We start from the raw sequence: 56,184 nt of genomic DNA, 5'->3' as shown, positions 1-56,184 counted from the left end.
TGGGCCGGCGCCGCATTATCGTCCCGATGTCGGTGCGCCTGCCTCGCAGCATGGTGTCAGCGCGCAAACCTTCGCCGCGGAAGAAGCCGCACAAGGACGCGGTGATTTCGGCAATACCGAACGCACGGCGCAGGTCCAGCGCGGACAGGTTTCGGCTTCCGCTTCTTCTCAGGCCGCGCAATAAATATCGGTTTAACGGACACGATAACTTTGTATGTTGTCGTGTCCCTTTAAAAGCCTTTAATCGTTCTTTCCAGAAATGTCCAAAGCGCATCGTCGACGGAATAAGGGACGTTGAATCGAAAGCATGCGCTCGGCGCATCGTTCGGACGGAAATAAGAGCCGGGCGCGAGCCATATGCCGTGTTCCAATGCGCGCGTCGCGACAGCGCTTTCATCGGCCGGATCGATCGGCAACGCGCCCCACACGAAAAGCCCTGCACGCGGACGCCGGAACAACTCGACGCCCAGCCCGTCCATGCGCTCTTCGACGAGGGCATGCGCGTCCTTAAGCTTTTCCACGACGAATTCGACGTGCCGCGCGTAACGCCCTTCTGTCAGCACTTTCTCGACGATGCGCTCCGTCGCCTCCGATGACGTCAGCCCGACGGCCATCTTCGTGCGCGCCAGTTCGCGCAACACATCGCGCTCCGCGATGACATAGCCGCAACGCAATGCGGGCGTGATCGTCTTCGCGAAGCCGCCGACATAGAGCACGCGGCTAAGCCCCTCCATCGCCGCGAGCAAGGGTGCGCCGGGCGCGGCGAGTTCACGGTTCACATCGTCCTCGACGACCCAAAGACCGTGACGCTCCGCAATCTGCATCAGGCGAAACGCCGACGCCATGCCGAAAGTCGCGCCCGTAGGATTCTGCAAGGTCGTGTTGAGAAAAACCGCTTTCGGCCGATGCTCGATGACGATGCGCTCGAACACGTCGGTATCGATGCCCGCGGCGGTGCGCGGCACGCCATGCACCTGGAGGCCGGCGAGCCGCAGAATTTGCAGCAGATTGCAGTAACCCGGATCTTCGACCACGACCGCATCGCCCGGACGCAGCAACGTGCGCACGATGAGATCGAGCGCCTGCGTCGCGCCCGCGGTCAACAACACGTTCGATGCGGCATCGATCGGCAAGCCGTGACGGTCCATCTGCTCCGCGATCCGCTCGCGCAGCGGCGCGAAGCCATACGGATGCCCGTAATCCGCCATGCGCGCAGCCGGCACGCGGCTCACCGCGCGCAACGCGTGTTGCAGACCGCTCTCGTTGATCCATTCGTTCGGCAGCCAACCGCAGCCAGACTTGATCGGCACGGAATGATCGGCGAATACGTCCGACAAAAGCCACGTCGCGGTGAGACTCGGCGGTTGCCACACGACGGCCCGCACGCGCTCGCGGCTCCCACGCACGGCCACGCGATAACCCGAGCCGCGTCGCGCCGTGACGAGGCCCATCGACACGAGCCTGCCATACGCTTCCGTCACGGTGAACGTGCTGAGACGCTCGGCCTCGGCGAGACGCCGCACCGATGGCAGAAGCGCGCCCGCGCGCAGCGTCTGCTCCTCGATGGCCGAGGAGAAGGCGCGCACCAGTTGTTCGACGAGCGTCGGCGCCTGCCGCGCGCCGCGCTCCAATTTCAGCTCGATCATGGCTTCGAGAATAGCGCGGCCAAAGCGCGCCGACCAATACAGTTTTCAGCATTTTGCCAGCACAGTTAGCAGCGCAGTAAAGCAACTGTCTATGCCGCGCAATTTTGCCGAGGAATACAGTGGCCGTACTTCTTCAGGAGACCCGTAATGAATGCTCGCCCCGTGATCGAAGACCTCTCGTCGTTCTGGATGCCGTTCACCGCCAATCGCCAGTTCAAGGCCGCGCCGCGCCTCCTGGAAAGCGCCAAAGGCATGTATTACCGCTCGTCCGATGGCCGTGAAGTGCTCGACGGCACCGCGGGTCTCTGGTGCGTGAACGCGGGCCATTGCCGGGACGAGATCGTCGACGCGGTGCAGAAGGCGCTTTCGACGCTCGACTTCGCGCCGACCTTCCAGATGGGCCATCCGCTCGCATTCGAAGCCGCGACCAAGGTCGCCGGTCTGATGCCCGAAGGTCTCGACCGCATCTTCTTCACGAATTCGGGCTCCGAGTCGGTCGATACGGCACTGAAAATCGCGCTCGCCTATCATCGCGCACGCGGCGAAGGCCAGCGCACGCGTCTGATCGGCCGCGAGCGCGGCTATCACGGCGTCGGCTTCGGCGGCATCTCGGTCGGCGGCATCGCGCCGAACCGCAAGACGTTCTCGGGCGCGCTGCTGCCATCGATCGATCATCTGCCGCATACGCACGATCTTGCGCACAACGCGTTTACGAAGGGCCAGCCCGCGTGGGGCGACCATCTCGCCGATGACCTGGAGCGCATCGTCGCGCTGCACGATCCGTCGACCATCGCGGCCGTGATCGTCGAGCCGCTCGCCGGTTCCACGGGCGTGCTCGTGCCGCCGCAAGGCTATCTGCAGAAACTGCGCGACATCTGCACGAAGTACGGCATTCTTTTGATCTTCGATGAAGTCATCACCGGCTTTGGACGTCTCGGCAAGGCCACGGCGAGCGAGTACTTCGGCGTGAGCCCCGACCTCATCACGATGGCCAAGGCAATCAACAACGCGACGATTCCGCTGGGCGCCGTCGCCGCGCATCGCAACGTGCACGACACGGTCGTCAACGCGGGCGCGGCCAACGCCATCGAACTGTTCCACGGCTACACGTATTCGGCGCACCCGGTCGCGACCGCCGCCGCAATCGCGACGCTCGATCTGTATCGGCGCGACAAGCTGTTCGAGCGCGCGGCATCGAAGGCCGAGAAGTTCGAAAGCGCCGCACACGCGCTGCGCGATGCGCCGTACGTCAAGGACATCCGCAATCTCGGACTCGTCGCGGGCATCGAGCTCGATTCGCGCGACGGCGCGCCCGGCGCGCGCGCCTATGAAGTGTTCGTCAAGTGCTTCGAGGCGGGCGTGCTCGTGCGTTACACCGGCGATATCCTCGCGTTCTCGCCGCCGCTCATCATCGAAGACGATCAGATCGATCAGCTCTTCGGCACCGTGAGAAAGGCGCTGGAAAGCGTGAAATAAGCGGCTTCACGCGCGCTCGGACAGCCCGGCTTCTCACGATCAGAATCGCAACGAGAAGCCGGGTTTTTTATCGTTCCATCACGAGCAACGTCGATGTCGCCGAGGCGAACAATCGGCCGCTCGCGTCTTTGAGCGTCGCTTCGGCGAACGCGGCACGCCGTCCGATCGACAACACGCGTCCCTCCGCGCGCAAGAACCCCGAATCGCGCGTGAGCGCCTTGTGATAGGCGACCTTCAATTCGAGCGTCGTATAGGCTTGCGTCGCGGTCAGGCATGAATGCACCGAGCAGCCGCATGCCGAATCGAGCAGCGTAGCCGCGTAGCCGCCGTGTACGGTGCCGATCGGGTTATACGCGTGATCGCCGGGTATGCCCGCGAACACCGCCCTGCCCGCTTCGACTTCGATGAATTCGAAATCCAGCGATACCAGAATGCCCGGCTTGCGCCCGCATGCGATCAGCTTGCGCAGTTGCGCGAGACCGTCGAGGCCGGCGGCCGTTTCTTCGATCAGGCTCATTTCGTCGTCTCCGTTTTATCGCTGGCGGTCTGGATCACGTCGTCACCGGTCACGCTCCAGCCGCCACCGAGCGAACGATAAAGCGCCACGGCGGCCAGTGCGTGTTCACGCTTCGATTGATTCAACGCATCCGCGTCGCGCAGATAGGATTGCTGCGCGTCGAGCACATCGAGAAAGCTGGCCGCGCCGCCCTTGTACAACTGCGTCGACAGCGTGAGCGATTGACCCGACGCGGAGAGCGCATCGGTGAGGCGCGCCGTCGATTCGGTCCTGCTGACGAGATCGCTGCGCGTATCTTCGACATCCTTCAGCGCTTCGAGCATCGTCTGACGCAGATGCAGTTCCGACTCGCGCATCTTGCTCTCGTTCTGCCCGATCTCCGCCGTGATGCGTCCCGCGTTGAAAATCGGGCTCGTCGCGTTGATGGCCGCGGAGAAGAGGTTATCGGTCAACGTCGGCAAGCCGAGATACGACGACGCCAGCAAGCCATCCGACAATCGCAGCGAAAACTTCGGATAGCGCTCCGCGCGCGCGACGCCCACTTCCGCCGCGCGCTGCTGCACGTTCGCATAAGCTACGAGCACATCGGGGCGGCGCAACAGGGCATCCGACGGCAGCATCTGCGGCACGCCGCTCGCGGGCACGGGAATCATGGGCATCGCGCCCGCATTCGCGAGCGTCAGCTTGTCGATGGACTCCGGCGTGCGACCCGAATACACGGCGATCAGACTCAACTGATGCTGGATCGTCGTCTGTGTGCGCGGAATGCGCGATTGCAGATCGCTCAGTTGATTCTGCGCGCGCGCGACATCGAGCTTTGTCGACAGGCCATATTGCAGGCGACGTTGCGTGAGCTTTAACGCGCGTTCGCGAATCTCTTCGTTATCCTGAAGTATTTTAAGTTCCGCCTGAGCCCAGCGCAAATCGACATACGCGGCGGCCGTGTTAGCGGCGAGCGCGAGCCTGACCTGATCCGCCGCGTGTTCACGGCCGACGAGTTGCGCCTGCGACGCCAGCAATTCCAGCCGCTCGCCGCCGAACACGTCAGGCGTCCAGCTCAACGCCAGGCCGAAGCCCGCCTGCTTTACGTAGCCGAGTGGCGGCGGCGTGTTCTGGCGCGTGTAGGCTCCGCCCGCGTTCGCATCGAGTTGCGGGAGCAGCGCCGCGCGACGTTGCGTCGTGAGCGCTTGCGCCTGCTTCACGCGCTCGACGGCAGCCTGAACATCGAGGTTGTCGTCGAGCACGGCCGCGACTAGTTCGTGCATCACCGGATCGTTGAACTGACTCCACCATGCAGTGGGATCGACGGCCTGCTTCGGCACATCGACGCTCCAGTCTGCGGGCGCGGTCGCGTTGACCGTCGCGGGAAGTTCGGCGTGTGTGGCGGGCTGCACTGCGCACGCGGCGAGCATCGAAGCGGTCACACCAGCAAGTATTGCAACGAGAAGTTTCTTCATGATCGAAGCATCCAGATAAGGCCCGGTTCAATGCGCATCGGACGAAGGCGGCGCGCTCGTGATCGGCTTCGCGAACATCACGGTCATCAGGCCGAAGAGGAAACACAGCGCGAGCACGTAGAAGCAATCGGCGAAGGTCAGCACGAGGGCTTCGCGCATCACGAGCGCATGCAGCGAAGCAAGGCCCGCCTGCGATGCATTCAACGCGTCGCCCGCGACGGAAGCGAGATGCGCCGAGCTGCGCGCGATCATGTCGTCGACGACCGGGCGGCCGATCGTCACGCTCTCGCTCAGATGCAGGTAATGCAGGTTGAGGCGGTCGTTGAGCATCGTCGCGCTCACCGCGATACCGATGGCGCCGCCGAGATTGCGCATCAGATTGAACAGCCCGCTCGCCGATTTCAGCCGCGACGGCGGCAGCGAACCGAGCGCCATCGTCACGATGGGCGGCACCGCGAATTGCTGACCGATGCCGCGCAGCGCCTGCGGCAGCAGGAACTGTTGCCAGCCCCAATCGTGCGTCAATGGCGTATAGAAGTAGCAGCCCGCGCCGAAGCAAACCAGACCGAATGCGAGCAGCACGCGCATGTCGATAAAGCGCGACGCGAAGGCGTACACGCCGATGGAAAGCAACTGAAAACAGCCGACGGAAAGCAGCGCGAGGCCCGTATGCAGCGAATCGAAGCCGCGCACGCGCGCGAGGAACACTGGCGTCAGAAACACCGACACGAAAATGCCGACGCCCGTCACGAACGACAGCAGACTGCCGATGGCGAAGTTGCGCACCGCGAGCGCGCGCAGATCGACGACCGGGTCCTTCGCGGTGAACGCATGCACGAGGAACAGGAAGCCGCAGATCCCCGAGATCCATGCACACGCGATGATCACGTCGTCGCCGAACCAGTTCTTGCGCGGCCCTTCTTCGAGCACGTATTCCAGACAACCGAGAAAGCCCGACATCAGGACGATGCCGATGTAATCGCCCTTTTTCAGCAGCGAAAGATTGGGTTCGTCCACGTGCACGTACTTCGGCACAAGCAACGCGACGACGAGACCCGGCACCACGTTCAGATAGAAGAGCCAGTGCCACGACCATTGATCGGTGATCCAGCCGCCGATCACCGGTCCGACCGCGGGCGCGAGCGACGCCAGCGCGCCGATAGTTGTCGATGCAATCAATCGTTGCTTGCCGGGGAACAGCACGAAGGCGGTCGTGAACACGGTCGGGATCATCGCGGCGCCGAGCGCGCCTTGCAAGCCGCGAAAGAGGATCATCGAATTGATGTCCCACGCCATGCCGCACAGCATGCTCGTGATCGTGAAGCCGACCGCCGATGCGACGAACAGCCAGCGCGTGGAGAATACTTTCGAGAGCCAGCCCGACATCGGTATGACGAGAATCTCGGCGATCAGATACGACGTCTGCACCCAGGACAACTCGTCCTGGCTCGCGGACAATCCGCCGCCGATGTCCTTCAGCGACGACGCGACGATCTGGATATCGAGCGTCGCCATGAAGAAGCCGAGGCACATCAGCGCGAAGGCGAACACGCGCTGCCGGATCGGCTGGCTCGCGGGATCGGAAGGAATGGTGTGTGTCATCGCGCGCTCCTCAGCCGTTCGACTGCCGGCCGAGATGAACCTTGACCGTCGCGGACAGTCCCGGACGCAGCACGGATTCCATGCCCTTCGGCACATCGAGCCGGATGCGCACCGGCACGCGCTGCACGATCTTCGTGAAGTTGCCTGTCGCGTTCTCGGCGGGCAGCACGCTGAAGGTGGCGCCGGTCGCGGGCGCGAGGCTTTCGACGTGGCCAGTTAGCGGCACGCTCGACGCATCGAGCTCGACGTCGGCTTCGTCGCCCGCGCGCATCTTCTTCAGTTGATCTTCCTTGAAGTTCGCATCGACCCAAAGGCCCGTCGACGGAACGATGGTCAGGAGCGACGTGCCCACGTTCGCGAGCACGCCCACGCGCGCCGTGCGATTGCCGACGTAGCCATCGACGGGCGAGCGGATCGTCGTGTACTCCACGTTCAGCTCCGCGACACGCCGCGACGCTTCCGCCGTCGCGACGCGCGCCTGCGCATCCGCGATCTGGGCTTCGATCACGCTCAGTTGCCGCTTCGCCGCCACGAGCGACGCGCCGCTGCGATCCACCGCCGCCTGCGCCTTCGTGTAGTCGGCATCGGCGCGTTCGACGATTTGGTTCGACACCGCATCGTCTTTCACGAGTTCGCGATAGCGCACACGGTCTTGCCCGGTTCGCGTGAGTTCGGCGGACGACGCGCGTACTTCCGCCTGCTGCTGATTGATGACCGCCGCCTGCAATGCGTCCTTCGCCTGCAATTCGACCACCGCCGCGCGCGCGCCCGACAATTCGGCGTCGGCCTGCGCGAGACGCGCATCGTAATCGCGCGCGTCGAGGCGGATCAGAACCTGACCCGCCTTCACGCGCTGATTGTCCTGCACGAGCACATCGGCGACGAAGCCGTTCACCTTCGGCGCGAGCACGGTGACGTCGCCGCCGACGTAGGCATCGTCGGTCGTTTGAATGAAGCGCAACACGAGCGCCCAATACGTCGCCGCCGCGACCAGCACGAGCCCGACCAGGCCGAGCGCGAACAGCATCCAGGGAATCTTGCGCGCCGGCCGCGCGAGCGCCGGCGCCGCTACCGAAGGAATATTCGTCATTGGAGTCGTCATTTGCGATTTATAGTGCATATGCACAATATAAATTGAAGGAAAGGGCGAATGCGCTGCCCGTCATAGCCCGGAAGACTAGTTGTGCATATGCACCAAGTCAACCGTCACGGCGCGCATGAATGAATGACGCGGGCGGAAAGAATCGCGCTGAGCCTTGCGCTACAAGGCTCGGAGCCGGTTTTTCGGCTCGTCGGACAGCATGCTTTCAACGGCGCAAAAATGCACCGCGTGCTCGACGAACGCGCGCACCTTCGCCGGCAACAGCGCGCGCGTGCTGTAGGCGATACGAATCTCGATGGCGGAATCGACACGCTCGTAGGCGTCGAGCAGCGTGACGAGCCGCCCCGCCGCGACCTCCTGCGCGACGAGCGCCGTCGGCAGAACGCCGATACCGAAGCCCTGCAAGGCCATTTCGCGATTGAACACCGCGCTGTTCGACGCGATGTCGTAATTGAGCGGCACGCGCAGTTCCTCCCCGCCGATGCGAAATGTGAGCGCCGGCTTGCGTATCGACGGGGACATCGGCACGAACACGTGATCGGCGAGTTCGGACGGATGACGCGGCGCGGGACGTTGAGCGAGATACGCGGGACTCGCGACGAGCACGAGCGGAATAGTTTCGAGCAGGCGCGTGACGGCCGTGTCGGTCGATAGCATGAAGGGCAGCACGATCGCGAGATCGTAGCCTTCGCCGACGAGATCGATGGGCCGCTCCGTCAGCGTCACGTCGAGGCGCACGTGCGGATGCGCGCGCCTGAAGCTCGCAACGAGCGGCGCATAGCGGCTCGTCATCACGGTCGTGTGCGAGACGAGCCGCAACAGGCCGGTTGCCTCGCTCGCGCGGTTTGATGCGCGCTCTTCCATCGCCTGCAGTTCGTCGAGCAGACGCGAGCAGTCGGCGAAGAAGCGCTCGGCGGTTTCCGTCAGCGAGATTTGCCGTGTCGTGCGATGGAAAAGCCGGCTGCCGAGCCGTTCTTCCAGACCCGCGATGGCCCGCGAAACAACGGGCGGCGACAAGCCGAGTATGTCGGCCGCACGCGCGAAGCTCTTCGCTTCGACCACCGTGCAAAACACCTTCAGGCTCGTCAGATAGTCCATGTGCGCGTTCGCGATGCGTGCAAAGAGCCTCGATCATGGCACGAAGCCGCCGTATCCGCACGTTGAGACGATCGCGCGGTTTTACGAGTCGCGCGAGCATTCACGCGGGAGACACACGAGCCTAAAGTTCAACCCATGCCATGCACATGGCCCACCACTGAACGAAGGAGCACACCATGTCACGTCTTTCTCAAATCAACGTCAATGAAGCAACGGGCGCAACCGCCGATCTTTTCGCCGCGATCAAGAAGGCGGCGGGCAAGGTGCCGAACGCTTACGCGACCATCGGCACGCATAGCCCCGCCGCGCTCGGCGCAACGCTCAATGGCGACGCGGTTCTCGCGAAGAGCAGCCTCGACAAGGCCGATGTCGAAGCCATCAAGCTAGCCGTCAGCGAACTCGCCGGCTGTGATTACTGTGCCGCCGCGCATACGCTCGTCGGCAAGATGGTCGGGCTCTCGCAGAAGGAAACGCAGCAGATTCGCGCGGGCGAAGCGACCGGCAATGCGAAGCGCGATGCGCTCGTGCGCTTCGTGCGGCATGTCGCGGGTTCCACCGGCACGATCGACGCGGCGCGTCTGAACGAAGTGCGCGAAGCGGGCTACTCGGAAGCGCAAGTGATCGACACGCTGTTCGCGATGAGCGTCATCAACTTCACGAACCTCGTGAACCGCGTGAACGACACGACGATCGACTTCCCTGCCCTCGTCTAAGTTTGCGATGAACCTTTGGTAAGCCGGTCGATGACGGAACTCACGAGATCGACCGGCACCGGAAACACGATCGTCGAGTTCTTGTCTCCGGCAATCGAGGTCAGCGTTTGCAGATAGCGCAACTGCATGGCCTGCGGCTGTTGCGCGAGCATTTGCGCCGCTTGCAGCAGTTTCTCCGATGCCTGCAACTCGCCTTCGGCATGGATGATCTTCGCGCGCCGCTCGCGTTCCGCTTCGGCCTGGCGAGCGATTGCGCGGATCATCGTCTCGTTGATATCAACGTCCTTGATCTCGACGTTCGACACCTTGATGCCCCACGCATCCGTCTGCGAATCGAGCACGCGCTGGATATCGGCATTGAGGCGCTCGCGCTCGGACAGCAGTTCGTCGAGCTCGTGCTTGCCGAGGATCGCGCGCAGCGTGGTTTGCGCGAGCTGACTTGTCGCGTCGAGAAAACGCGCGACCTGGATCACCGCCTTTTCCGGATCGACGACACGGAAGTACACGACCGCGTTCACCTTCACCGACACGTTGTCGCGCGTGATGACGTCCTGCGGCGGCACGTCGAACACGACAGTGCGCAAGTCCATGCGCACGACCTGCTGCACGACCGGAATGATCAGCACGAGCCCCGGCCCTTTCACTTTCCAGAAGCGCCCGAGCATGAACACGACGCCGCGCTCGTACTCGCGGAAAATGCGCACCGCGGACGCGACGATAAAGATGAAGAACGCGATGACGATGCCGCTGAAACCAAAAGTAAGCCCCATTTTTCAAGCCTCGTTGTGGATGTGTTCAGGAATGGCCCGGCTCGCGTTCACCCTGCAGCGGCTCGACGGTCAACGTGAGACCGTGACGCGAAATCACGCGCACCCGCGCGCCTTCTCCGGGCAATGCGTCCGGCGACGTCGAACGCACGCGCCAGCGTTCGCCTTGCACGCGCGCCCAGCCGTTGGCGGCATCGGCCGATGCGCCTTCGCTCGTCAACATCACGCCGATGCTGCCGAGCATCGCCTCGCCGCCGCTCACGACCGGGCGCTTGCGCGCCCGCAACGCGACGCCCGACACAGTGAACACGAACAACGCCGTGAAGAGCGCGAGCCCGACGACCAGGCCGACCGGAATGCCGAAGCCGGGCACGTCGGTATCGATCAGCATGAGCGCGCCGATCGCGAACGCGATGATCCCGCCGATGCCGAGCGAACCGAAGGTCGGCAGAAACATTTCAGCGACCAGAAAACCCATGCCGAGCAGGATCAATCCCAGTCCGACGAAGCTGATCGGCAATAGTTGCAGAGCAAACAATCCGACCAGCAGGCAGATCGCGCCGGCGACGCCCGGCAGCACCATGCCGGGATTCGCGAATTCGAAGAAGAGCCCGTACATGCCGATCATCATCAGAATGAGCGCGACGCTCGGGTCGGTGATCGTCGCGAGGAAGCGGCTGCGCCAGTCGGGTTGCAGCACGACGAGCGGCGCCTGTTTCGTCGCGAGGACGTGATCGCCGCTCGCGGTCTTGACGTGACGACCGTCGAGTTTCGCGAGCAGATCGGGAACGTCGTTCGCGGTCATGTCGATGACTTTCTGCTCCAGCGCTTCCGTCGCCGATAACGCGACCGCCTCGCGCACCGCGCGCTCGGCCCATTGCACGTTGCGTCCGCGCAATTGCGCGAGACCGCGGATATAGGCGGCGGCGTCCTGCATCTGTTTGCGCGTTTCGGTCGATTGCTCCGCAGGTTCCGCGCGCGCGCCCGATGCGGGCTTTGCGCCCGACGGTTCGCGCTCCGGTCCGCCCATGCCGAGCTGTACCGGCGACGCCGCGCCGAGGTTCGTGCCGGGCGCCATCGCCGCGATGTGGCTCGCGTAGGTGATGTAGGTGCCCGCGCTCGCGGCGCGCGCCCCGCTCGGCGCGATGAACGCGGCCACCGGCACCGGCGAAGCGAGTATCGCCTGGATGATCGAGCGCATCGAGAGATCGAGTCCGCCGGGCGTGTCGAGTTCGAGCACGGCGAGTTGCGCGTGCTCGTCGGCGGCGCGGGCGAGCGAGCGCACGAAGAAATCCGCGCTCGCCGGTCCGATCGCACCTTTCAGCGGGATCACGACGACGGGCGCGCTCACACCGGCCACGCCGGCCACGGCGCTCATCGGGATGAGCGCGCACGCAAGCAACCACAACGCGCAACGCACGCGCCTACACAGCCAGTCGGCGAGGTTCGTTTTCATCGGCGAAAACCGGGCGCGCGCTTGCGCGGCGGTTCCTCGTGTTCGGTCTCTCTTTTAGCTTAGGTCAATTGCACAATCACGGCCGGCGCGTCGTGCGATCAATGACCTTTTCGACATCCGCCGTTTCGCCCAGCGCCGACACGAACCGCGCCTTGTCGAAGTCGCGCGACACGCAACCGTCGAGATAGACGAAGCGGCGCTGCAACGTGAGCCACAAGCTGGTTTTCTCGCGCCATTGCAGCGACGCGTTCAGCGAATTCAGGCGCCGCGTCACGCTCTCGGCGATCTCCTTGTCGTAGTCGTAGCTGTTCGCGAGCCGGCAGCGCCCCCCGATCCAGCAGCTATTGCCGCGTTCGATGCGGTAATGCGCTTCGTCGAGCCATTCCCGATCGGTTTCGAACGGGCCGAGCGGCGCGGCGCAATCGGCGATGGCGCTCGATACCTGCAGAAAGGGATCGTTGCCGCGGTTCTCGCGCTTTTCGTCGGCGCGCGTCATGTGCGGGGCTGCGGCAAGCACGGCCGCGAGCGCCAGCATTCCGTAAGCCGCAGTTCGTGTCATCGTGCGCCTTTCATCGAGCGATCGTCCAGACAGCATAGTTCATTGCACCGGACCGAATCGGCGCACGGGAAGCCGGTAAACTCACGATGTGGCGCATCGCCCATTCCCCGCACCGAGACCGACATGAAACAGGCACTCCACCATCTGACGGTCGCGACAGGCTCGCGCGGCCTGCACGAAGTCACACGTGACATCGATCGCTGGATCGATCTTCAGGACATTCGCACCGGTTTGCTCACGCTGTTTTGCCGGCATACGTCGGCATCGCTGCTGATTCAGGAGAACGCCGATCCCGACGTGCGCGTGGATCTCGAACGGTATTTCGAGTCGGTCGCGCCAGAAGTGCCCGGCCGCTACGTGCACGACACCGAAGGGCCCGACGACATGCCCGCGCACCTGCGCACGGCGCTGACCACCGTGCAGCTTTCGATTCCCGTCGAGGCCGGCCGCATGGTGCTCGGCACGTGGCAAGGCATCTACGTGTTCGAGCACCGGACGGCGCAGCATCAGCGCGAACTCGTCTTGCATCTGATCGGCGAGTGACCTAATATACGCACCGCGTATATTTCGGGAGCGGTGACGGTGACTCAAGAACATCAGCAGCAGACGATTCTTCGCGACGCCATGCGGCGTCTGAACATGACCCGCGATGCGTTCGCGTCGCGCATCGGCGTATCGCGGCGCGCGCTGGATACGTGGTTGCTGCCGGACGAGTCGCCGGAATCGCGCGCAATGCCGGAAATCGCCGCGCGCTACGTCGGCGAGATTTTGGGCGGCATGCCGGAAGGCGGCTCATATACGCAAAGCGCACATCTGGCTATCGACTTCGAAGGCCGGCCGCAATTGCTCTCGATCGACCAGTTTTCGCGCGAATCGGCCGAGGCCTTGTTCCGCACTGCCGACATGATGCAGCCCATTGCGCGGCGCAAGAAGATCACGCGCGTGCTCGAAGGCGCGGTGCTCGCGAATCTGTTCTTCGAGGCCAGCACGCGCACGCGCGTGAGCTTCGGCGCGGCGTTCGCGAGGCTCGGCGGCTCGGTGTGCGACACGACTGGCTTCACGTTTTCGTCGATGGCGAAAGGCGAGTCGATCTACGACACGAGCCGGGTCATCAGCGGTTACGCCGACGCGATCGTCGTGCGGCATCCGGAGCAAGGCTCGGTCGCGGAATTCGCACGCGCGACGAATATTCCTGTAATCAATGCGGGCGACGGCCCCGGCGAGCATCCGAGTCAGGCGCTGCTCGATCTCTACACGATCCAGCGCGAGTTCTCGCGTCTCGGAAAAATCGTCGATGGCGCGCATATCGCGATGGTCGGCGATCTCAAGTACGGCCGCACCGTGCATTCGCTCGCCAAGCTGCTCTCGCTTTACAAGGGACTGAAGTTCACGCTCGTGTCGCCGCGTTCGCTGGAAATGCCGGCGCATATCATCGAGCGCATCGCGCGCGGCGACCACGTGATCGAGCAGACGAGCGACCTGCGCGCGGGACTCGCGGGCGCGGACGTGGTGTACGCGACGCGCATTCAGAAAGAGCGTTTCGCCGATGAATCGATCGAAGGCTATACGCCGGATTTTCAGATCAACCAGGCGCTCGTCGACGATGTATGCGGACGCGACACGCTCATCATGCATCCGCTGCCGCGCGACAGCCGCCCCGGCGCGAACGATCTCGCCACCGACCTGAACCACGACTCGCGCCTCGCGATCTTCCGCCAGACCGACAACGGCATCGCGGTGCGCATGGCGATTTTCGCGGTGCTGCTGGGCGTCGAGCATCAAGTGCGCCATTCGATGCGCGACGCGGCGTGGAAGTCGCCTGTTTCAATCGGTCCGGACGACGCCGTGTTCCACGGCTTCGATTGATACGGTTTTTACACGCCGCAATCATCTCTTTGCGTGACGTTGACGAAAGCCGGCCTATGCTTCTACACAAGGAAACGTGATGGAGCAACGGTCATGAATATGTCGCTTGCATGGGCGGTCAGCCGTCGAAAATTACATGATGAAGGGTTCGGCTCGTGTCAGCGCGTGCGCATTCTCGCGCTCGCGCATTTCCCGAATACCGAGGCGTCGCGGGAACGCATACGCGCACTGTTTCATTCGCCGCTCGGCATCTATGTGAGTCAGGCGCAGCGTGAAGGCTGTGAACTACGCCTCGAATTCGATACGGCCAGCGAAGACCTCGCGTTCACATTGCGAACGTTGAAACGCGTGCTGCCTGAAGCGCATGTCGAAGGGATTGCGCCGCGCGTATTTGCGCATCGTGTGAGCACGCGCGGCACGAGCTGACATCTCATTCTTTCGAAGGCTTGATCAGATCCGGATGATGTTCACGCATGAATTCGGCGTAGGGTTTCATCCGCTTGAATTCTTCGTCCGAAAGCTCCCATGTGTCCGGATCCAACGCGATACCCCGGTTGATCTCCTCTTCCTCCTCAGGCGTGAGATAGATGAGGTCCTTAACTTTGCTTTGCATTTCGATCTAACTCTCTATCGTTTGCGCGGCGCAGGCTGATGATGCGCCGCGTCTCGTTTCTCCACGTGAACACCACGCAGAACGTACGGCCGCGAATGGGCACATAGCCCACTTCGCGAACCTCTCCATAATCGCGACGATCGTCTATTTCCAGCACGACAGCGTCCCACGCGATCTCTCTCGCAAGATCGAGCGATACACCGTGCTGAAGCCGATTGATCGCGTCCTTCAACGGGTCAAACGTAATGTCGAAGAGCATTCATTGTGATTCCCAAAAGTAGAAGTGACAAGACGCGAAAGTTCTGATTTTCGGATTGTGTTTAATCCGAAGTCCGAACGATTCCAGTTACTTCATTCTTCTGGAAACCTCATGGCTTTTCTATAGACCGATTGGCCAACGAGCACGAATGATCCTGAAGCTCTTCGGACGATGCCCAGTTGCCAGGCTGCACGTGATCGTTGAGGAGAAAGAATGCGTGCGCGCCATCGCCGCGCACGGCGCCCACGAGCAAAAGCGTCTGTTCGCCCATCGTCTGGCCGCGGCTTGCGGCATAGGGCGCGACGAGCTTGAAGGGATCGGTATGCGCGAGATCCGCGTCGTCGATGCGCATCGCGCTGTACACATGGCCGCGCAATCTCACCGGCAGCGGCTTCCACTCCGCGCCGATGCCCGGCCCCACTTCGCGCAGCGTCTGCACGACATCGGACGCGAGACAGTCGATATGGATGTGCAGCTGATTTTGCGTGCGCCCGCTCGCCGAATTGATAGCGAGCGAAACTTCATCGCGCGGCAGCGTCCGACGCAACGCGCGATCGACATAGCCGCGCGCATTCCATCCGTCGCGAAAGTAGTTCGGCGCGTTTGGCGCGAGCAGCGCGGGACTTTCGATGCCGCTCACGCGCGCAGTCGGAATCAGCAGATATTGCGCGACCCCGACGATATCCTTCAGAACGGCGTATCCCCCTGGCAGATTCACGTCCGCGCATTTCTGCTGAACCTGCGCGCCCTCCGCGGCGGGCTCGCAGTAGTCGTGGACGATGTCCCACAGCGCGTTCGGATCGGCTGCATACGCGAACGGCAGACAAAGCAGACCGAGCGCGGCGAGGCGGCGGAGTTTCTTCACAGGTTTCATCGGCATGATCTGGCGGCGCGAAAGTGGACAGCCTGCCGGATTATGCTTGCAAGCGCATGAACGTGCCCCGGAAACGCGTCCCGAAACGCGACAAAGCCCCGCGTCCGAGGAGCGCGGGGCTTTGTCATCGCTCGGGAAATCAGGCCGTCTCGGCGCGATTCACCGGATGCGGTTCCTTCAGCTTGTTGGCGACGCGCGCCGCCTCGAAGTACGACGCGCTCGGCGGACGCTTCAAATACTGTCCCGCGCCGCGCTCCGCACGCAGATCGCCGTTGGCCCAGGCGAGCGCGCCGCGCGTGAGCGTGTGCGTCGCGACGCCTTGCACTTCCATGCCTTCGAAGACGTTGAAATCCACCTTCTGATGATGCGTCTTCACGGAGATCGTGCGCGTCGCGTTCGGGTCCCAGACGACGATATCCGCATCCGCGCCGACCTGCACCGCGCCCTTTCGCGGATAGAGATTGAAGATTTGCGCCGCATTCGTCGATGTCACGCGCACGAACTCGTTCGGTGTGAGACGACCCATGTTGACGCCGTGATGCCACAGCACCGACATGCGATCTTCCACTCCGCCGCAACCGTTAGGAATCCTTGTGAAGTCTTCGCGGCCCATCGCTTTCTGCGATGCGCAGAATACGCAATGATCGGTCGCCGTCGTATGCAGCTGGCCCGATTGCAGCCCGCGCCACAACGCCTCGCGATGCTCGGCCGCGCGAAACGGCGGGCTCATCACGTGCGCGGCGGCGCGCGTCCAGTCGGGATCGCGATACACCGATTCATCGATCACGAGATGGCCCGGCAACACTTCACCGAATACGCGCAATCCTTCGTTGCGCGCCTTCGCTATCACATCGACTGCATCTTTCGCCGAGACGTGCACGATGTAGAGCGGCACGCCAAGCACCTGAGCGATGCGGATCGCGCGATTGGCCGCTTCGCCCTCCACTTCGGGCGGACGGGACAACGGATGCGCCTCCGGTCCCGTGAAGCCTTTCGCAAGTAGTTGCTTCTGCAACTGAAAGACGAGCTCGCCGTTTTCCGCGTGAACGGTCGGCAGCGCGCCGAGTTCGAGCGAACGCGTGAAGCTGTTCACGAGCACTTCGTCGTCGGCCATGATCGCGTTCTTGTAGGCCATGAAGTGCTTGAAGCTCGACACGCCATGCTCGTGCACGAGCAAGCCCATGTCGCGATGCACGGACTCGTCCCACCACGTCACCGCGACGTGAAAGCCGTAATCCGCCGATGCTTTCTCGGCCCACCCGCGCCACTCCCTGAACGCATCCATGAGCGGTTGCTTCGGGCTCGGTATCACGAAGTCGATGATGCTCGTCGTGCCGCCCGACAGTCCCGCCGCGGTGCCGGTATAGAAATCGTCGCTGGCGGTCGTGCCCATGAAGGGCAATTCCATGTGCGTATGCGGATCGATACCGCCGGGCATGACGTATTGTCCGCCGGCATCGACGATTTGCGTGTTCGCGGGTGCGTCGAGATCGGTGCCGATGGCGAGAATCGTCCCGCCCGCTTGCGGGTCGGCGCATAGCACGTCGGCGCGATAGGTGCGGTCCGCATCGATGACGGTGCCGCCGCGAATCAGGATAGGCATGAGTCGTCCTCCAGGTATTCAGTCATGTTCGAAATCAGGCGCTCAAAACGCCGGCGCGCGGGCTGCCGCGCAGCTTCATCCACGATCCATAGACGAGCGCGGCGAGCACGAGACCCACGAACCACGCATACGTGTAGAGCGTATTGAAGAAGACCGGCACGCCGGGAAACGACGCGGGGAACGCCGTGTGCAGGAAGCCCGGCAGATTCGGCAGCACGCCGGCGAGTAGCGCCACGACCGCCGCCATGTTCCAGCCGCCGCTATACGAGTACTCGCCGTCTTCATCGAAGAGCTCGCGGTGATCGAGCCGCGTGCCGCGAATGAAAAAGTAGTCGACCATCAGAATGCCCGCGACCGGCCCGAGCAGCGCCGAATAGCCGACGAGCCACGTGAAGATGTAGCCCTGCGTGGTCGCGAGAATCTTCCACGGCATCATGACGATGGCGATCGTCGCGGTGATCATGCCGCCCGCGCGATACGAAATGCCCTTCGGCCACAGGCTCGAAAAGTCATAGGCCGGTCCAACGAGATTGGCCGCGAGATTGCAGCACATCGTATCGAGCGTGAGAATGATGAGCGCGACGCCCACGCCGATGCCCGTCATGCGGCTCGTGAGATCGATCGGATCCCAGATCGCCTTGCCGTAGATCACGACCGTCGCCGACGTGACGACGACCGAGATCACCGAGAGCAGCGCCATCGGTAGCGGCAGGCCGATCGATTGCCCAATCACCTGATCGCGTTGTGTGCGTGCGAAGCGCGTGAAATCGGGAATGTTGAGCGCGAGCGTCGCCCAGAAGCCGACCATCGCGGTGAGACCCGGCCAGAACGTCGCCCAGAAAAGCCCCTCTTTCTTGCCGCCCGCGACGAACTGCGAAGGCGCCGAGAGCATCGAGCCGATGCCACCCGCTTTGCTCGTCGCCCACCAGACGAGCGCGATGCACATCACGACCTTGATCGGCGCGGACCAGCTTTCGAGCCAGCGGATCGAATCCGTGCCGTGCCAGATGAAGTAAAGCTGCAACGCCCAGAACACGAGAAAGCACGCGAGTTGCCCAAGCGAAATATCGATGAGAGGCAGCGCCGCGCCATGCAACGCATTGCCCGTCAGGATATTCAAAAGCGTATAGATCGCGCTGCCGCCCAGCCATGTTTGAATACCGTACCAGCCGCACGCGACGATCGCGCGCAGCAGCGCCGGCAACTTCGCGCCCTGCGTGCCGAACGAAGAACGCACGAGCACCGCGTATGGGATGCCGTGCTTCGCGCCGGCATGGCCGATCAGCAGCATCGGCACGAGCACGATCATGTTGCCGAGCAAGACCGTCAATACCGCCTGCCACGGCGACATGCCCTGGTCGGTGAGACCCGCGGCCAGCATGTATGACGCGATGTTCATCACCATGCCGACCCACAACGCCGCGAAGTGATACCACTTCCAAGTGCGTTGCGCGGGGCCGGTCGGTGCGAGGTCCTCGTTATACAAGCTGCTCGTCTCGACGTCATGCGCTGTCTGATTCATCGGGTGCACTCCGGTTGAGTGTGCGGTAGATCGGGGATTCAACGACGACGAGCGCTACGTTATGTTTATGCCGCTTTCGCGGGTTCTTCCGCATCGATGCGCGCGGGATTGTTCTCGTGCGTGGTCCAGTTCGCGTACTCGCCCGCATCGACGCGTTCCATCGTGATGCACTGCTCGACGGGACACACGTGCATGCACAGATTGCAGCCGACGCATTCCGCGTCCACCACTTCGAAATGCCGCTTGCCGTCTTTCTCCTTCAGGATCGCCTGATGCGACGTGTCCTCGCATGCGATATGACACAGCCCGCACTGGATACACTTGTCCTGATCGATGCGCGCCTTGATGTCGTACTTGAGATTGAGGTACTTCCAGTCGGTGACGTTCGGCACGGCGCGGCCGCGAATATCGTCGAGCGTCGCGTAGCCTTTTTCGTCCATCCAGTTCGAGAGGCCATCGGCGAGATCGGACACGATGCGAAAACCGTAGTGCATGGCGGCCGTGCACACCTGCACGCTGCCCGCGCCGAGCACCATGAACTCGGCGGCATCGCGCCATGACGAAATGCCGCCGATGCCCGAGATAGGCAGATTCGGCGTCTCAGGATCGCGCGCGATTTCGGCCACCATGTTCAGCGCGATAGGCTTTACCGCCGGGCCGCAATAGCCGCCATGCGTGCCCTTGCCGTCGACAGTCGGCATCGGCGCCATCTGATCGAGATCGACGGCGACGATCGAGTTGATCGTGTTGATGAGCGACACGCCATCCGCGCCGCCCTTGAACGCGGCGCGCGAACCCGTGCGGATGTCGCTGATGTTCGGCGTGAGTTTCACGAGGCACGGCAGCTTCGTGCCTTCCTTCACCCAGCGCGTGACCATCTCGACATATTCAGGCACTTGCCCCACGGCCGCGCCCATGCCGCGTTCGCTCATGCCATGCGGACACCCGAAGTTCAGTTCGACCGCATCTGCGCCCGTGTCTTCCACTTGCGTGAGAATCCACTTCCAGTCCTTCTCGTTGCACGGAACCATCAGAGAGACGATCAGCGCGCGATCGGGCCAGTCACGCTTCACCTGTTCGATCTCGCGCAGATTCACATCTAGCGGACGATCCGTAATGAGCTCGATGTTGTTCAGCCCCGCGATGCGCTGCCCGTTCCATTGCACCGCGCCATAACGCGAGCTCACGTTCACGACGTGCGGATCGAGTCCGAGCGTCTTCCACACGACGCCGCCCCAACCGGCCTCGAACGCGCGATTGACGTTATAGGCTTTGTCGGTCGGCGGCGCGGACGCGAGCCAGAAAGGATTCGGCGACGTGATACCGGCGATGTTGCAAGTCAGATCGGCCATGTTCGTAGTTCTCCTTTTATGCTCAGGCGGCTTTGATCGCGGTCAGTTCGAACGACGCATCGATGGACGCCGCCGCCAGCTTGCCGTCCTGCACGGCCTGCACGGTGAGGTCGAGTCCTTCATGGGTCGCGCAATCGCCGCCCGCCCACACTTTCGCGAGCGTCGTCTGACGGTTCTCGTCGGTGACGATGCGTCCACCATCGAGCGTCAGCAACTCGCGCTCGATGCCGACGGGAACGAGCGTCTGACCGATCGCCTTCAGCACCATGTCCGCTTCGATCACGAAGCGCTCCGTGCCGCGCTCGAACTCGACGCCCGTAACCAGACCGTTAGCGCCGATCAATCGCACCGGCTGCGCGTGCGTGACGATGGCTACGCCGTTCGTCTGCGCGAACTCGCGCTCGGCCCACGTCGCGCTCATGTTCTCGACGCCGCGCCGATAGACCATCGTCACGTTCGTCGCGCCGAGCTTGGCGGCCTGCACGCATGCATCGACCGCCGTGTTGCCGCCGCCGATGACCACGACGCGCCGCCCGACCGGCACATTCGCGAGTTCGTCGGCCTGACGCACCTGCTCGATGAAATCGACCGCGTTCATCACGCCTTCGAGCGCTTCGCCTTCGAGCGACAGTTCGCGCACGCCCGCAAGACCGAACGCGATAAACACCGCATCGTATTGCTTGCGCAGTTCGTCCAGGGTGAAGTCCCGGCCGAGCGACCGACCCGCTTCGATTTCGATACCGCCGATCGAATACAGCCATTCGATCTCGCGCTGCGCATAGTCCTCGACCGTCTTGTACGCGGCGATGCCGTACTCGTTGAGTCCGCCCGGCTTCGCGCGCGCGTCGAAGATCACCGCGCGATGTCCGGCCAGCGCGAGCCGATACGCACACGCAAGTCCCGCCGGACCCGCGCCGACGATCGCGATGCGGCGTCCGGTGTCCGCCGCGCGTTCGAACAACGCGACACCTTTCGCCATCGCCCAATCGGTTGCATGACGTTGCAACGCGCCGATCTTCACCGGCTCGTCGCCGGGATGGTTGCGTACGCAACTACCTTCGCAGAGGATCTCCGTCGGGCACACGCGCGCGCACATGCCGCCAAGCGGATTAGCCGACAGGATATCGACGGCCGCGCCTTTCAGATTGCCGTTGCCGATCTTGCGAATAAAGCTCGGAATGTCAATGCTCGTCGGGCAGGCTTGCACGCACGGCGCGTCGTAGCAGTAGTGGCAGCGGCTCGCGGCGGCAGCCGCGGCGGTGGCGTCGAGCAGCGGCGCGACGTCCGAGAATTCGCATGCGAGCTGTTCCTGTGTAAGACGATGGCTCGCGATATCGCCGATCGGTTTCATGGTCATGCGCGTTCCTTTTGAGGACGAACGAGTGCCCGCCGTCCGCATGCGATGACGCGGACGGTACTGAACGTGAAAATAGAAAAGCGTCGCTTACGAAGCCTGTTCCGACGCGCGCTCGAGCATCGCGTGCAGAAGCACGTTCGCGCCCGCCTCGATCCACTCCTGCGTCGCGTCTTCGATTTCGTTATGACTGATGCCATCGACGCATGGCACGAACACCATCGAGGTCGGCGCGACCTGCGAGAGATAGCACGCGTCGTGTCCCGCGCCCGACACCATGTCGCGATGCGAATAACCGAAGCGTTGCGCCGCCGCGCGCACGGACGCGACGCAGGCGGCGTCGAACTTTACGGGCTCGTAGTAGAAGATCTGTTCGAGCTCGGTCTGCAAACCGATCTCGCCGGCGATGCGCGCGACGCCCTCGCGCAACGCGGCATCCATGCGCGCGAGCACGGCATCGTCGGGATGACGGAAATCGACCGTGAAGAAGACGCGGCCGGGAATCACATTGCGCGAGTTCGGATGCACCTGCATCATGCCGACCGTCGCGCATGCGAGCGGCGCATGGTCGAGGCCGATGCGATTGACGAGATCGACCACGCGCGATGCGCCCAGCAGCGCATCCTTGCGGCGCGGCATCGGCGTGGGGCCCGCGTGCGCTTCCTGGCCGGTCAGCGTGATCTCGTACCAGCGTTGGCCTTGCGCGTCGGTGACGACGCCGATCGTCTTGTCCTCGGCTTCGAGAATCGGACCTTGCTCGATGTGCAACTCGAACGCCGCATGCAGCTTGCGGCCGCCGCACGGCAAATCGCCCGCATAGCCGATGCGCTTCAGTTCCTCGCCGATGGTCTTGCCGTCGACATCCTTGCGCGACAGGCCGTAATCGAGCGAAAACACGCCCGCGAACACGCCCGATGCGACCATCGCGGGCGCGAAGCGCGAGCCTTCCTCGTTGGTCCAGATCACGACTTCGATCGGATGCTCCGTCTCGATGCCGCGATCGTTGAGCGAGCGGATTACTTCGAGTCCGCCGAGCACGCCGTAGATGCCGTCGAAGCGGCCGCCCGTGGGCTGCGAATCCGCGTGCGAGCCGGTCATGACCGGCAGCGCGTCGAGGTTGCGCCCGGCGCGACGCATGAACACGTTGCCCATCTGATCGACGCTCACCGTGCAACCCGCTTCCTTCGCCCAGCTCACAATGAGATCGCGCCCTTCGCGGTCGAGATCGGTCAGCGCGAGACGGCATACGCCGCCCTTCGGGGTCGCGCCGATCTTGGCCATCGTCATGAGGCCGTCCCATAGACGCTGACCGTTCACCTTGATGGACGTATCGAGACCAGCCTCTCTGATTGCATCCGTTACGACGTTCATTCGCCTCGCTCCTTACGATCGGACTTCGTATGTGAGTGACTTCGTTTCGTGCATGCCGGACGTTTGCGGTGCGATGCCGCACGCGTCCGGTGCATGAGTTTGTTTTGCGATGAGTGATGCGAACAACACGCTTCTTCGATGCTCCGGGCGCGCTTCAAATCCTGTCCAATTGGACAGGTTGTAGCCGATTAAAATAAGCAAATCAACGTCTTTCGTGTGCGGGCAAACACTGAGAAAACAAAGCGATAAGCGTGCCATTGCGATGCAGCATCGGCCGGCATTGGGCGCAATGGCGTTTTCGACGCGATGCAGCGCGGCATGCACAAAAGGGCGCGAATGGCGCGAACGGAGCGAATGAGGCACGATGCGGCACACACGGCAGAAGAATTCGACGATGAGACACGACAACGCGACTGACGGCATCGACGAACGCGAAGGTTCAGCGCCACCTTTGCGGCGCAGCAAGGCGCAAATCCGCGAGAGCAACGAAGCGCGGCTTCTGGCTTGCGCGGAGGAAGTGTTCGCGGAGAAAGGGCTCGAAGGCGCGAGCACGGCGATGATCGCCGAACGCGCCGGCTTGCCGAAGGCCAACCTGCATTACTACTTTCCGACGAAGCTCGCGCTCTATCGGCGCGTGCTCGAAGATTTGTTCGAGGACTGGCATCGCGCGGCGGATACCTTCGAATGCAGCGACGATCCGGTGGACGCGATCGGCGGCTATGTGCGCGCGAAGATGGAATTGTCGAGACGCCGGCCGCTCGGCTCGAAGGTCTGGGCGAGCGAGATCATCCACGGCGCTCATCACATGCAGGACATTCTCAACGAGCGCGTGAAGCCGTGGCTCGATACGCGCGTCATCGTCATCGAAAGCTGGATCGCGCGCGGCCTGCTCGCGCCGGTCGAGCCGGACACGTTCATGTTCATGATCTGGGCGATCACGCAGCACTACGCCGACTTCGATGCGCAGATCCGAGCGTTGAAAGGCAAGCGCGCGCTCACGCGCCGTGCCTTCGACGAACAGACGGAAGAAGTCGTGCGCCTCGTGATTCGCGCGTGCGGGGCGGTGTCGCCGCGTGTCGAAGAGAAGGAAGACGCCCAATAAAAACGCCGGCCACTCGATAGAGGCCGGCGTTCACTGCCTACTGCTTTACTAAGTGATGCTTACTGCTACTGCATTCTCGCAAGTAGTGCGCTTTCTGATGCTTGCTGCTACTTCAACCGCTACTGCTCACTACCTCTGCTGCCCTGCTTCACGAAGCTCCGAATCGAGCTTCGATTAATGACCGAAGTAGACCGAGTTGCGATCCGACATCGACACGTTGGCGCGCGCGACCGGAGCAGCTGCGCCCGATTGCGACGTGCCGGCCGTCGAAGGACCGTAAGCGCTTGCGCCGTTTTCAGCGTTCACACGTGCTTGAGCGGCTTGAAGATTCTGCGGATAGTTCACGCGATCTTCCGACGGGTTGTAGCCGGCCTTTTCCAGTTGAACCAGTTCCGCGCGGACTTGAGCGCGAGTCACCGGCGCAGTGCTTTGGGCGAACGCGAAGGTCGGAGCGGCCAGAGCGGTGGCGATGACGAGTGCGGGAACGAATGCCTTGATCATGATGAACCTCCAGTAGTCTTGTTTTGAAATCGAAACCGAATCGGAAGCTTATTAAGCGTTTTCTGATTTCGTTTCGCATGAAGACAGTGTAGGAGGCGGAAGACCTAGGGGAAACCCCAATTTGCACGAAACATAATTGTCGCGATCGCAACAATGCGTTTCTCAGACCGACGCGCGACGCGTTCTCGGTTCCGCGCCGCGATCGGAATTAAGCCATTGTTTTAGTTGAGTTTATTTCGAGCGCAGCCGCGTTTATCCGGCTTCCAACGCGATTTCCAGGCTTGGCGCAATTACACCGTTGCCAGCCTATCGTCATCAGCGCGTCAGCTACGAAGCCGTCGCCACGTGGGCAAGCGCGGCTGTCACGAGTTCGCGCAGCAGCGGCTCGATCGCGTTCGCCTTCGCTTCGTCGTAAGCAAAGGGCGACGTTTCTTCCATGTAGCTGACCTGCGTCAGTTCCAGTTGAACCGCGTGAACACCGTCGGCGGGCCGGCCGTAACGCCGGGTGATATAGCCGCCCTTGAAGCGTCCGTTGGCCACCGTCGAATACCGCCCGTCGCGCTCGACGATGCTCGCGAGACGCTCGGCCAGCCCCGGCGCCGCCGATGCGCCGTCCGCCGTGCCGAAGTTGAAATCGGTCAGGCGGCCATCGAAAAAGCGCGGCACGACCGAGCGGATCGAATGCGCTTCCCACAGCAGCACGCGGCCATGAGCCTGCCGCAGCGCATCGAGTTCGCCGGCGAGCGCATCGTGATACGGCTGCCAGTACATCGCGCGACGCGCGTCGATCTGCTCGCGCGACGGCTCGTGGCCCGGCTTGTAAAGCGGCGCCTTGTCGAAGGTATCGACCGGACAGAGTCCCGTCGTGTCGCGGCCCGGATAGAGATTCGCGTCGTCGGGCGGGCGGTTCAGATCGACGACATATCGCGCGTATTGCGGCGTCAGGATCGACGCGCCCAGTTCGCGCGCGAACGCGTAGAGGCGTTCGAGATGCCAGTCGCAATCCTCAGTGAGCCTGGCGACGGGCGTCATTTCGTCGGCGAGCGCGCAGGGGATTTGCGTGCCCCGGTGCGGAATCGAAATCAGGAGCGGCGCGCTGCCGCGTTCCAGCGTGAAGATCGAAGAGCCGTTCATTTGAGACCTCAATCCAGCAAGCCGCGCAGAGCGGCGCGATAACGCACGAGCGCTTCGTCTTCCTGCGCGTGACGGCGCGCATCGATCACCTTGCGGCCGGCGACGAAGACATCGCGGATGGGCGTCTCGCCATGTTCGCAGAAAACAGCGCTCGAAAGCCATGTGTCGCGCGCATGGCCGCCTATGCCCGGATGCGCGTCGTCGAGCACGAGCCAGTCGGCGCGTAAGCCTTGCCCGAGCGCGCCGACCGGCCGTCCTGTCGCGTGCGCGCCGCCGTCGAGCGCGGCATCGAAAAGACGATCGGCGGGGCGGCTCTGCGTCGTCGACGCGAGCACGTTGCGTTGCTGCCGGCACAGGCGCTGGCCGTATTCCAGCAGACGCAACTCGGAGCGCCAGTCCACGCCGACGTGACTATCGGAGCCGACGCCGATGCGCCCGCCCGCATCGAGATAATCGCGCGACGGGAAGACGCCGTCGCCGAGATTCGCCTCGGTCGTGAGACACAGACCCGCGACCGCGCCGCTCGCCGCAAGCCGTGCGCACTCGTTCGCGTCGACATGCGTCGCGTGCACGAGGCACCAGCGCTCGTCGACGTTGAAGCGTTCGAGCAGCCATTGCACCGGACGATGCCCCGTGGCCGCAACGCACGCTTGCACTTCGGCGGTCTGCTCCGCGATATGGATATGCAAGGGCGCGCGCCCGAAGCGCGCGTCGAGTCCCTCGATGACCGCCGCGAGCGATTCGCCCGACACCGCCCGCAACGAATGCGGCGCGACGCCATAACGTCGCGCGCCGTTCTCGGGCCGCGCGCGCGCGAGTGCGTCGATGAGCGAGAGCAGCGACTCGGGCGTATTGAGAAAGCGGCGCTGATCCTCGCGCGGTGCGCTCTTGCCGAAGCCGCTGTATTCGTAGAGCACCGGCAGCATCGTCATGCCGATGCCCGCGCGCTCGGCTGCATCGACGACACGCTCGGCGAGTTCCGCGCGATTCGCATAGGGCGCGCCATCGGGCGCGTGATGCACGTAATGGAACTCGCACACCGACGTGTAGCCCGCCTTCAGCATCTCGATGTAAAGCCAGTGCGCGATATCCGCGAGCGATTCCGGGCCGATCCGCGCGGCGAAGCGATACATGAGATCGCGCCAGCTCCAGAAGGTATCGGCGACGCTCGCGCGATATTCGGCGAGGCCCGCCATCGCGCGCTGAAACGCGTGCGAGTGCAGGTTCGGCATGCCGGGCACGATCGGCCCTTTCGCCCGTTCGACGCCCGCCGGCGCCACGCTGTCCGGCGCGACGCGCACGAGCGTGCCGGCGTCGTCCCATTCGAGCAGCACGTCGCGCCGCCAGCCATCGGCGAGGCGCGCGTGCTCCGCGAAGAATGCGTTCATCGTTTGTCTCCCTTGCTATGTCGATGCGCGGCTACTCGCGAGCCGTCCGCCGTTCTTAAGACAGATCGATGCCGACCAGCAGCCACGATCCGCCGTCCCGCACCGCCCAGTTCAGCGGCGTTGCGCGATCGACGCGCAAGGTGTCGCCTGCTTCCAGCGTATGGCGCGCATCATCGGCGAGTTTGATGTCGATCCGGCCTTGCGCGCAGAACAGAAACGTCAGGTCGTGTTCATGCGCGAGCGAGCCTGAAGTGCGCCCGGCGGCAACCGTTGCGCGCGCGCGATCGCGGCGCACCATCACGTTGAAATCGCGCGTGGGGCCATCGATCAGCGTCGCGTGAATCGGCGTCTCGCCAGCGAAATGCGCTATCGCGAGCGGCGCATCGAGCACATGCACGCCGCCGTGCGCTTGCGCCAGACGCATGCCCGCGCCGTCGAGCAGCACGAGCACGCGATCGACGCCCGCGAAGTTCGAGAATGCGCCATCGGACGCCACGTCGGCGAGCGACAGACGCCACGCGAACGCATCGAGCGATACGCCTTGCGGTTCCGCCGCGATCTCGCGTGTGAGCCCGCCGCCGTTCTTCCACGGCGCGGGCGTGAGCGAATCGGCACGAATGATCATCACGGTCAGAAGTGTCCGGTGAATTGATAGCGATCGCCCGGATGCCAGAGATTCGCGACCGACGCCACCGCATCGCGCGACCACGTGCGCCGATGCAGCAACAGACACGGCTCGCCCTCCGCCATCGCGAGCGCAAGCCGAATCTCCGCCGACGGCACCGACGCCTCGATCCGATACTCGACGCGCTGCAGCGGCGCGGCTGTCATCAGATATTGATTCGGCGTGATGGTCGTGAAATCCTGGCGCGCGTATTCCGGCGCGAGCGCGGGATTTACGTAACGCTCTTCCATTTGCACCGGCTCGTCGTTCTCGAAGTGCAGCACGCGCGAATGAAACACCGGGCTGCCGACTGTCAGATGCATTTCGGCGGCGAGCGCTTCGTCGACGATCGACGCGCCCAGATGCAGCACTTCTGCGCGATACGCGTGGCCGCGCGCGACGATTTCATCGGAAATACTGCGAATCTCGACGAGCGTGGACGCGTACTTCGGTTGCGCGACGAACGTGCCCGCGCCCTGCACGCGCGTGAGCACCTGCTCGGCGGTCAGCTCGCGCAGCGCGCGGTTCACGGTCATGCGGGCGACCTTGAACTCGCGTGCGAGTTCGTTCTCGGAGGGCACCTGATCGCCCTCCTTCCACTCGCCGACATGAATGCGCTGGAGAACGTAGTCCTTGATCTCCTGATACGCGGGCGTGCTCATTCGGGCTGTTCCGAGGCGAACGAGAACGGGCTGTGCCGCGCCACCGCGCCTTCCTGCACGAGCGTCGCGATCGCGGCGATGTCCGGCGCGAAGTAGCGATCGAGATCGTAATGCGGCACGTGCGCGCGCAGCGTCTTCATCACTTCGAGGAGCGGCGCGCTCGTCTGATGCGGTGCGCGCAGATCGACGCCCTGCGCCGCCGCGAGTAGTTCGATCGCGAGGATGTTCGCCGTGTTGCTCGCGATGTCGCCGAGCTTGCGCGCGGCGAACGTCGCCATCGAGACGTGATCTTCCTGGTTCGCGGAAGTGGGCAGCGAGTCGACCGACGCCGGATGCGCGAGCGTCTTGTTCTCGGATGCGAGCGCGGCCGCCGTCACGTGCGCGATCATGAAGCCCGAGTTGACGCCGCCGTCGCGAACGAGGAATGGCGGCAGGCCCGAGAGCGTTGCGTCGATCAGCAACGCGATGCGGCGTTCCGCGAGCGCGCCGATTTCGGCCGCGGCGAGCGCGAGGTTGTCGGCGGCGAACGCGACCGGCTCAGCGTGAAAGTTGCCGCCCGACAGCACTTCGCCCGTGTCGGGGAAGATCAGCGGATTGTCGGAAACGGCGTTCGATTCGATCAGCAGGACTTCGGCTGCATGACGCATCTGGTCGAGGCACGCGCCCATTACCTGCGGCTGGCAGCGCAGGCTGTACGGGTCCTGCACCTTCTCGCAGTCCGCGTGCGACAGGTTGATGCCCGAGCCCTTCAGAAGCGTGCGGTACGCCGCCGCGGACTCCATTTGCCCGCGATGGCCGCGCAACTCGTGGATACGCGCATCGAACGGGACGACCGAGCCCGCCGCCGCATCGACGGACAGCGCGCCCGCGACGAGTCCGGTGCGGAACAGGTCCTCGATCGCGAAGAGGTTGTACAGCGCGAGCGCCGCCGAAGCCTGCGTGCCGTTCAGCAACGCGAGCCCTTCCTTCGCCTGCAGCGTGAGCGGCTTGAGACCCGCGACCGCGAGACCGTCGAGCGCACTGGCGCGCTCGCCGCGAATCGTGACTTCGCCGATGCCGAGCAGCACGGTCGACATATGCGCGAGCGGCGCGAGATCGCCCGATGCGCCCACCGAGCCCTTGATCGGGATGATCGGCAGCACGTCGGCGTTGAAGAGCGTGATGAGCGCGTCGATGACTTCGCGGCGGATGCCCGAATGACCGCGCCCGAGACTCGACAGCTTGAGCGCCATCAAAAGCCGCACGACGGGACGCGACATCGGCTCGCCGACGCCCACCGCATGCGACAACACGAGATTCTTCTGCAGCAGTTCCAGTTGATCGGCCGGAATGTGCGTATTGGCAAGCCGCCCGAAACCCGTGTTGATGCCGTAAGCCGGATCACCCTTGGCGGCAATCGCGGCGACGGCGCGCGCGCTGGCGTCGATGGCGTCGAAGCTGGCCGGGTCGAGCCGAAGCGGGTCCGAGCCCCGCGCGATGCGACGCAGTTGCGGCAGAGTCAGTTTTCCGGGCGTGAGCGTGATCATGGTTCGTCCTGTCTATACAAGTTAGACTCAAGTCTAAACGGGCTGAAAGGACGAAACAAGGGGTTCTCCGGGATTTCACTAGGATGATCCCGGAAGATTCATGCGTCTTGTCTATACAGATTTCACAGATCCAGCACTTTTTCCATCACGAACTGGACGAAGCGCTGTTGCCGCACCACGACGGCGCGCGCCAGCAGCATCGTGAAGCCGCAATATTCGAAGAAGGGCCGCCCCGTGACGCTCGAATAGGTATGCAGCGTAGTCAGGCCGACTTCCTCGGCTTCGGCCTCGATGCGCGCGAGCAGCGACGTCGCCACGCTTTTGCGCTGGTGCTTCGGATCGACGAACATCATGTCGATGAGACCGCTTTTCTTTTCGAGATCGGCGAAGCCCGCGAGTTCGCCGTCGACGAGTCCGACCCACGTCGGGCGGCTCACGCGGGCGAGTTCCCATTCGTCGCGATCGGCTTGCGACCAGGCTGCGATCTGCGCTTCGTTGTAGTCGGCCGATGCCGTTTCGCGCACGGCGCGTTGGAACAGATCGATTACACCGTCGAGATCGCTGGCACGGTACGGTCTGACTTCGATGAGCGGCAGGCCTGGCATTTCATCACCTTCGTTACTGTCAAAAAGAAAAAACCGCTGCCGAGGCAGCGAGGGTCTTGCGTTGGATACGCGAAACAGAAATGTATACGGGAATGAGCCGGAATCGGGCGCGCGCAAACGTTCAAATTTCTGAAAAGCGGCTGTCGACGCTGCGTTCTCGATGAGTCCTTCAGGAAGCGACGGCCACCGTCGCGATACCGAGCGCGGTCATCACGAGCGACGCGCCGACGTGGATCGCGATCTCCGCGAGCGCCCAGCCGAGCCGCCCTTGCTGAAGATGCGCGACTACCTCGCTCGAAAACGTGGAAAACGTGGAGAGGCCGCCCATCAGTCCGGTAATGATGAAGAGCCGCCATTCCATGGAGATATCGGGAAAGCGCGCGAAGAAAGCGACCGCGACACCGATGATGTAGCCCGCGATGACGTTCGACGCGAAAGTGCCAAGCGGTAGATTCGGAAAAATCGCATTCAGGCGCAGGCTCAGGGCCCATCTGAGCAACGAGCCCAGCCCGCCGCCGATCCCCACGGCGATGATTGAGAGATACATGAAATGTGTGAAATCGATTCGAAGTTAACTGCGTTATGCGTCCCGGGCGAGCCGCTCGATCAGTGCGACGCGGCTTGTCTCGACGGTCCAGCCGCTCTTGTGCCGCACGTGCGCCGCCCACGTGCCGTCGCGTCGCGCTTCCCACGAGCCGGCATTCCGGCCGTCGATGAAAAGCGAGCCGCGCACGACCAGTTGCGGATCGGCGGGGTCGAGTACTTCGTCGTCGTTGTGTTCGAGCTTCACAGTGTGCATGAGCGTCGTCTGGAACACGTCGAGACCACAGCCGGCCTCGCCAATGACTCCATTTTAACGATACTCAAAGCGCCCGGTTCAAACTCTCACCGTAGCATGAAGGACATTGCCGAAAGGCAATTGAGTATCCGCACGACATGTTCCGCCGAAGGCGCATCGAACGCGAGCGTCACGGCATCGATGCGTTCGAGCGCCGGCCATTGGCAGAAGAGATCGGCGAATGCGCTCGTTTGCGCGCGCAACTCGCAGCGATGTGCGGTAGTCGCGGAACGCCTTGGATGCCGATCAGACGCGGCCGCTTCGATCGTTTCGCGCGCGGCGAGCCGGATCGCCTCGCACGCGGCGGCGGGTGTTTCCGTGACGCCGCTCGAATGACCGTGCGCGGTTTTCACGCACAGAAAGCGCGCGCCGGGGAAGGCGGGCAGCGTTTCGGCGCCGAACACGTCGTCACCCGTCAGCAGCGCGACGCGCGCGCCGCGTTCCTCGGCGAGTGCGCCGTAAAGCCCGGCCTCGCCCACTTCCTCGCCGTCGAGAGTGACGCGCGCAAATGCCGCGCTGTTGATCGTATGCGCGAGAATGCCGCGGCTTTGCGCGCGCGCGTGGTAGCCGATCATGAACACCATTTCCGGCGATGCTTCCAGTCCCGCCATCATGCCGAGCGTGCGCGGCTTGCCGAGCACGAGACGCGCGCGTTGATCGAGCAGGTCCGGCATCAGATTGCGAAAGCCGCCGTGCGAATCGTTGATCCACACTTGCGTCGCGCCGCCATCGAACGCGCCCTGCGCGGCCGCGTCCGCTTCGCGCGTCATCCAGCGGCGTGCCTGCTCGTATTCCGCGTTGCCGGCGCGCGTCTGCTCCGGATGAAACACGCCCGCGACGCCTTCGATATCCACCGAGATCAGCACTTTCATGGTCGTGTTTCCAATGCGTGCTTGAGCGAGATGCGCCGATGACCGTCGCGTCCGGAGACCGTTTCCGCGCTGAAGAGCGCATCGAGGATCGCCTGTTCGATGCTGTCGGCGGCGGCTTGAAAGAGCGGATCGAGCCGCGCGTCGCTGACGAGCGGCGGCGTCGCGATGAACGCCGCGTCGTGCCGCACCGTGTACGCGGTCGTGAAGGCCAGCGCGATGTCGCCGCTGCCGTGCCCGTAGACCGATCCGGTACGCGCGAGACCGGCGGCGGCGCGCATCGCGACACGGCGCAATTGCCGCGCGTCGAGCGGCGCATCGGTTGCGATCAACATGATGATCGAGCCTTGCTCGGGCTTGTTCGGCGCTTCGCTTTCGACATGCAGCGTGCGTCCGACGGCCGCGCCCGCGATCGTGAGTTGCGGAAGACGGCCGAAGTTCGCGAGCACGAGCGCGCCGGCCGTGTACGTGCGCTCGTCGATATGCACCACACGCGAAGCCGATCCGATACCGCCCTTCAGTTCGAAGCACGACATGCCGCGTCCCGCGCCCACCGCGCCGCGCTCGAAATCGACGCTGCACGCATCGAGCGCGCTCATGTAATGCGCTTCGTCAATCGCGAACGCTTGCATGTCGTTGAGATAGCCATCGTTGCATTCGAACACGAGCGGATTCACGCTCGGCTCTTCACGTCCGATGCGCGGATTTGCCGCGATAGCCGCGCGAATCTGCGCATTCGCGAGCGTGCCGACGCCGAAGGTATTGGTCAGTGCGATCGGCGTTTCGATCACGCCGAGCTCGTCGACCTGCACGAGCCCGACGCTCTTGCCGAAACCGTTGATCACGCACGCCGCGGCCGGCGCCTTGTCGCGATACACGTCGCCGCCGTGCGGACGGATCACCGTGACGCCGGTTTGCACCGCGCCCTGCGCAAGCGTGCAATGGCCGACCGTCACGCCCGCGACATCGGCGATCGTGCCGCGCGGTCCCGCTTCGAGCGAACCGATATGCATCATGGCCGGTCGAGCTTCGGATCGAGCGCGTCGCGCAGGCCGTCGCCGAGCAGATTGAACGCGAGCACCGTGAAGAAGATCGCCAGGCTCGGGAAGATGGCGACATGCGGCGCGATCGCCATGTCGGCGCGCGCTTCGTTGAGCATCGCGCCCCACTCGGGCGTGGGCGGCTGCGCGCCGAGTCCGAGAAACGAGAGGCTCGCGGCCGTGATGATCGACGTGCCGATGCGCATCGTGAAGTACACCACCACGGACGAAATCGTGCCGGGCAGAATGTGCCGCGCGAGTATCGTCCAGTCCGATGCGCCGATGCTCTTCGCCGCCTCGATATACGTGAGATGCTTCAGCGCGAGCGTATTGCCGCGCACGAGCCGCGCGAACGCGGGAATGCTGAAGATCGCGACCGCGCACACGACATTCACCATGCCGTTGCCGAGAATCGCGACCACGCCGATCGCGAGCAGAATGCCGGGGAACGCGAACAGCACATCCGCGATGCGCATCACGATGCGGTCCCACCATCCTTCGTAATAGCCCGCGAGCAAGCCGAAGACCGTGCCGATCACCGCGCCGAGCACGACCGAGAGCAAGCCCGCCGACAGTGAAATGCGGCTGCCGACGAGTATGCGGCTCAGAATGTCGCGGCCCAGCGAATCGACACCGAACCAGTGCGCGGCCGATGGACCCGTATTGAGCGCGTCGTAGTCGAAGTAGTTTTCCGGATCGTAAGGCGCGATATACGGCGCGACGATCGCGATCACGATCAGCAGCAACACGAAAACCGCCGCGATCATCGCGACGTGTTGCCGCCTGAACTTGCGCCAGAACTCGGTCCACGGCGTGCGGATTTCTTGCGGCGCGGTCGCCGCGCTTTCGACTGTCACGCTCATCGCGTCCTCATTTGAAGCGAATGGTCGGATTGATGATCGCGTACAGCACGTCCACGATCAGATTGATCACGATGAACTCCAGCGAGAACAGCAGCACTTCCGCCTGAATGACGGGATAGTCGCGCATCTCGACCGCATCGACGAGCAGGCGGCCGAGGCCCGGCCAGTTGAACACCTTCTCGACGACGATCGAGCCGCCGAGCAGGAAGCCGAATTGCAGGCCCATCATCGTGACGACGGGAATCATCGCGTTGCGCAGACAGTGCTTCACGATGACCATCGGCTCGTGCACGCCTTTCGCGCGCGCGGTGCGCACGAAGTCCTCGCCGAGCACTTCCACGAACGATGCGCGCGTGAAGCGCGCCATCACGGCGGCCACCGCCGCGCCCAGCGTGATCGAAGGCAGCACGTAGCCCTTCCACGTGCCGTCGCCGACGATCGGCAGCCAGCCGAGTTTCACCGAGAAGATTTCCATCAGCAACATGCCGAGCGCGAACGCCGGAAACGAAATGCCCGACACCGCGAGCGTCATGCCGAGTCGATCCGGCCAGCGATTGCGCCACACCGCCGACACGATGCCGATCGCCATGCCGAAAACCACGGCCCACACCATGCTCGCGAGCGTGAGCCACAAGGTCGGCATGAAGCGCTCGCCGATTTCCGTCGACACGGGCCGCTTGCTGCGCGTGGACATGCCGAAATCGAAATGTACGACCTTGCCGAAGAAGCCCACGAGCTGTTGCGGCAGCGGCTTGTCGAGGCCGAGATCGGCACGCACGAGCGCGACCGTGGCTTCGTCGGCTTCCGCGCCGGCTGCGAGCCTCGCGGGATCGCCCGGCAACATGTGTACGAAGAAGAACACCAGCACCGCGACGATGAAAAGCGTCGGCAGAAGACCCAGCAGGCGTTTGGCGATGAAGTTGAGCATCGTGTGAGACCCGAAAAGACCGGGCCGCGCGGGCCCGGTCGGCGTCCATCATTTGATCGCGATCTCGTCGAAGCTGAATGAGCCGTCCGGCATCACATACGCGCCCGACAGACGCTTGCTGCGCGCATACACGACCTTCTCCGTGACGAGGAAGATCCACGGCGCATCGGCCCAGATGCGTTTTTGCGCGTCCGCGTAGAGCTTGGCTTTCTCGCCGCGGTCGGTCGTCGCGAGCGCCTTCGACAGATCGTCATCGACCTGATCGTTCTTGTAGTACGCGGTGTTGAAGAGCTTCGGCGGGAACGACGCGCCGCCGAGCAGCGGCGAGATCGCCCAGTCCGCTTCGCCCGTCGAAGAAGACCAGCCGATGTAGAGCATGCGCACCGGCGCCGTCTTCGGATCGGGCGCGCTCTCGATGCGCTGCACGCGCTGCCCCGCTTCGAGCGCCTCGACCGATGCCTTCACGCCCACTTGCGCGAGTTGCTGCTGCACGAACTGGATGATCTTCTGCGCGGTCGTGTGGTTATAGCCGGACCACAGCACGGTCTCGAAACCGTTCGGATAGCCCGCTTCCTTGAGCAACTCGCGCGCCTTCCCGGGATCGTATTTCCACGGTCCGAGCTTGGCCGCGTAATCGACGCCCGGCGGCACGACGCCTTCGGCCGGCACGGCATAACCCGCGAACGCGACCTTGACGAGTGCTTCCTTGTTGATCGCGTAGTTCATCGCCTCGCGCACCTTCGGATTGTCGAAGGGCTTTTGCAGCGTGTTCATGCTGACGTAGCGCTGAATGATCGACGGCGCCGCGATCAGATCGACCTTCGGGCTCGCCTTGAGCGTAGCGGCCTGTTCGAACGGAATCGAGAACGCGAAGTCCGCCTCGCCGGTTTGCATGAGCGCGGCGCGCGTGTTGTTATCGACCACGGGCTTCCAGTCGATCATGTCGATCTTCGGCAAACCCTTGCGCCAGTAACCGGCGAACTTCTTCACCTTCAGATCGTCGGTCTGTTTCCATTCGACGAACTCGAACGGGCCCGTGCCCACCGGATGAAACGCGATCTCCTTGCCGTACTTCTGCAACGCGGCCGGCGAGATCATCACCGCCGACGGATGCGCAAGCACGTTGATGAACGCCGAGAACGGAATCTTCAGCGTGATCTTCACCGTGTACGGATCGACCACTTCGGTCTTCTCGATCTTGTTGAAGAGGTTGTAGCGCTTGAGCTTGTTGTCCGGGTTCGTCACGCGGTCGAACACGGCCTTCACCGCGTCCGCATTGAAGTCGGTGCCGTCCTGGAACTTCACGTCATGGCGCAGATGAATCGTGTAGACCTTGGCGTCGGCGCTCGCCTCGTAGCTCGTCGCGAGCACGTTGCGGATCTTCATGTCCTTGTCGAAACCGAACAGGCCTTCGTAGAACGACTTCGCCACCGCCTGCGAGAGCGTGTCGTTGGCGTCGTATGGGTCCATCGTCGTGAAGGTCGAGGCGACGGCCATCACGGCGGTGCTTTGCGCGTGCGCGGCGACCGGCGCGAGTGAGATCGACGCGGCGAATGCACTGGCGGCGAGCATCGAGCGCAGTTTGAAGGACGGCATCGTTGGACTCCTTTGGCTAGACGTTTTGGTTGGGTCTTCAGTACGCGCCGCCGACATGATGCTCGGCAACGTAATGGTCCGGTCCCACAGCTACGAGTTTCGCGACGATGGGCTCGTCGCCGAGCTTGCGGATTGGGCTTGGAATCTCGTCGGCGGCGAGCATGCGCTTCGCGTGTCTGCGCGACGGATCGGCGACGGGCACCGCGCTCATCAGCTTGCGCGTGTACGGATGACGCGGCGCCTCGAACACCGCCGCGCGCGGCCCGATCTCGACGATCTGCCCGAGATACATCACCGCCACGCGATGACTCACGCGCTCCACGACCGCCATGTCGTGCGAGATGAAGAGATACGCGACGCCCAGTTCGCGCTGCAGATCGAGCATCAGGTTGACGATCTGCGCGCGCACGGAGACATCGAGCGCGGATACGGATTCATCGGCGATCACGACTTTCGGGTTCAACGCGAGCGCGCGCGCAATCGCGATGCGCTGTCGTTGACCGCCCGAGAATTCATGCGGATATCGTTGCGCGGCTTCGGCCGGCAAGCCGACCTTGTCGAGCAGCCAGTCGACGCGCGCCTGTGCTTCTCTTCCACTCGCGACGCGATGCACGAGCAGCGGTTCCATCACCGAAAATCCCACGGTCAGACGCGGATTGAGCGACGCGAAAGGGTCCTGAAAAATGAACTGGATATTGCGTCTGAGCGTCTGCAGCGCATGACCTTCGAGCTTGCTGATGTCGCGTCCATCGAATTCGATGGAACCGCTCTGACTCTCGACGAGCCTCAGCAACGAGCGCCCCGTCGTGGACTTGCCGCAGCCCGATTCGCCGACGAGCGCGAGCGTTTCGCCCGGACGCAAATCGAAGCTCACGCGCTCGACCGCATGCACCGCGGCCGTCGTGCGGCCGAACAAGCCGCTCTTCACCGGAAAGCGCGTGACGAGATCGCGCACGCGCAAGATGGGCGCGATGCTTTCATCGACGGCAGGCTGCTTCTCCTTCTCGACCGCTTCCGAGGGGCGCAACGCGCTCGCGTCGTCGGGCGCACTTTGCACCGGCTCGACTTCGAGGATCGGGAACTTCGCGGGACGATCGGTGCCGCGCATCGCGCCGAGCGTCGGCACGGCGGCGAGCAAAGCCTTCGTGTACGGATGTTTCGGCGCGTGAAACAGCACGTCGGATTCGGCCTCTTCCACTTTCTCGCCGCGATACATCACGAGCACGCGATCCGCCACTTCCGCGACCACGCCCATGTCGTGCGTGATGAAGATCACGGCCATGTTCAGATCGTCCTGCAGGCCGCGCACGAGTTGCAGGATCTGCGCCTGAATCGTCACGTCGAGCGCGGTCGTCGGCTCGTCGGCAATCAGAAGCGCGGGCTTGCACGAGAGCGCCATCGCGATCATCACGCGCTGGCGCATGCCGCCCGACAACTGATGCGGATAGCGCGCGAACACGCGTCGCGATTCGGGAATGCGCACGAGGTCGAGCAGACGCAGTGCCTCGGCGCGCGCTTCCGAGCGGCTCTTGCCCTGATGCAACGCGATGGCTTCCGCGATCTGGTCGCCGACCGTGAACACCGGATTGAGCGATGTCATCGGCTCCTGGAAGATCATCGCGATGTCCGCGCCGCGCACGCCGCGCATCGTCGCCGACGACGCTTTCGCGAGATCGAGGACTTGTCCGTTGCGTCGGCGAAACGCGATGCCGCCCGAAACGATGCGTCCGCCGCCATGCTCGACGAGACGCATCAGCGCGAGCGATGTGACCGATTTGCCCGAGCCCGATTCGCCGACGATCGCGAGCGTCTCGCCGCGATCCACGGTGAACGAAATATTGCGCACGGCTTCGATCGTGCGCGAACGCGAGCGAAACGAGACCGACAGATCGCGCACGTCGATGACGCGGGAATCGGGCAAGGTGGCGTTCATCATCGGTAGATCGCCGTGACGGGCGCTTCGCCCACGCGCGCGAAGCCGCGATACATGCCTTCCGTGTTGAACGGCAGCACGACGTTGCCTTTCGCATCGACGGCGACGAGCCCGCCGCGTCCTTCAATGCGCGGGAGCTTGTTCATCACGACATCGTCCGATGCCTCCGCAAGCGACACGCCGCGGTATTCCATCTGCGCCGAGACATCGTAGGCGGCGAGCATGCGCATGAACATCTCGCCCGTGCCCGTGGTCGAGACCGCGCAGGTCGCGTCGTTCGCGTAACAGCCCGCGCCGATCAGCGGCGCATCGCCGACGCGGCCGGCCTGCTTGTTCGTGATGCCGCCCGTCGATGTCGCCGCCGCGAGATGACCGCTCGCGTCGAGCGCGACCGCGCCGACCGTGCCGAACTTCTTGTCCGGATCGATGGGATCGCCCGCATCGTTCGTATCGCCCGCACCGTTAGGGAAGGCGAACTTCGTCGTGGCATCGTGATCGAGCATCGTGCCCGACGTGCCGCGCGCCTTCTGCCATTGCTGATATCGCGCTTCGGTGTAGAAGTACGACGGATCGACGAATTCGAGGCCCTGCGCCGCAGCGAACGCCTCCGCGCCGGCCGCCGTGAACATGACGTGATCGCTCACGTCGAGCACGCGACGCGCGGCGAGCACCGGGTTCTTCACGCGCGTCACGCAACTGATCGCGCCGGCTTCGAGCGTCGCGCCGTCCATCACGGAAGCGTCGAGCTCGTGCGTGCCGGCCGCCGTGAACACCGCGCCGTGACCCGCGTTGAAGAGCGGACAGTCTTCGAGCAGGCGCACGGCTTCGGTGACGGCATCGAGCGCGCTGCCGCCATCGGCGAGCACGCGCTGGCCCGCGCTCAGGATCACGGTGAGCGCCGTGTGATAGCGCCCTTCCGTTTCGGCGTTCATCGCTTGGCGCAGGATCGTGCCCGCGCCGCCGTGAATGGCAATGACTGGTGTGGCCTTCATGATTCGCGCGGTTCCGTGTGAGTGTGTCGTTTCGCCGCCGTGCGGCGCGTTGCCTGAACCGCTTGCGCATCGTTGGGCAGCGACGGCGCGACGAGCCACGGCAAAACGAATTCGGTCAGCCCCGATGCCGCCTCGACCGAGCGCCTGGCCCGATGCGCGACCGCATCGCACAGCGCTTCGATGACGGCGAGCACGGCCGTATCGCAATTCGCCGCGAGCCTGCGCTCGGCGCGGATCGCGAGCACGAGATCCGCGACTGGCGCGAGCGGCGACGCGCCGCTGTCCGTCAACGCGACCACGCGCAGACCGTGATCGCGCGCGAGCCGCGCAAGCGTGATGGTGTCGTCGACGTAACGCGGAAACGCGATCGCGATGAGCACATCGCCGCGCGACGCCGTGAAAAGCCTGCGCGCCGCGTGAGACGGCCCGCCCGTCAACGCGAGCGACTGCACGTTCGCGCAATACGGTGTGAGCCCGTGCTCCATCAGGCCGGCGAGAAACGCGCTCGCGCCGTAGCCGATCACGAAGACGCGCGGCGCGGCGAGGATCGTATCGACGATCGCCTCGGCCTTCGCGCCATCGACGGAGGTCTGTGCAAGACGCAGATTCGCGGCCGCCTGCGCGAGCGACGCATCGAACACTTCGGCCCCGCTCGCGGGCGATTCGAGCGCGGTGCGCAGGCGCTCGACCGGCGCGATGGTCGCCTCGAAGCCGCGCACGAGCGCCTCGCGAAACGCCGGATAACCGGAGAAGCCGAGCGCGCGCGCGAAACGGTTGGCCGTCGCCACCGACGCGCCCACCGCGCCCGCCAGTTCGTCGATGCGCATCGTCGCCGAACGGAACAGGTTCGCCAGCACGAACGCTCCCATGCGCCGGTGTATCGGCGTGAGCGTCGGCATGGCCGCGGCGATGCGCGCGGAGATCAGGTCGTCGGCGCTCGCCGGCGCACGAACCGATAGTGAACGGGACATGAAACGCGCTGCGACCTCATGGCGATGAAACCCGATGAAAGTATATTTACTCGAAAACGCGGCCAAAAAAAATTCATTTTCATCGAACTCGGGTTTTCGATAACGCGCGAGAGCGGGCCGCGTCCGCTGCATCGATCATGCACAATACGGGGCGCGTCGCCATGCCAAGGCGCGTTTCCAGTCATTCACGGCCCCTATGAATTTCGATTTCCTGCCCGATCCGCTGCCTCATCTGCTCGCCATTCATCCGTGGGCGCAGACGGTCGCGGGTCTCATCGCGCTCGCGCTGATCGCGCTTTTTCTGCAATGGGTCGTGGCGCGCATCATGCTCTATGTCGCGCATCGGCTGCTCGTGCTCGCGGGGCATCAGGCGTGGGACCGCGCGTTCATCGAGCATCGCGCTTATCACCGTCTCTGGTACGCGGTGCCGTTCGCGACGGTCGCGCTCGGCATTGACGAAGTGCCGCGTATCGGCCACTGGGAAACGATCATCGGCCGCGTCGCGCACGGCGGCGCGTGGGTCTGCATGTTCTTCGCCGCCGGCAGCGCGCTTTCCGCGTGGCAGGACGTCTACGCGGAAAGCAAGGAAGCGCAGACGCGCTCGATCAAGGGCTATATCCAGATCGGCAAGCTCGCGCTCGGCCTCGTGTGCGGCGTGCTCGTCCTGTCGATACTGATCGACCGTTCGCCGCTCTGGATGCTCTCCGGACTCGGCGCGCTCTCGGCGGTGCTGCTGCTCGTCTTCAAGGACACCTTGCTGTCGCTCGTCGCGAGTACGCAGTTGACGTCGAACGACATGTTGCGCATCGGCGACTGGATCGAAATGCCGCAGGCCGGCGCCGATGGCTTCGTGAAGGACATCGCGCTGCACACGGTCAAGGTGCAGAACTGGGACAACACCGTGACCACGGTGCCGACCTACAAGCTTTTTTCGGAGAGCTATCGTAACTATCGGCACATGTTCGAATCGGGCGGGCGGCGCATCAAGCGAACCATGCGGATCGACGCACAATGCGTGCGCTTCGTCACCGAGGAAGAGACCGCGCGCCTCAAGCACTTTCGCCTGCTGCACGATTATCTCGAACAGAAGCAGACCGAGGTCGAGCAGGCCAACCGCAATCTCGGCGAACTCGCGAACGAGCCCGCGAACCGGCGGCGGCTGACGAATATCGGCACGTTCCGCGCGTATGGGCTCGCGTATTTGCAGCGCCATCCAGAGATTCGCCAGGACATGACGATCATGGTGCGCATGATGGAGCCGGAATCGCAGGGCATTCCGATCGAGGTTTATTGCTTCACCGCGACGACCGCGTGGACGCAATACGAGCGCATTCAGGGCGACGTATTCGATCATCTGCTCTCGATACTTCCGGAGATGGGCCTGCGGCTTTATCAGGCGCCGTCGGGCGCGGACTTCTCCGGCGCCGCGGGCCGTCTGCGCGGCGAAATGCCCTTGATATGACAGGCGCGCATTCCGCGATTTCCACGATTTCCGCCGTCGAAAAGAATCAGGCAAGAATCGTCCAGTTTTGTGTATTCACGTTGACGCTTCCCGTCCGTACGATCTAACCATCGCCGATGCGCCCTTTTTCCGCGGTCTCACAACCGCGGTGGAGTCGTTTTTTCTCGCGCATCGCCACTCAAATCGTCATAAAAGGAAAGCTCAACGTGATCGATCGCGTCCATGCCATGCGCGTCTTTACGCGTATCGTCGATACGAACAGCTTCACGCGCGCGGCCGAGTCGCTCGGCATGCCGCGCGCGAGTGTTTCGACGACCGTGCAACAACTCGAAGCGCTAGTCGGCGTGCAATTGCTCGCACGCACGACGCGGCGTCTGAATCTCACCGTCGACGGCGCCGCCTATTACGAGCGCTGCGCACAGATCCTCGCTGATATCGACGAACTCGAATCCGGTTTCGGCGCGGGCGAGGAGCGTCTGCGCGGACGGCTGCGCATCGAAATGCCCGATACCGTCGCGACGTCGATCGTCGTGCCCGCGTTGCCGGAGTTTCACGCGCGTTATCCGCAGATCGAGTTGTCGATCGGCATCGGCAATCGCAACGTCGATCTCGTCGGCGAAGGCGTCGATTGCAGCGTGCAGCTCGGCGAGTTGCCGGATTCCGGCCTGATCGCGCGCCGGCTCGGAGTGCTCGAACAGGTGACGTGCGCGAGCCCCGCGTATCTGGAAAAGCACGGCACGCCGGAGACGCTCGGCGAACTCGCGCAGCACGTCGCGGTGAACTGCCTTGCGCAAAAAAGCGGACGCCCGGCCGACTTCGATTTCGATGTCGACGGAAAGCCCGTCACGATGAAGATGCGCGGCTTCGTTCAGGTCGCGGACGAGCACGCGTACCTCGCGTGCGGCGTCGAAGGGCTCGGGCTGATCCAGCCGTTGCGGATCGCGGCGCAGCCGTATCTGCGCTCGGGACAATTGTGCGAAGTGCTGCCGCAATGGAAATCGCCGCCGCTCAAGGTGTCGGTGGCGTTTCTGAAAAGCCGTCAGGCGACGCCGCGCGTGTCGGTGTTCGTCGACTGGCTCGCGACGCTTTTCGAGCGTTCGCAGCAGATCGACGATACCCTGACGAGCCTGTATCGCTCGGCGCAGCGGCGCGGTTCCACACGCCGGGACCGGCCCGAGGAAGAAACCGCCGACGCGTGATCGTAGCGTCGCGCTATCGCACCGGCGTAGCCGCGTTCGCGCCCACGACCGTGTTCCACTTGCGCACTTCCCAACGCTCGACCAGCCCGTTCGTCACGTATGGATCGTTCTTCGCGAAGTCTTCCGCGGCGGCGGGCGAATCGCTGTGAAACAACAGCATCGCGCGATCGGCGGGCGCATCGAGCGCGCCCGCGAGCACGATGTCGCCCCGCTCCACCGCCGCCCACGCGAGCGCCAGATGCGAATCGCGAAACTGCGCGCGGCGCTCCAGATAGTCTGAACTAAGTTCGTAGATCAACAAATAGTGCATCGCCCTCTCCTTTGGAGAAACAGTGCCGGATTCATCCCGCTAGTGTGTCCTATTTCCGAGATCGAAACCAAGAGTTCAATCGGAAGTCTCTGATCGCCTTACGATAGCGTTTCGAAGATCATGTGCGGATACCCGTAAAGGAATTTGCCATGCACCGCGACCAGCCTCCCTGCAACACGTGCGCGAAGCACGATTGCCGCACTTGCGCGTGGACGTCGCCACTCGACGCTTCGTACAGCACGTTCGTCCCGCCCCATTCCATGCCGTCGCTCGCCGCGCTTTCCGTGAAAAATGCGGAACCCGTGCCGGCCGCATCGCGCCGGATCGCCATCGCCGTCAGGCGCATTCTCAAAATATTCTCGAACTGAGCCATTTCGCCACGCTGAAGCGAGCGCCATGCGCGTCGAATCGATGCGACGTTTCCTAATTAAGTTTGCATGCCTCTTTTTAGGATAGCTTCGCATATAAAATCCGCGGCGCACCTGCGCTTGCGTCAAGCGCTCATGTAGAAAGGAAATTCAGTCGATGAGCATTAATCTGGTCCAGGCGGTCCACGCCGCGTTCCCGGAAAACGTCCTCGAACAGCTGTCACGCCAGTTCGGCATCTCGGGGCAGGTCCTCCGGCAACTGGTGGGACGTTTCGGGCCGGGACTCGTCGCGTCGCTGATGGACCGGGCCACGCTCGTCCCCGGCTCGCAGGCGGTGTACACCGTCATCATGCAGCCGGAGACGAACGCCTACATCGCGGATCAGTTACCCAAGCTGATCGCGACCACCGGCGGTCTCAAGCAGCTCGAAGCCACCGGTCACGCTCTCGCCGCGCTCGCAACGGGTCAGCGCGTCGATGCACTGGCCGATACCGTATCGACCGAAACCGGGGTTCCCACGCAAGCGACCGCAGCGTTCGCCGGCATCGTGGCCGCCGTGCTCTTCGGCGTCATGAAGCGGCACTTCCTGCTCGCGCAGTGGGGGCTGCCGCAAGTGCCCACGCTGATGCGCGAGCAGGTCGGCGAGATCCATGCGTCGATGTCGAACGCGATCGCGGCGGCTATCGGCGTCGGCAATACCGAAGGCTTCACCACTGGCATCACGCCACGGCTCGATGCGGTCGTAGCGAGCCTGGCGCCGCGTGCCGATGGCGACATCGCAGAGGCGGCGAGGCCCGAGCCGGTCGTGAAAGCATCCATGCAAACCGCGCCTGTGTCCGAACCCCCGCCGCTTTCGCCCGCGCTTTCGCCGCCGCCTCTCGTGCCTCCGATGCGCGCACCGGTACGCAAGCCATCGCGAAATCGTTCGAACAAGTGGATCTGGCTGCTTTTTGCGTTGTTGGCCGCCATTCTCGGGCTGGTCTATTACCGCGGCTTCACGCACGACGCCAGCGCCCAACCGGGCGCCGCTCCTGTCGCGCCGGAAGTCGCTACGCCGCCGGCGCCCGCGCCTGCTTCGTCAGCAATGCCATCGAGTACGCCGATCATCACGGAGCCCGCGCAGCCAGCGTCGCCCGTCGTGACGGCAAGCGCACCCGCGGCGGCATCGCAAGCGGCTTCGGCGCCGAGCGTCGCGCCGGCCTCGTGGAAAGACGGGCAGTTGCGGTTCGACGTCAACGCGGCGGGCGTCCCGGCGATCGCCGCAACGGTCGGAACCGAAGCGGAAAAAACGCTTCTGATCGAGACGTTGACTGCTCGCTTCGGAAAGGGCTACACGGCGAACGTTTCCGTCGTTCCGGAAACGCGCCCGGCAACCTGGCTTTCGCGCCTGAACGACTTTGTCCCGCTCATGGCCGTGCCCGGCGCGGAAGTCAAGATCAGCGGCTCGAAAGTGGAGTTGAGCGGCGCGGCCGCGAACCCGAAGCTCGGCTGGGCCGATCGTCTGGGAAGCACGCTCGGCGGCATGTTCCAGGTCGCGGTGTTCGACGTCGACAGCGCGGTCGCCAGCGCGACGCAATCCTTTCGCAGCGCAATGAAGAGCCTGCTCGCCACGAAAGCGCCTTGCTCCGGCGACAAGCTGAGCCAGGTGCTCGACCTTCAGGTGGTCAATTTCGAGCGCTCGAGCGCGCAGATCCCGAACAGCGCGTACGCCACGCTCGGCGAGACGTCGCAGCTACTCAAGCGTTGCGCCGACAACGGTTCGATGGTGAATCTCGAAGTCGCGGGTTATTCGGATGGCCAAGGCGCGGCATCCGCGAACCTGGAAGTGTCGAAGGAACGTGCTCAGTCGGTCCGTGGCTACCTCGTGCGATACGGCGTGCCGCCGCAATCCCTCACGGCCAAGGGTTACGGCAGCGCCAACCCGGTCGCCGACAACGAAACCGCCAGCGGACGTTTCGCGAATCGCCGGATCGAGTTCGTGGTCAGTAAGAGCTAAGAGCCGATCAAGCTCGCATTTTGATACGCCGTCGCACGAAAGCGCGACGGCGTTTTCATCGGTGCTCGCGCGATAAGCGCTTCATGGCCGACTCAGTTCGGCTTCGCGAAATCGTTCTCGGCCCAGCGCTCGGCGCTCGCCTTGCTCAGCTTGAATGCCGGCGACACGCGCACGTGCGCGAGTTGCGCGCCGTAGGCATCGAAGGCCTTGAGATTGGCGTAGGGATCGTCTTCATCCGGAACGATCTCCAGCGTGACGGTGACGTCTTCGCCCTGAATGTCGATGGTGACGTTCTTGTTCAACATCGCATGACGCTGCTGCTCATGCCGACGCAAGACTTCCGAGGCCGTCTTGACCAGCGTGCGGAACGCGTTCGCATCGAGCGGCTTCGGGTTTTTCTTGTCGCGGCCCATCGTCCAGGGGCCGACCAGCGAGGGCTCGGTCTCGCCCGTTTGAATCATCTCGACGGCCCAGCCGTCGTCGTCCTCGTTCTTGATCACGCGCGCGGTCCAGCCGTCGTCGCGCCAGAGGCGGGCTTCGTGGATCACATCGTCGGTGGAGGGAAATTCGGAATCAGTCATATCGTAGCAACGCAAGCAGTAAGGCAATGCGACGGATTTTACCTTGGAGCAGCGCGCGGCATCGTTCGTGCTCGAAGGATTAACCAGACGGCCAGTGTCATACCCAAACGCATTGCGCCGTGCTACTTTGCATGCACCGGGACCTCCGGAATCCATCTGCAACGCAATCAATACGCCGTAAAACTCAGTTAAGGAGCGACCTCATGTTTGCATTCTTTGGTACTTTGATCGTCGGACTCGTCGTCGGTCTCATCGCGCGCGCGCTCAAGCCGGGCGACGACAACATGGGTTGGATCATGACCATCGTCCTCGGCATCGCCGGCTCGCTGATCGCGGGCTATGTCGGCCGGGCGCTCGGCTGGTATCAGCCGGGACAGCCGGCGGGATGGATCGCCTCGGTAATCGGCGCAATCATCCTGCTCGTCGTCTGGGGAATGATCCGCAAGCGCACGTAACGCCGCGCCGCACTTTTTTTGACGAAACGCCTCGTCCGGGTTCGGACGAGGCGTTTGTTTTATCGGGCGATGCGCTCGACATCGACCTCCACTCCGCCGCGCACGACGCGATTTCGAAGCGAACCGCCAAGCCAGTACGAAAGCTCGGCCGGCCGGCCGATGCGCCAGGCGACGAAATCCGCCGTCTTGCCGGCTTCGAGCGATCCGTGCGTCGCTTGCAAGCCGAGCGCCTTCGCCGCATGCGTCGTCGCGCCGGCGAGCGCCTCTTCCGGCGTCAGGCGAAACAGCGTGCAACCCATATTGAGCATCATGCGCAACGAGAGCGCGGGCGACGTTCCCGGATTCAGATCGCTCGCGAGCGCGATCGGCACGCGATGCCGCCGCAGCACATCGATAGGCGGCAATTGCGTTTCGCGCAACATGTAGAACGCGCCCGGCAGGAGCACGGCGACGGTGCCGGATTGCGCCATCGCGGCCGCGTCGTCCTCGGTCATGTATTCGAGATGATCCGCCGACAATGCCCGATACCGCGCCGCCAACGACGATCCATGCAAGGACGACAACTGTTCGGCGTGCAGCTTCACGGGCACGCCCAGTTCGCGCGCGCATCGGAACACGCGCTCGACCTGCTGCGTCGAGAACGCGATGTGCTCGCAGAACGCATCGACGGCATCGACCAGCCCTTCCTCGACGAGCGCGGGCAGCATCTCGTCGCAGACATGGGCGATGTAGTCATCCGCGCGATTCGCGTACTCGGGCGGTAACGCGTGCGCGGCCAGGCAGGTCGCGCGCACGGTCAGCGGCAGCGCTTGCCCGAGACGGCGCGCAACGGCGAGCATCTTGCGTTCGTTCGCGAGGTCGAGCCCGTAGCCGGACTTCACTTCGAGCGTCGTCACGCCTTCGCGCATCAGGCCGAGCGCGCGCGCTTTCGCGGCGTCGAACAGCGCGTCCTCGCTGGCTTCGCGCGTCGCCCGCACCGTGCTCGCAATGCCGCCGCCGCGCGCCGCGATCTGCGCATAGCTCACGCCTTCGAGCCGCTCTTCGAATTCGCCGCTGCGATCGCCGCCGAAAACCAGATGCGTGTGACAGTCGATCAGGCCCGGCGTCACCCACGCGCCTTCGAGATCGACACGCTCGCATTCGCCGATATCCGGCGTCGCCGCGCGCGGGCCGATCCATTCGATGCGCGCGTCGTCGGTCAGGATCGCCGCGTCTTCGATGGCCGAATACTTGCCATCGGCCATCGTCGCGGCGTGGCAGTGTTGCCAGAGCGTTTTCATCGCTTGTCGATCATCGGCAGATCGAGGCCTTGCTCGTGCGCGCATTGCACCGCGATGTCGTAGCCGGCATCCGCGTGACGCATGACGCCCGTCGCCGGATCGTTGTGCAGCACGCGCGCGATACGCGCATCGGCCTCAACGCTGCCGTCGCATACGATCACGACGCCCGCGTGCTGCGAAAAGCCCATGCCGACGCCGCCGCCGTGGTGAATCGACACCCAGGTCGCGCCGCTCGCCGTGTTCAGGAGAGCGTTGAGCAGCGGCCAGTCGGACACGGCGTCCGAGCCATCCTGCATCGCTTCGGTCTCGCGATTCGGGCTCGCGACCGATCCGGAATCGAGATGATCGCGGCCGATCACGACCGGCGCCGACAACTCGCCGTTACGCACCATCTCGTTGAACGCGAGGCCGAGCTTCGCGCGCAGGCCGAGACCGACCCAGCAGATGCGCGCCGGCAGGCCCTGGAAGCTGATGCGTTCGCGCGCCATGTCGAGCCAGCGATGCAGATGGGCGTCGTCGGCGATCAGCTCCTTCACTTTCGCGTCGGTCTTGTAGATGTCCTCGGGATTGCCCGACAGCGCGGCCCAGCGGAACGGCCCGACGCCGCGGCAGAACAGCGGACGGATATATGCCGGCACGAAGCCCGGAAAGTCGAACGCGTTTTCGACGCCCTCTTCCTTGGCCATCTGGCGGATGTTGTTGCCGTAGTCGAAGGTCGGCACGCCCTGTTCGCGGAACGCGAGCATCGCGCGCACGTGCTCGGCCATCGATTGCTTCGCGGCTTTCACGGTCGCCGCCGGCTCGCTCTGCGCGCGGTCGCGGTACTGCGCCCACGTCCAGCCTTTCGGCAGATAGCCGTTGAGCGGATCGTGCGCGCTCGTCTGGTCCGTGACCATGTCCGGGCGCACGCCGCGGCGCACGAGTTCGGGCAGCACGTCCGCCGCGTTCGCGCACAACGCAACGGAAATCGCGCGGCCTTCGGACGTGTGGCGCTCGATGCGCGCGAGGGCGTCGTCGAGATCGGTCGCCTGTTCGTCGACGTAACGCGTCTTCAGACGGAAATCGATGCGGCTCTGCTGACATTCGATGTTCAGCGAACACGCACGAGCGAGCGTCGCCGCGAGCGGCTGCGCGCCGCCCATGCCGCCGAGACCCGCGGTGAGCACCCAGCGGCCTTTGAGGTCGCCGCCGTAATGCTGCCGGCCGGCTTCGACGAAGGTCTCGTAGGTACCCTGCACGATGCCCTGACTGCCGATGTAGATCCAGCTGCCGGCGGTCATCTGCCCGTACATCGCGAGACCCTTCGCGTCGAGCTCGTTGAAGTGTTCCCAGTTCGCCCAGTGCGGCACGAGATTCGAATTCGCGATCAACACGCGCGGCGCGTTCTCATGGGTCTTGAACACGCCGACCGGCTTGCCCGACTGGACGAGCAGCGTCTCGTCCGCTTCGAGACGCTTCAGCGTTTCGACGATCTTGTCGTAGCACGCCCAATCGCGCGCCGCCCGGCCGATGCCGCCGTACACCACGAGTTCCTTCGGATTCTCGGCCACTTCGGGGTCGAGATTGTTCATCAGCATGCGCAGCGGCGCTTCGGTGAGCCAGCTCTTGGCGTTGAGTTGCGTGCCGCGCGGCGCGCGGATCTCGGTGTCGCGAAAACGGGAAGACGAAGTCACGGATTGCTCCTGCGCATCAAGAAAGTAAGTGTCGACGGACGCGGACGAAGACCCGCGTCGAGTTGGCTTAATCTTCTTGTATATACAACTTTGCTTGTATTAGGGGAATCCCGAGGCCTTCCGCTGGTTGGAATCGCTCGTTGTATAGACAATCGTCATAGCACGGGCACACCGCCGTCGCGTTTGACTTCGCGCAACGAGAGCATCGATTCGACGGCCGTCACGCCCGGAAGCGTCCGCAGCACGTCGCGCATGAAGACGCCGTATTCGTCGAGATCGCGCGCGATGATCTGAAGCAGATAATCCGCCGTGCCGGAAATGTTGTGGCACGACACGATGCGTGGAATGCCTTGAATTTCGCGCTCGAAGCGGTCGGACAGCGCGCGGTCATGCACGCTGAAGCGCACCTGCGCGAACGCGACGACGCCCAGTTCCAGCGCTCTGCGCGACAGGACGGCCCGATAACCGTCGATGAATCCCTCGGTTTCCAGACGCTTGAGACGGCGCGCGCACGGCGTCTCGCTCAGGCCGACGCGCTCGGCCAGTTTCGCGACCGGCATGCGGCCATCCTGTTGAAGCGCGGCGAGCATTGCGCGGTCGATACGGTCGATTCCGGTCATGGAGCTTTCCCCTTAAGTTTGAATCGATTCTAGGGGAAAGCTTCGATTCGAATCGCCAAGACAACTCAAAAATGCCGCAAAACGCTCCGTCCGAAGTGGCACGATGAAGCCTTCCAGGAGGAAACACATCATGGTTTCGCCACATTTGCTTTGGGTTTTCATCGGCCCGCTCGCGGTCGTGTACGCGCTGCCCGGACCGGACATGGCGCTCATGCTGCAGACGAGCGGCGCGCGCGGTTTCCGGCACGGACTCGCCGTGGCCGCCGGTCTCGCGACGGCGCGCGCGACGCACGTGACGCTCTCGGCGCTGGGCGTCGCTGCGCTTTTGCGCAGCGCGCCGTGGCTCTACGACGGCGTGCGCATCGCGGGCGGTCTGTATCTCTCTTACGTGGCAATCCAGATTTTCCGCTCGCCCGCGTTCGGGCTCGACGCGGCGTCCGGGCAAACCGCATCCACGCTGCGATCGGCCTACGCGAAGGGCATTCTGAGCAGCATCCTCAATCCGAAGGCGCTACTGTTCTGCTCAGTCCTGCTGCCGCAATTCGTGCGTCCGGAGGCGGGCCCGGTCTGGTCTCAGGTGCTGGAACTGGGCATCGTGCTGGTCGCGGTCGGCATGATGTTCGACCTCGCGCTGGCGGCGGGCGCGGTGCGTATTTCCGGCTGGCTGCGCCGTCACCCGAAAGCGCAGACCGTGCAGCGCTGGACGTTCTCCGCGGCGCTGCTCGCGTTCGCTGCGCGGCTTTCGCTGGAGTGATTTCAGACTTCGAGCGGCTTCAGAAAGAGCTCGTGCTTGGGCGCGAAATGCGCGTAAAGCGGCAAGATCGCGCCGCCCATCGCGCGGGCGTCGGGGCCGATCTGCCCTTCGACGAGACGCGGCCGTGTCATGCCTTGCCAGTCGAATGCGCCGAGCGCGTCGTTGGTGCGGCCGATCACCTCGCGCAGCAAGATCCGGTCGATTTCACCGTCGATCACCACGGCTTCGAGATCGAGCAGCGCCGACGACGACGCAATGCCCGCCGCGATCGCGGGACACGTGTCGCGCATCCACGCTTCCGATAGCGCGCGCCACTCGGGCGACCACGCGCGCTCATCGTGTGCGGCGGCGGCCGGCGCGCCCGCCGCGGCCAGCGCCTTTTCCAGCACGTATACCGACGCCGTGTTGAGCAATTGGCCCGCGCGCTTGCCGCTTGCGCGATCGACGAGCGGCAACGAGCCGATCGCGCCCGCGTTGCCGCCCGGCCCCGCGTGCAATCGGCCATCGATGACAAGCCCGCCGCCGATGAACGTCCCGATGAACACATACAAAAAGTCGCGCAGCCCGCGCCCCTGGCCCATCACGAGCTCGGCGGCGCACGCGGCCGTCGTGTCCTTCGCGAACTCGACGGGCAGCGCGGTCATCGCTTCGATGCGCGCGCGGATGTCGATGTCGTCCCACGCCGCGAGCGCGTCGGGCGGCGTGTCGAAGAAATCGCGCCAGCCGCCGATCCACAGCGGCGCTGCGACGCCGATGCCCGCAATCTTGCGCGCGTCGTCGCCGAGCGCGGCCGTGACGTGCGCGAGCCGCGTTTCCAGCGCGGGAAAAAGCGTATGCGGATCGGGATAGGCATATTCCAGCGTCTCGCGCGTCCGCACATTGCCGGCGAAGTCCATCGACAACACGTCGAGACTGCGCCGCCCCACTTTCACGCCGATGGAAAACGCACCGTCCGCGCGCAGCGAAATCGGCACCGACGGCTGACCGATGCGTCCGCGCACACGCGCGCGCGGCTCTTTCGCGAGCAGGCCGTCTGCGATCAGATGATCGACGATCAGCGAGACCGTCTGCATCGACAGGCGCGTCATGCGCGCGATATCGGCCTTGGCCAACGCGCCATGAAGCCGGATCGCCTGCAGAACGATGCGCTCGTTGAACTGGCGCATGCCCAACTGGTTCGAGCCGACGGAATGCATCGAGGCTTTGCGCGCCGGCCGCTCAGACATCGGTCCGGACCTCGCGGCGCAGGCGTGCGCGCCGTCCTTGGTTCATGTATTCGTCCCCGTTTGATTAATTCCAGTGCTTTTATTTAAAGCATCGGCGCCGATTTTAGCAAGCGCCTTCCTGCGCGCCATCAGCGGATTTTTTTTCGGGATTTTTAGCCGGTTATGTTCGGCGGGAGCGTCATCGCCGATCAACCCTGTCCCGTCGAGATCATGAGCACCCTGGAAGCCCTTCACGCGATCGTCAACGACGAAAACGCGCCGCAAATCATTCGCGATCACATCGTCGATTCGCTGCAGTTCGCGCTGCGCAATCATCCGGGCTATTTCACGCGCAAGGAGGTTCAATGGCTCGCGCAATGGGAAGACACGCGCATTCCGATTGCGGCGGCGAAGGTATTGAACGAGATGAAGACGGTTTGAAGCGCGCCGCGCTCAGTGCGTGCCTGAAGCGCGCGCGTGCCATTCGTAGTCGAGCACGGTCGCCTGCACCGGCTCCGACAGGCTTTCGACGAAGGCGATCACTTCCGGGTCCTTGACGAAGCTCGCGGCCGAACTCGCCGCGAGAATCGCCGAGCTGTCCTGCGGCCGCGCGACGAGGAAGCCCTGCACATAATCCACGCCGATCTCCTGCAGCGCGCGCAAGGTGTCGATGTCCTCGACCCACTCCGCGACGCTGCGCATGCCGAGATTGCGCGCGAGCGCCACGATCGCCTCGACGATCGCGATATCGGCCGGATGCGCGCACATCGAGCGCACGAATTCGCCGTCGATCTTGAGGGCATCGGCGGATAGCGCCTTCAGATATTTGAACGACGTGTAGCCCGCGCCGAAGTCGTCGAGCGCGATCTTGCCGCCCATGTCGTGCACGCGCGCGATGAAACGCTGCGTGTTCTCCAGATCGTGCAGCGCAACGCTCTCCGTAATTTCGAGACACAGGTAATGCACGATCGACTGATGACGCGCGAAGAGCGCGAAGATGTCTTCCATGAACTGCTCGTCGTTCAGCGAGCCGCCCGAGAGATTCACGCAGATGAACTGCGTGTTGTCGAGGCGATGCTGATGCACCTCGATCCACTCCAGCAGCGTGGAGATGACCCAGCGATCGATCGCCGCGATATTGCCCGATTCCTCCGCCGCGACGATCACCTTGCCGGCGGGCAGCGTCGCGCCGTCGGGCGCGCGCATGCGCAGCAGGACTTCGAAGTTGAGCGATTCGGTCGGCTTGGTAAGCGACATGATCGGCTGCATCACGAGGAAGAGTCCCGGCGGCAGGCGGTTGCGCCCGAGCGTTTCGACGAGCCTCAGTTCCTCCGCGCGCTCCTCGAACGCCGCGGCGCCCTTGCGGTACGTGACGAGATGCGTGTGCGCGACCTTCTTCGCTTCCCGGCACGCGCGATCCGCATGTGAGAGCGCATCCTGCACGCGCACGCCCTGCGAGCATTCGACGAGACCGATCGACGCCTTCACCTGAAACGCGCGATTGCCGACCTGATACGGCGCATCCGAGAGGATGGAAATGAGCTCGCGACATTGCGCGATGGCGTCTTCAATCGACGTGTCGTGCATCACGCAGACGAACTCGTCGCCGCCGATGCGTCCGACCGGATAGCTGCGCGTGAAGTGCGCGCGCGTGCGTGCCGCGACCTGGCGCAGCACTTCGTCGCCGCTGCGATGGCCGAAGAGATCGTTGACGAGCTTGAAGCGGTCGAGGTCCACATAGGCCAGCGCCCACGGCAGCGTTTCTTCGCTTTGAGCCGCAATCGCCTTTTCGACGCCGCGCCGGTTCAGCGAGCCGGTCAGCGAATCGTGTTCCGCGAGAAAACGCAGCCGCTCGACGGCTTTCGAGCGTTCGGTCGTGTCCTGCAGCGAGCCTTCGATCCAGCCGTTCGAGCGGATCGCCTTCAACATGTAACGGCGCTCGCCGGTGCCGCGTTCGAGCGAGCCGCCCATTTCGAGCTCGCCGTCGCTGCCCTTCGAGGCCAGCGCCTGCAGCGCGCCCCACGCGCCGGCTTCGAAGTAATCGTTCCAGTGCCGCGCCCTGTAGTCGGCCTTTTGCAGATCGAGCATCGCGCGCAACGCGGGATTGGCGCGCACGAAGTGACCGTCGGAATCGAGCGTGAAGAGGCCGATCGGCGTGACTTCATAGGTGTTGCGCAATTCCATCTGCGCCTGGCGGCGGAAATCTCGCTCGGCGCGCATCTGCTCGGCGATCGCGAAGGCCGCCATCATGCTCGACGACAGCGCGGCCATCACCGTATTGACGCCGCCGACGAGCACCTTCAGCCCGAAGGCCGCGCCGAGCACTTCGGAGAACGTGGCGAACAGCACGATCGCGAGCGACGCGACATACCAGAGCACGGTTCGCGAGCGCGCCATCCACACGAGTCGCGCGAGGAAAAACAGCAGCACGCAGATGCCGAAACCGGCGATGACCCAGAGCGTCGGGATGAAAAGCTCATAAGGCAGCGCGAACGCGGCGGCGAGCAGCACGATGCCGACATACTGGATCACGCGCAGCAGCCAGCGATAGCCGACCACGCGCAACTCGCGCCGGAAAAGCTGTTGAAAGAGCGCGGCCGTGAGCAGGTAATAGGCCGCGAAAGTGATTTGCCGCAACGGTTGAATGAATTCCGACGGCAATACCCGGCCGAGCCATTGCATGTCCCAGCCCATCGCATTTGCGCAGAGGCGCAGATTGCCGACGAGCCACACGGCGAAAATCACATACGTCCACTCGTGATTGATGAGCGCCGTCACGAACACGAATACCGCGAGCGTCAGCAAACCGCCGGCGATGAGTCCGGAGCTTTCCTGAAAATCGAGCGATGAATTACGCAGGCCTTGCCATTCCCATGCAAATGCGTTGATTTGCGCCGGTCCGGAAAATGTGCCCCGGCAGAGAATGTTCTCCGGTTCTTTCAGCCTTCCGGCCTGAATCGAGAAACCGGCCTTGACCGCGCGCATTTCGCCGCTCAAGGCTTCGCGGCTCGCCTCGCCGAGCGGCGCGAGCGTGTCCGCGTTCCAGCAGGCAAGCGTTTGCGCATGACGCGAGGGCAATTCGACGACCGTGGACGAACTGGCGCTCATGCTGGGCGTCGTGAAACTGAACCAGACGGGCTTTTCGGAGAGACGCGTGTTGTAGCGCGAGATGGGCGTCACGCCGCGAAGTGCCGCGAGCGCATCGGCGGGATTCATGCTCGCGCTTTTATCGGCGACGACTCGCAGTTCGAGCGCAAGCGAGCCGCGCGTTTCGTATTGGCGCGGCAGAAAATAGAGCGTGGCGATCGTACCGAGCAGAATCAGAAAAGGCACGGCGTACACGGCCACCGCATACAGCGCGTCGTCGATCCACGAGCCTGTGCGTCTGAATCTCGATAAGGAAGCTGAAATAACCGACGCCATACCTGGAAAAACCCCCGTTTGCGCCCAGCGCGAAATGCG

55 protein-coding genes (1 of these 55 running past the window's edge) are annotated in these 56,184 nt (G+C 63.8%); 13 read left to right on the top strand and 42 right to left on the bottom strand.

Annotated features, from left to right (window positions below; translation table 11 throughout):
• Positions 1-184, top strand: partial view of a hypothetical protein gene (locus AWB82_RS01055; RefSeq protein WP_086964928.1) — the 3' portion only. Its footprint begins 77 nt before the window's first position; 184 of the gene's 261 nt are visible here — the last part of the coding sequence; its start codon lies beyond the left edge, outside the window; its stop codon occupies positions 182-184.
• A gap of 46 nt (positions 185-230) precedes the next feature.
• Here AWB82_RS01055 and AWB82_RS01050 read toward each other — a convergent pair whose 3' ends face one another.
• Positions 231-1,646: an aminotransferase-like domain-containing protein gene (locus AWB82_RS01050; RefSeq protein WP_086964925.1), complete on the bottom strand. Its 1,416-nt coding sequence runs from the start codon at positions 1,644-1,646 to the stop codon at positions 231-233.
• A 147-nt stretch (positions 1,647-1,793) separates the two neighbouring features.
• On the opposite strand from AWB82_RS01050, the gene AWB82_RS01045 reads away from it, so the two are divergent.
• Positions 1,794-3,122: an aspartate aminotransferase family protein gene (locus AWB82_RS01045; RefSeq protein WP_086964924.1), complete on the top strand. Its 1,329-nt coding sequence runs from the start codon at positions 1,794-1,796 to the stop codon at positions 3,120-3,122.
• 67 nt (positions 3,123-3,189) lie between these two features.
• Here the strand turns inward: AWB82_RS01045 and AWB82_RS01040 are convergent, their stop codons facing one another.
• The 5 genes from AWB82_RS01040 to AWB82_RS01020 all read right to left on the bottom strand — a co-directional run bounded on the left by AWB82_RS01040 (position 3,190) and on the right by AWB82_RS01020 (position 8,898).
• Complete coding sequence (locus AWB82_RS01040; RefSeq protein ID WP_086964922.1) at positions 3,190-3,639, bottom strand: PaaI family thioesterase; 450 nt, start codon at positions 3,637-3,639, stop codon at positions 3,190-3,192.
• Positions 3,636-5,096: an efflux transporter outer membrane subunit gene (locus tag AWB82_RS01035; protein WP_086964920.1), complete on the bottom strand. Its 1,461-nt coding sequence runs from the start codon at positions 5,094-5,096 to the stop codon at positions 3,636-3,638. The genes AWB82_RS01040 and AWB82_RS01035 overlap by 4 nt, the downstream gene beginning before the upstream one ends.
• Before the next feature lie 27 nt (positions 5,097-5,123).
• Positions 5,124-6,698 (bottom strand): DHA2 family efflux MFS transporter permease subunit, encoded by a 1,575-nt coding sequence (locus tag AWB82_RS01030; protein ID WP_086964919.1) that lies wholly within the window; start codon positions 6,696-6,698, stop codon positions 5,124-5,126.
• A gap of 10 nt (positions 6,699-6,708) precedes the next feature.
• Entirely contained in the window at positions 6,709-7,800 is a 1,092-nt protein-coding gene (locus tag AWB82_RS01025; protein WP_086964917.1) for an HlyD family secretion protein, read from the bottom strand.
• Between the two features lie 159 nt (positions 7,801-7,959).
• Complete coding sequence (locus tag AWB82_RS01020) at positions 7,960-8,898, bottom strand: LysR family transcriptional regulator (protein ID WP_086964915.1); 939 nt, start codon at positions 8,896-8,898, stop codon at positions 7,960-7,962.
• 176 nt (positions 8,899-9,074) lie between these two features.
• On the opposite strand from AWB82_RS01020, the gene AWB82_RS01015 reads away from it, so the two are divergent.
• Complete coding sequence (locus AWB82_RS01015; RefSeq protein WP_086964913.1) at positions 9,075-9,611, top strand: carboxymuconolactone decarboxylase family protein; 537 nt, start codon at positions 9,075-9,077, stop codon at positions 9,609-9,611.
• Here AWB82_RS01015 and AWB82_RS01010 read toward each other — a convergent pair.
• From AWB82_RS01010 to AWB82_RS01000, 3 genes are all read right to left on the bottom strand, one after another.
• Entirely contained in the window at positions 9,608-10,381 is a 774-nt protein-coding gene (locus AWB82_RS01010; protein ID WP_086964911.1) for a slipin family protein, read from the bottom strand. The genes AWB82_RS01015 and AWB82_RS01010 overlap by 4 nt on opposite strands.
• 25 nt (positions 10,382-10,406) lie before the next feature.
• Positions 10,407-11,834, bottom strand: coding sequence for an NfeD family protein (locus tag AWB82_RS01005; protein WP_086964909.1), 1,428 nt, complete (start codon positions 11,832-11,834; stop codon positions 10,407-10,409).
• Between the two features lie 76 nt (positions 11,835-11,910).
• Entirely contained in the window at positions 11,911-12,393 is a 483-nt protein-coding gene (locus AWB82_RS01000; RefSeq protein WP_086964907.1) for a BON domain-containing protein, read from the bottom strand.
• A gap of 123 nt (positions 12,394-12,516) precedes the next feature.
• Here AWB82_RS01000 and AWB82_RS00995 point away from each other — a divergent pair, with 123 nt between their 5' ends.
• The 3 genes from AWB82_RS00995 to AWB82_RS00985 all read left to right on the top strand — a co-directional run bounded on the left by AWB82_RS00995 (position 12,517) and on the right by AWB82_RS00985 (position 14,685).
• Complete coding sequence (locus AWB82_RS00995) at positions 12,517-12,936, top strand: secondary thiamine-phosphate synthase enzyme YjbQ (RefSeq protein WP_086964905.1); 420 nt, start codon at positions 12,517-12,519, stop codon at positions 12,934-12,936.
• Positions 12,937-12,975: 39 nt separating this feature from the next.
• Positions 12,976-14,259 carry an aspartate carbamoyltransferase gene (locus AWB82_RS00990; protein WP_407642964.1) on the top strand — a complete coding sequence of 428 codons (1,284 nt, stop codon included), beginning with the start codon at positions 12,976-12,978 and terminating at the stop codon, positions 14,257-14,259.
• A gap of 93 nt (positions 14,260-14,352) precedes the next feature.
• Positions 14,353-14,685, top strand: a complete 333-nt coding sequence (locus AWB82_RS00985) for a hypothetical protein (RefSeq protein WP_086964901.1) — start codon at positions 14,353-14,355, stop codon at positions 14,683-14,685.
• Between the two features lie 4 nt (positions 14,686-14,689).
• On the opposite strand, the gene AWB82_RS00980 is transcribed toward AWB82_RS00985, so the two are convergent.
• From AWB82_RS00980 to AWB82_RS00945, 8 genes are all read right to left on the bottom strand, one after another.
• Positions 14,690-14,872: a hypothetical protein gene (locus tag AWB82_RS00980; protein WP_086964899.1), complete on the bottom strand. Its 183-nt coding sequence runs from the start codon at positions 14,870-14,872 to the stop codon at positions 14,690-14,692.
• Positions 14,856-15,131 (bottom strand): BrnT family toxin, encoded by a 276-nt coding sequence (locus AWB82_RS00975; protein WP_086964897.1) that lies wholly within the window; start codon positions 15,129-15,131, stop codon positions 14,856-14,858. Before AWB82_RS00975 ends, AWB82_RS00980 begins: the two co-directional genes overlap by 17 nt.
• Before the next feature lie 109 nt (positions 15,132-15,240).
• Positions 15,241-16,005 (bottom strand): CDP-diacylglycerol diphosphatase, encoded by a 765-nt coding sequence (locus AWB82_RS00970; protein WP_235023131.1) that lies wholly within the window; start codon positions 16,003-16,005, stop codon positions 15,241-15,243.
• A 139-nt stretch (positions 16,006-16,144) separates the two neighbouring features.
• Positions 16,145-17,608 (bottom strand): dihydropyrimidinase, encoded by a 1,464-nt coding sequence (gene hydA, locus AWB82_RS00965; protein WP_086964893.1) that lies wholly within the window; start codon positions 17,606-17,608, stop codon positions 16,145-16,147.
• A gap of 34 nt (positions 17,609-17,642) precedes the next feature.
• Positions 17,643-19,130 (bottom strand): NCS1 family nucleobase:cation symporter-1, encoded by a 1,488-nt coding sequence (locus tag AWB82_RS00960; protein ID WP_086964891.1) that lies wholly within the window; start codon positions 19,128-19,130, stop codon positions 17,643-17,645.
• Positions 19,131-19,195: 65 nt separating this feature from the next.
• A complete protein-coding gene (gene preA, locus AWB82_RS00955; protein WP_086964889.1) occupies positions 19,196-20,482 on the bottom strand; it encodes an NAD-dependent dihydropyrimidine dehydrogenase subunit PreA in 1,287 nt (428 codons plus the stop codon).
• Positions 20,483-20,504: 22 nt separating this feature from the next.
• Complete coding sequence (locus AWB82_RS00950) at positions 20,505-21,839, bottom strand: NAD(P)-dependent oxidoreductase (protein WP_086964887.1); 1,335 nt, start codon at positions 21,837-21,839, stop codon at positions 20,505-20,507.
• A gap of 87 nt (positions 21,840-21,926) precedes the next feature.
• Positions 21,927-23,207, bottom strand: coding sequence for a Zn-dependent hydrolase (locus AWB82_RS00945; RefSeq protein WP_086964885.1), 1,281 nt, complete (start codon positions 23,205-23,207; stop codon positions 21,927-21,929).
• 394 nt (positions 23,208-23,601) lie between these two features.
• Between AWB82_RS00945 and AWB82_RS00940 the strand changes: the two genes are divergently transcribed.
• On the top strand, positions 23,602-24,309 hold the full coding sequence (locus AWB82_RS00940) for a TetR/AcrR family transcriptional regulator (RefSeq protein WP_086965184.1): 708 nt from the start codon (positions 23,602-23,604) through the stop codon (positions 24,307-24,309).
• Positions 24,310-24,483: 174 nt separating this feature from the next.
• Here AWB82_RS00940 and AWB82_RS00935 read toward each other — a convergent pair whose 3' ends face one another.
• The 17 genes from AWB82_RS00935 to AWB82_RS00855 form a co-directional block, all read right to left on the bottom strand.
• Positions 24,484-24,807 (bottom strand): DUF4148 domain-containing protein, encoded by a 324-nt coding sequence (locus AWB82_RS00935; RefSeq protein WP_086965182.1) that lies wholly within the window; start codon positions 24,805-24,807, stop codon positions 24,484-24,486.
• Positions 24,808-25,137: 330 nt separating this feature from the next.
• On the bottom strand, positions 25,138-25,944 hold the full coding sequence (gene hutG, locus AWB82_RS00930) for an N-formylglutamate deformylase (protein ID WP_086964883.1): 807 nt from the start codon (positions 25,942-25,944) through the stop codon (positions 25,138-25,140).
• Between the two features lie 8 nt (positions 25,945-25,952).
• Positions 25,953-27,332 (bottom strand): formimidoylglutamate deiminase, encoded by a 1,380-nt coding sequence (locus AWB82_RS00925; RefSeq protein WP_086964881.1) that lies wholly within the window; start codon positions 27,330-27,332, stop codon positions 25,953-25,955.
• Between the two features lie 55 nt (positions 27,333-27,387).
• The gene (locus tag AWB82_RS00920) at positions 27,388-27,957 is read right to left on the bottom strand and encodes a HutD/Ves family protein (RefSeq protein WP_086964879.1); all 570 of its coding nucleotides are present in this window, start codon (positions 27,955-27,957) and stop codon (positions 27,388-27,390) included.
• Between the two features lie 5 nt (positions 27,958-27,962).
• Complete coding sequence (hutC, locus tag AWB82_RS00915) at positions 27,963-28,658, bottom strand: histidine utilization repressor (RefSeq protein WP_086964878.1); 696 nt, start codon at positions 28,656-28,658, stop codon at positions 27,963-27,965.
• Positions 28,655-30,184 (bottom strand): histidine ammonia-lyase, encoded by a 1,530-nt coding sequence (hutH, locus tag AWB82_RS00910; RefSeq protein WP_086964876.1) that lies wholly within the window; start codon positions 30,182-30,184, stop codon positions 28,655-28,657. Before hutH ends, hutC begins: the two co-directional genes overlap by 4 nt.
• A gap of 122 nt (positions 30,185-30,306) precedes the next feature.
• A complete protein-coding gene (locus AWB82_RS00905; RefSeq protein ID WP_086964874.1) occupies positions 30,307-30,789 on the bottom strand; it encodes a GNAT family N-acetyltransferase in 483 nt (160 codons plus the stop codon).
• A 169-nt stretch (positions 30,790-30,958) separates the two neighbouring features.
• Positions 30,959-31,336, bottom strand: coding sequence for a fluoride efflux transporter CrcB (crcB, locus tag AWB82_RS00900; protein ID WP_086964872.1), 378 nt, complete (start codon positions 31,334-31,336; stop codon positions 30,959-30,961).
• Positions 31,337-31,369: 33 nt separating this feature from the next.
• Positions 31,370-31,588 (bottom strand): hypothetical protein, encoded by a 219-nt coding sequence (locus tag AWB82_RS00895; RefSeq protein WP_086965180.1) that lies wholly within the window; start codon positions 31,586-31,588, stop codon positions 31,370-31,372.
• An 86-nt stretch (positions 31,589-31,674) separates the two neighbouring features.
• On the bottom strand, positions 31,675-32,499 hold the full coding sequence (locus AWB82_RS00890) for a M55 family metallopeptidase (protein WP_086964870.1): 825 nt from the start codon (positions 32,497-32,499) through the stop codon (positions 31,675-31,677).
• On the bottom strand, positions 32,496-33,512 hold the full coding sequence (locus AWB82_RS00885) for a DmpA family aminopeptidase (RefSeq protein ID WP_086964868.1): 1,017 nt from the start codon (positions 33,510-33,512) through the stop codon (positions 32,496-32,498). Before AWB82_RS00885 ends, AWB82_RS00890 begins: the two co-directional genes overlap by 4 nt.
• Positions 33,509-34,399 carry a glutathione ABC transporter permease GsiD gene (gsiD, locus tag AWB82_RS00880; protein WP_086964867.1) on the bottom strand — a complete coding sequence of 297 codons (891 nt, stop codon included), beginning with the start codon at positions 34,397-34,399 and terminating at the stop codon, positions 33,509-33,511. Before gsiD ends, AWB82_RS00885 begins: the two co-directional genes overlap by 4 nt.
• Positions 34,400-34,406: 7 nt before the next feature.
• A complete protein-coding gene (gene gsiC, locus AWB82_RS00875; protein WP_086964865.1) occupies positions 34,407-35,327 on the bottom strand; it encodes a glutathione ABC transporter permease GsiC in 921 nt (306 codons plus the stop codon).
• A 48-nt stretch (positions 35,328-35,375) separates the two neighbouring features.
• Positions 35,376-36,923: a glutathione ABC transporter substrate-binding protein GsiB gene (gene gsiB / locus AWB82_RS00870; RefSeq protein ID WP_086964863.1), complete on the bottom strand. Its 1,548-nt coding sequence runs from the start codon at positions 36,921-36,923 to the stop codon at positions 35,376-35,378.
• A gap of 37 nt (positions 36,924-36,960) precedes the next feature.
• Positions 36,961-38,859 (bottom strand): dipeptide ABC transporter ATP-binding protein, encoded by a 1,899-nt coding sequence (locus AWB82_RS00865; RefSeq protein WP_086964861.1) that lies wholly within the window; start codon positions 38,857-38,859, stop codon positions 36,961-36,963.
• Complete coding sequence (locus AWB82_RS00860; protein ID WP_086964859.1) at positions 38,856-39,848, bottom strand: isoaspartyl peptidase/L-asparaginase family protein; 993 nt, start codon at positions 39,846-39,848, stop codon at positions 38,856-38,858. The genes AWB82_RS00865 and AWB82_RS00860 overlap by 4 nt, the downstream gene beginning before the upstream one ends.
• Positions 39,845-40,819 carry a MurR/RpiR family transcriptional regulator gene (locus AWB82_RS00855; RefSeq protein ID WP_086965178.1) on the bottom strand — a complete coding sequence of 325 codons (975 nt, stop codon included), beginning with the start codon at positions 40,817-40,819 and terminating at the stop codon, positions 39,845-39,847. Before AWB82_RS00855 ends, AWB82_RS00860 begins: the two co-directional genes overlap by 4 nt.
• A gap of 196 nt (positions 40,820-41,015) precedes the next feature.
• Between AWB82_RS00855 and AWB82_RS00850 the strand changes: the two genes are divergently transcribed.
• Both AWB82_RS00850 and AWB82_RS00845 read left to right on the top strand, forming a co-directional pair.
• The gene (locus AWB82_RS00850; RefSeq protein ID WP_086964857.1) at positions 41,016-42,281 is read left to right on the top strand and encodes a mechanosensitive ion channel family protein; all 1,266 of its coding nucleotides are present in this window, start codon (positions 41,016-41,018) and stop codon (positions 42,279-42,281) included.
• Positions 42,282-42,487: 206 nt separating this feature from the next.
• Positions 42,488-43,480, top strand: a complete 993-nt coding sequence (locus tag AWB82_RS00845) for a LysR family transcriptional regulator (protein ID WP_086964855.1) — start codon at positions 42,488-42,490, stop codon at positions 43,478-43,480.
• Positions 43,481-43,493: 13 nt separating this feature from the next.
• On the opposite strand, the gene AWB82_RS00840 is transcribed toward AWB82_RS00845, so the two are convergent.
• Positions 43,494-43,790 carry a YciI-like protein gene (locus AWB82_RS00840; RefSeq protein ID WP_086964853.1) on the bottom strand — a complete coding sequence of 99 codons (297 nt, stop codon included), beginning with the start codon at positions 43,788-43,790 and terminating at the stop codon, positions 43,494-43,496.
• Positions 43,791-43,908: 118 nt separating this feature from the next.
• Positions 43,909-44,163: a hypothetical protein gene (locus AWB82_RS00835; protein ID WP_159462546.1), complete on the bottom strand. Its 255-nt coding sequence runs from the start codon at positions 44,161-44,163 to the stop codon at positions 43,909-43,911.
• Positions 44,164-44,315: 152 nt separating this feature from the next.
• On the opposite strand from AWB82_RS00835, the gene AWB82_RS00830 reads away from it, so the two are divergent.
• A complete protein-coding gene (locus AWB82_RS00830; RefSeq protein ID WP_086964848.1) occupies positions 44,316-46,154 on the top strand; it encodes an OmpA family protein in 1,839 nt (612 codons plus the stop codon).
• 92 nt (positions 46,155-46,246) lie between these two features.
• Here the strand turns inward: AWB82_RS00830 and AWB82_RS00825 are convergent, their stop codons facing one another.
• On the bottom strand, positions 46,247-46,735 hold the full coding sequence (locus tag AWB82_RS00825; RefSeq protein ID WP_086964846.1) for a hypothetical protein: 489 nt from the start codon (positions 46,733-46,735) through the stop codon (positions 46,247-46,249).
• 203 nt (positions 46,736-46,938) lie between these two features.
• Here AWB82_RS00825 and AWB82_RS00820 point away from each other — a divergent pair, with 203 nt between their 5' ends.
• Positions 46,939-47,190 (top strand): GlsB/YeaQ/YmgE family stress response membrane protein, encoded by a 252-nt coding sequence (locus tag AWB82_RS00820; RefSeq protein WP_086964844.1) that lies wholly within the window; start codon positions 46,939-46,941, stop codon positions 47,188-47,190.
• A gap of 59 nt (positions 47,191-47,249) precedes the next feature.
• Here AWB82_RS00820 and hutI read toward each other — a convergent pair whose 3' ends face one another.
• From hutI to AWB82_RS00805, 3 genes are all read right to left on the bottom strand, one after another.
• Positions 47,250-48,470, bottom strand: coding sequence for an imidazolonepropionase (gene hutI / locus AWB82_RS00815; RefSeq protein ID WP_086964842.1), 1,221 nt, complete (start codon positions 48,468-48,470; stop codon positions 47,250-47,252).
• Positions 48,467-50,143 (bottom strand): urocanate hydratase, encoded by a 1,677-nt coding sequence (hutU, locus tag AWB82_RS00810; RefSeq protein WP_086964840.1) that lies wholly within the window; start codon positions 50,141-50,143, stop codon positions 48,467-48,469. Before hutU ends, hutI begins: the two co-directional genes overlap by 4 nt.
• Before the next feature lie 155 nt (positions 50,144-50,298).
• Positions 50,299-50,763: an Lrp/AsnC family transcriptional regulator gene (locus AWB82_RS00805; protein ID WP_086964838.1), complete on the bottom strand. Its 465-nt coding sequence runs from the start codon at positions 50,761-50,763 to the stop codon at positions 50,299-50,301.
• Between the two features lie 130 nt (positions 50,764-50,893).
• Between AWB82_RS00805 and AWB82_RS00800 the strand changes: the two genes are divergently transcribed.
• Positions 50,894-51,517: a LysE family translocator gene (locus AWB82_RS00800; protein ID WP_086964836.1), complete on the top strand. Its 624-nt coding sequence runs from the start codon at positions 50,894-50,896 to the stop codon at positions 51,515-51,517.
• A gap of 2 nt (positions 51,518-51,519) precedes the next feature.
• Here AWB82_RS00800 and AWB82_RS00795 read toward each other — a convergent pair whose 3' ends face one another.
• Positions 51,520-52,743, bottom strand: coding sequence for an ROK family transcriptional regulator (locus AWB82_RS00795; RefSeq protein ID WP_086964834.1), 1,224 nt, complete (start codon positions 52,741-52,743; stop codon positions 51,520-51,522).
• A 210-nt stretch (positions 52,744-52,953) separates the two neighbouring features.
• Here AWB82_RS00795 and AWB82_RS00790 point away from each other — a divergent pair, with 210 nt between their 5' ends.
• On the top strand, positions 52,954-53,163 hold the full coding sequence (locus AWB82_RS00790) for a hypothetical protein (RefSeq protein WP_086965176.1): 210 nt from the start codon (positions 52,954-52,956) through the stop codon (positions 53,161-53,163).
• A gap of 12 nt (positions 53,164-53,175) precedes the next feature.
• Here the strand turns inward: AWB82_RS00790 and AWB82_RS00785 are convergent, their stop codons facing one another.
• Entirely contained in the window at positions 53,176-56,145 is a 2,970-nt protein-coding gene (locus AWB82_RS00785; RefSeq protein ID WP_086964832.1) for a putative bifunctional diguanylate cyclase/phosphodiesterase, read from the bottom strand.
• Positions 56,146-56,184 lie beyond the last annotated feature (39 nt).

Source organism: Caballeronia glebae, from assembly GCF_001545035.1.
GTDB classification, from domain to species: domain Bacteria; phylum Pseudomonadota; class Gammaproteobacteria; order Burkholderiales; family Burkholderiaceae; genus Caballeronia; species Caballeronia glebae.
This window is presented reverse-complemented; position numbering and strand designations above follow the sequence as displayed.

Bases quoted from the DNA above. Each gene is read 5' to 3' on its own strand.
- AWB82_RS00925 (WP_086964881.1), bottom strand. From the start codon at position 27,332: ATGAACGCATTCTTCGCGGAGCACGCGCGCCTCGCCGATGGCTGGCGG.
- AWB82_RS00980 (WP_086964899.1), bottom strand. From the start codon at position 14,872: ATGCAAAGCAAAGTTAAGGACCTCATCTATCTCACGCCTGAGGAGGAA.
- AWB82_RS00960 (WP_086964891.1), bottom strand. From the start codon at position 19,130: ATGAATCAGACAGCGCATGACGTCGAGACGAGCAGCTTGTATAACGAG.
- AWB82_RS01030 (WP_086964919.1), bottom strand. From the start codon at position 6,698: ATGACACACACCATTCCTTCCGATCCCGCGAGCCAGCCGATCCGGCAG.
- gsiB (WP_086964863.1), bottom strand. From the start codon at position 36,923: ATGCCGTCCTTCAAACTGCGCTCGATGCTCGCCGCCAGTGCATTCGCC.
- hutI (WP_086964842.1), bottom strand. From the start codon at position 48,470: ATGAAAACGCTCTGGCAACACTGCCACGCCGCGACGATGGCCGATGGC.
- AWB82_RS00830 (WP_086964848.1), top strand. From the start codon at position 44,316: ATGAGCATTAATCTGGTCCAGGCGGTCCACGCCGCGTTCCCGGAAAAC.
- AWB82_RS00795 (WP_086964834.1), bottom strand. From the start codon at position 52,743: ATGTCTGAGCGGCCGGCGCGCAAAGCCTCGATGCATTCCGTCGGCTCG.
- AWB82_RS00970 (WP_235023131.1), bottom strand. From the start codon at position 16,005: ATGAAACCTGTGAAGAAACTCCGCCGCCTCGCCGCGCTCGGTCTGCTT.
- AWB82_RS01035 (WP_086964920.1), bottom strand. From the start codon at position 5,096: ATGAAGAAACTTCTCGTTGCAATACTTGCTGGTGTGACCGCTTCGATG.
- AWB82_RS01015 (WP_086964913.1), top strand. From the start codon at position 9,075: ATGTCACGTCTTTCTCAAATCAACGTCAATGAAGCAACGGGCGCAACC.
- AWB82_RS00825 (WP_086964846.1), bottom strand. From the start codon at position 46,735: ATGACTGATTCCGAATTTCCCTCCACCGACGATGTGATCCACGAAGCC.
- hutC (WP_086964878.1), bottom strand. From the start codon at position 28,658: ATGAGCACGCCCGCGTATCAGGAGATCAAGGACTACGTTCTCCAGCGC.
- AWB82_RS00840 (WP_086964853.1), bottom strand. From the start codon at position 43,790: ATGCACTATTTGTTGATCTACGAACTTAGTTCAGACTATCTGGAGCGC.
- AWB82_RS00950 (WP_086964887.1), bottom strand. From the start codon at position 21,839: ATGACCATGAAACCGATCGGCGATATCGCGAGCCATCGTCTTACACAG.
- AWB82_RS00945 (WP_086964885.1), bottom strand. From the start codon at position 23,207: ATGAACGTCGTAACGGATGCAATCAGAGAGGCTGGTCTCGATACGTCC.
- hutH (WP_086964876.1), bottom strand. From the start codon at position 30,184: ATGATCACGCTCACGCCCGGAAAACTGACTCTGCCGCAACTGCGTCGC.
- AWB82_RS01020 (WP_086964915.1), bottom strand. From the start codon at position 8,898: ATGGACTATCTGACGAGCCTGAAGGTGTTTTGCACGGTGGTCGAAGCG.
- AWB82_RS01045 (WP_086964924.1), top strand. From the start codon at position 1,794: ATGAATGCTCGCCCCGTGATCGAAGACCTCTCGTCGTTCTGGATGCCG.
- gsiC (WP_086964865.1), bottom strand. From the start codon at position 35,327: ATGCTCAACTTCATCGCCAAACGCCTGCTGGGTCTTCTGCCGACGCTT.
- AWB82_RS00850 (WP_086964857.1), top strand. From the start codon at position 41,016: ATGAATTTCGATTTCCTGCCCGATCCGCTGCCTCATCTGCTCGCCATT.
- hutG (WP_086964883.1), bottom strand. From the start codon at position 25,944: ATGAACGGCTCTTCGATCTTCACGCTGGAACGCGGCAGCGCGCCGCTC.
- AWB82_RS00820 (WP_086964844.1), top strand. From the start codon at position 46,939: ATGTTTGCATTCTTTGGTACTTTGATCGTCGGACTCGTCGTCGGTCTC.
- AWB82_RS01000 (WP_086964907.1), bottom strand. From the start codon at position 12,393: ATGACACGAACTGCGGCTTACGGAATGCTGGCGCTCGCGGCCGTGCTT.
- AWB82_RS00860 (WP_086964859.1), bottom strand. From the start codon at position 39,848: ATGAAGGCCACACCAGTCATTGCCATTCACGGCGGCGCGGGCACGATC.
- AWB82_RS00805 (WP_086964838.1), bottom strand. From the start codon at position 50,763: ATGACCGGAATCGACCGTATCGACCGCGCAATGCTCGCCGCGCTTCAA.
- AWB82_RS00895 (WP_086965180.1), bottom strand. From the start codon at position 31,588: ATGCACACTGTGAAGCTCGAACACAACGACGACGAAGTACTCGACCCC.
- AWB82_RS00905 (WP_086964874.1), bottom strand. From the start codon at position 30,789: ATGCCAGGCCTGCCGCTCATCGAAGTCAGACCGTACCGTGCCAGCGAT.
- AWB82_RS00800 (WP_086964836.1), top strand. From the start codon at position 50,894: ATGGTTTCGCCACATTTGCTTTGGGTTTTCATCGGCCCGCTCGCGGTC.
- AWB82_RS01050 (WP_086964925.1), bottom strand. From the start codon at position 1,646: ATGATCGAGCTGAAATTGGAGCGCGGCGCGCGGCAGGCGCCGACGCTC.
- AWB82_RS00975 (WP_086964897.1), bottom strand. From the start codon at position 15,131: ATGCTCTTCGACATTACGTTTGACCCGTTGAAGGACGCGATCAATCGG.
- AWB82_RS00940 (WP_086965184.1), top strand. From the start codon at position 23,602: ATGAGACACGACAACGCGACTGACGGCATCGACGAACGCGAAGGTTCA.
- AWB82_RS00985 (WP_086964901.1), top strand. From the start codon at position 14,353: ATGAATATGTCGCTTGCATGGGCGGTCAGCCGTCGAAAATTACATGAT.
- AWB82_RS00920 (WP_086964879.1), bottom strand. From the start codon at position 27,957: ATGATCATTCGTGCCGATTCGCTCACGCCCGCGCCGTGGAAGAACGGC.
- AWB82_RS00995 (WP_086964905.1), top strand. From the start codon at position 12,517: ATGAAACAGGCACTCCACCATCTGACGGTCGCGACAGGCTCGCGCGGC.
- AWB82_RS00890 (WP_086964870.1), bottom strand. From the start codon at position 32,499: ATGAAAGTGCTGATCTCGGTGGATATCGAAGGCGTCGCGGGCGTGTTT.
- AWB82_RS00835 (WP_159462546.1), bottom strand. From the start codon at position 44,163: ATGGCTCAGTTCGAGAATATTTTGAGAATGCGCCTGACGGCGATGGCG.
- AWB82_RS01005 (WP_086964909.1), bottom strand. From the start codon at position 11,834: ATGAAAACGAACCTCGCCGACTGGCTGTGTAGGCGCGTGCGTTGCGCG.
- AWB82_RS01010 (WP_086964911.1), bottom strand. From the start codon at position 10,381: ATGGGGCTTACTTTTGGTTTCAGCGGCATCGTCATCGCGTTCTTCATC.
- AWB82_RS00885 (WP_086964868.1), bottom strand. From the start codon at position 33,512: ATGATGCATATCGGTTCGCTCGAAGCGGGACCGCGCGGCACGATCGCC.
- AWB82_RS01025 (WP_086964917.1), bottom strand. From the start codon at position 7,800: ATGACGACTCCAATGACGAATATTCCTTCGGTAGCGGCGCCGGCGCTC.
- gsiD (WP_086964867.1), bottom strand. From the start codon at position 34,399: ATGAGCGTGACAGTCGAAAGCGCGGCGACCGCGCCGCAAGAAATCCGC.
- hydA (WP_086964893.1), bottom strand. From the start codon at position 17,608: ATGCCTATCCTGATTCGCGGCGGCACCGTCATCGATGCGGACCGCACC.
- crcB (WP_086964872.1), bottom strand. From the start codon at position 31,336: ATGTATCTCTCAATCATCGCCGTGGGGATCGGCGGCGGGCTGGGCTCG.
- preA (WP_086964889.1), bottom strand. From the start codon at position 20,482: ATGGCCGATCTGACTTGCAACATCGCCGGTATCACGTCGCCGAATCCT.
- AWB82_RS00855 (WP_086965178.1), bottom strand. From the start codon at position 40,819: ATGTCCCGTTCACTATCGGTTCGTGCGCCGGCGAGCGCCGACGACCTG.
- AWB82_RS00785 (WP_086964832.1), bottom strand. From the start codon at position 56,145: ATGGCGTCGGTTATTTCAGCTTCCTTATCGAGATTCAGACGCACAGGC.
- AWB82_RS00865 (WP_086964861.1), bottom strand. From the start codon at position 38,859: ATGATGAACGCCACCTTGCCCGATTCCCGCGTCATCGACGTGCGCGAT.
- AWB82_RS01040 (WP_086964922.1), bottom strand. From the start codon at position 3,639: ATGAGCCTGATCGAAGAAACGGCCGCCGGCCTCGACGGTCTCGCGCAA.
- AWB82_RS00790 (WP_086965176.1), top strand. From the start codon at position 52,954: ATGAGCACCCTGGAAGCCCTTCACGCGATCGTCAACGACGAAAACGCG.